Genomic DNA, 57,163 nt, shown 5'->3' on the forward strand with positions numbered 1-57,163 from the left:
CAAGATCGCCCAGGCCCCAAGATCGCCCAGGCCCTGGCCCTGAGCGCCCCCGCCAGCCCCGCCAAGCGCGGCAGCCCCGAAGCCTGGCAGAACCAGATCATCAGCCGCTCCAGCCGCATGGCCGAGGCGCTGGCCGAGGCGCGCATGGTGGCCCAGTCCGATGCCAGCGTGCTGCTGCGCGGCGAGAGCGGCACCGGCAAGGAACTGCTGGCCCAGGCCATCCACCAGGCCGGCCCGCGCGCCGGCAAGCCTTTTGTCGCGGTGAACTGCGGCGCCATCCCCGAGGCTCTGCTCGAGTCCGAGCTGTTCGGGCACGTCAAGGGCGCCTTCACCGACGCGGTGGCCAACCACAAAGGGCTGTTCCAGGCGGCCGACGGCGGCACGCTGCTGCTCGACGAGATCGGTGACATGCCGCCCGCCCTGCAGATCAAGCTGCTGCGCGTGCTGCAGGAGCGCGTGGTGCGGCCGCTGGGCTCCAGCCAGTCGATTCCCGTGGATGTGCGCATCATCTCGGCCACCCACCGCGACCTGGACGCCGCCATGGCCGAGGGCCAGTTCCGCGCCGACCTCTATTACCGCCTCAACGTGGTCACGCTGACCCTGCCGCCGCTGTCGGAGCGCCGCGAGGACATTCCCCTGCTGGCCAACCACTTCCTGCTGAAACTGGCCGCCAAGTACGACAAGCGCCTCAGCGGCTTCGCCCCCGAGGCCCTCAAGGCCCTCAGCACCGCCGCCTGGCCCGGCAACGTGCGGCAGCTCTACAACGTGGTGGAGCAGGTCTGCGCGCTGTCGACCACGCCGCTGGTGCCGCTGGCCCTGGTGCAGCGCGCGCTGCGTTCGCCCAGCGTGCAGGTGCTGACCTTTGCCGAAGCCAAACAGCATTTCGAACGCGACTACCTGGTGGGCCTGCTCAAATTGACGGACGGCAACGTGGCCGACGCGGCACGCCTGGCGGACCGCAACCGCACCGAGTTTTATCGCCTGATGCAAAAACACGGCCTCACGCCAGGCCACTTCAAGGCTTAAGCCCGGGAAACTTGTCGCTCTTCGGCTGCGTGCCGTCGCCAGCCAGCGACAGGCATAAGGCCTTGATTTAAAACGATTTAATGAAGCATCCGCAGATGCCTGTCGCCGATTGGCGACAAAAACAGCGATTTCTGGCGCTCCTGCGGCGCATTACATTTTGTTAAGTCAAGTATCACGTCCAAGCTGTTGATTTAAAACAGTTTTTTCAAGCTGGCACAGGGTTTGCCCTAGTCATGGCATGCCAGCTTTTTTTCTGCCTTTTTTTGATGCCTCCCGGGGCCTCAAGCGAAGCGCCCATTTTCTGGCGCGGGCTCAAACTGCGGCCTGCGCAAGCCTGGCGGTACTGACGCTGGCAGCCGGCCAGGCGCAGGCCTTCAACCTTGACGACGTGGCCGCCATGGCGCGCCAGCGCTCGCAAGCGCCCTGGCGCGAAGCCTCCCACGCCGTGCCCGTCGAACTCGCCAAAATGGCCTACGACGACTACCGGGACATCCGTTTCAACGCCGCCAGCACGCTCTGGCGCGCCGACAAACTGCCTTACGAAGCCAACTTTTTCCACGTCGGCCGGCACGGCGATTCGGTCCGCATTCACGAAATCACGACAGCGGGTGTGAAGCCCCTGCCCTACGACCCGGCGGCGTTCAATTTCGGCAAAAACAAATTGTCACCCGAGACCTGGGGCGACCTGGGCCACGGCGGCGTGCGTTTTTTCAGCAACCTCAATTCGCCCACCTACAAGGACGAGCTGGTGGTTTTCACCGGCGCCACGTATTTCCGCGCCCTGGGCTCGGGCCAGCGCTACGGGCTGTCGGCCCGTGGCCTGGCCGTGGACACAGCGGGCGGCGGCAAGGAAGAGTTTCCGCGCTTCACCGATTTCTGGCTCGAAAAACCCGCAGGCGACGCGAAGCAACTGACGGTCTACGCGCTGATGGATTCCGAGCGCATGACGGGCGCCTACCGCTTCGACATCACGCCCGGCGACCAGACCACCACCAAGGTACAGGCGCGCATTTTCATGCGCCCGGCCGCCACCAGCGGCAACAGCGCGCCGGTGGCCGCTCTGGGCATCGCGCCGCTGACCAGCATGTTCTTCTTCGGTGAAAACCAGCCCAGGCCCGGCGACTTCCGGCCGGAGGTACACGATTCCGACGGGCTGATGATCGCCACCGGCGACGGCGAATGGCTGTGGCGGCCGCTGCAGAACCCCTCATCCACGCTGGTGACGTCCTTCGCCATGAAGTCGCTCAAAGGCTTCGGCCTGATGCAGCGCGACCGCGCCTTTGCCAACTATGAAGACACCGAAGCGCGCTATGAGCTGCGGCCAAGCGCCTGGGTCACGCCGGTCGGGGACTGGGGCCCGGGCCGCGTCGAACTGCTGCAATTTGCCACGCCTGACGAGACGCACGACAACGTCGCGGCCTACTGGGTGCCCGAAAAAATGCCGGCGCCCGGCGAGTCGCTGGACATCGCCTGGGAGATCAACTGGCAGGGCAAGAACCAGCAACTCCCGCCCAACGGCTGGGTGAAGCAGACACGCCGCGGCTTCGGATTCTCCAAATCCGGAACCGACATGAAAGGCCAGATCCAGTACGTCGTCGACTTTGCCGGTCCGGCGCTTGACGCGCTTCCCGAGGACGCCAAGGTCGAGGCGATCTCCAGCACCAATGCCAACGGCCGCGTGCTCGAAAGCCTCGCCTACAAAAACCCCGTCACCGGCGCATGGCGCATGACGCTGCGCGTACAGCAACTGAACCCGGCCCAGCCCGTCGAGCTGCGCGCCTTCCTCAAACACGACAACCACACCGTAAGCGAAACATGGACCAACCTGATCACACCCTGACCGCCGCCGCCGCGCGCAGCCCCCTGCGTGAGGAACGTCATCCGAATTCGGTCACGGCCCCGCCGCTGAACCGGGGCTCCATGGTGCCCCGCCCCTGGCGCGGCTTCTGGAACAGCATGGCGACCGCGTTGTTGCTGCCGCTGGTGTCGATATTCAAGGCCGGCGACCCGGCGGCTTTGCGCCCGCTGCCCGCCGCCCGGCCGGAGCCCTGGCAGCGCGCCGCCCGGCGCCGCCGCGCGGTGTTCCTGCTGCTCACGCTGGTCAGCACGGTGCTCGCCACCAGCATCTTTGCCGACATGCAGCCCGACTACGACAACGCCTGGCTGCAGTACGGCCAGATCAGCCTGTTCGCGCTGCTGTCGGCCTGGGTGGTGACCGGCTTCATGACCGCGATGATGGGCTTTTACGTCACCCTCTTCGGCGACAAGCACGCGCTGTCGGCCAAAAAAGTCCAGCACGTTCCGCTGGACGCCACCACGCGCACCGCCATCATCATGCCGATCTGCAACGAGGACGTGCGCACCGTGTTCGCCGGCCTTCGCGCGACCTGCGAATCCGTCGCGATGACCGGCCACGTGCAAAGCTTCGACGTGTTCGTGCTGTCCGACAGCAACAACCCGGCCATCATCAAGGCCGAACGCGCCGCGTGGGAAGACCTGCGCGCCCAGCTGGCCGGCCACCCGGACCAACCGCAGATCGAGGTGTATTACCGCCTGCGCAAACGCCGCACCGACCGCAAGGCCGGCAATGTGGCCGACTTCTGCCGCCGATGGGGCAATGACTACCGCTATATGGTGGTGCTGGACGCCGACAGCGTGATGAGCGGCGACTGCCTGGTCTCCATGGTCAAGCTGATGGAAGCCAACCCCAAGGCCGGCATCATCCAGACCGCCACCCAGGCCATAGGCCATGTGACCCTGCATGCGCGCGCGCAGCAGTTCGCCTCGCGCGTGACGGGGCGCCTGTTCACGCTGGGCATGCAGTTCTGGCAGATGGGCGAGTCCCACTACTGGGGCCACAACGCCATCATCCGCATCGAACCCTTCATGAAACATTGCGCACTGGCCCACATCCAGGGCACGGGCGGCATGGCCGRCAGCATCATGTCGCACGACTTTGTCGAAGCCGCGCTGATGCGACGCGCCGGCTACCACGTCTGGCTGGTGGGCGACCTGGTCGGCAGCTACGAGCAGCAGCCGCCCGACCTCCTGGCCGAACTGCAGCGCGACCGCCGCTGGTGCCAGGGCAACCTTCAGAACTCGCGCCTGATCGCCGAGCCCGGCATACACCCGGTGCACCGCTCCATGTTCGGCACCGGCGCCATGGCCTACCTGTCGGCGCCGCTGTGGCTGTGCTTCCTGACCCTGGGCACCGCACTGTGGCTGTCGGGCTCGCCCATGATCGCCGACTGGACGCTGTTGCCGGGCGAGCTGATGTCGCTGTGGGCCTGGACGCTGTGCATGCTCTTCCTGCCGCRCATCCTGGGCATCGCCGCCGTGCTGATCAACCGCCAGCAGCAGTCCTACGGCGGCACCGCCAGCCTGCTGCGCAGCGCGCTGCTGGAAACCCTGATCGCCCTGCTGCAGGCCCCCATCCGCATGCTGGCGCACTCGCTGTTCGTGGTGGTGGCGCTGACCGGCCTCAAGCTCGAATGGAAGTCGCCCCCGCGCGAAGCGGCCGCCGTGCCCTGGCGCCACGCACTGGCGCAACTGGCGCCCATGTCCGGCGTGATCGCGCTGCTGGCGGTCGGCATCGCCGTGATCGATGCGCGCGCGCTGGTCTGGCTGATCCCGGTGGGCCTGCCGTTGCTGCTGTCCATCCCGATGACGGTGCTCACCAGCAAGGTCGGCGTGGGCACGGCCCTGCGCGCGCAAAACTACCTGCTGATTCCGGAAGAGACCCGCTCTCCCGCGGTGCTGCGCCGCGCCTGGCTGCATGCCAGCCGGCTGGCCCAGCCGCAGTTGAAGGCGGCCTGAAGCCCTGAACAACCCAAGAAAAAAAGCCGCTTGAAGCGGCTTTTTTTCTTGGGGGCAAATGGGCCTCCGATTCCATTTCTACTTCAATGCGAGAGTAGGCGCGTCGCCGCAGACAGTGCTACAGCACGGCAAGGCGGCGCAACGACCTATCGCGTTGAAGTAGGAATGGAATCAGAATTTGGGCATGCCTTTCATGCCACCCATGCGCTTCATCATCTTCATCATGCCGCTGCCCTTCATCTTCTTCATCATGCCTTGCATCTGCTCGAACTCGTTGAGCAGCCGGTTGACTTCCTGAACATGCACGCCCGACCCTGCGGCAATGCGGCGCTTGCGCGTGGCCTTGATGAGCTCGGGCTTGCGGCGCTCCAGCGGCGTCATGCTCTGGATGATGCCTTCCTTTCGCTTGATGTCTCTCTCGGCCTTGTCCATGTCGACCTGGCCGGCCTTGGCGGTCATCTGCGCCGGCAGCTTGTCCAGCAGGCTTGAGAGGCCGCCCATGTTCTTCATCTGCTGCAGCTGGCCCAGGAAGTCATTGAGGTCAAAGCCGTCACCCGACTTGATCTTGGCGGCCAGCTTTTGCGCCGCGGCCACATCGACGCCAGCGGCGACCTGCTCGACCAGTGCGACGATGTCACCCATGCCCAGGATACGTCCCGCATGGCGCTCGGCGTCGAACACTTCCAGGCCGTCGATTTTTTCGCTGGTGCCGGAAAACTTGATGGGCGCGCCGGTGATCTGCCGCACGCTGAGCGCCGCGCCGCCGCGCGAATCGCCGTCGGTCTTGGTCAGGATGATGCCGGTCAGCGGCAGCGCCTCCTTGAAGGCCTTGGCGGTGTTGACCGCGTCCTGGCCCTGCATGGCATCGACGACGAACAGGGTCTCGACCGGGTTCAGGATGGCATGCAGTTCCTTGATCTCGGCCATCAGGGCTTCGTCAATGGCCAGCCGGCCGGCGGTATCGACCAGCAGCACGTCAAAGAAGTGCCTGCGGGCGTAGTCGATGGCGGCGCGGGCAATGTCGGCAGGCTTCTGGTCGGGCGTGCTGGGAAACCATTCGGCGCCGGCCTGTTTGGTGACCGTCTTGAGCTGCTCGATGGCGGCCGGTCGGTAAACGTCCCCCGAGACCGTCAGCACTTTTTTCTTGCGCTTTTCGATCAGGTGCTTGGCCAGCTTGGCCGTGGTGGTCGTTTTACCGGCGCCCTGCAGACCGGCCATGAGGATGACCGCCGGCGGCTGCGCCGCCAGATTGATGTCGCTCACGCCCTCGCCCATGGTGGCGGCGAGCTCCTTGTTGACGATGCCGACCAGCGCCTGGCCCGGCGAAAGTGAACCCATCACTTCCTGGCCCAGCGCCTTTTCCTTGACCCGGGCGATGAAGTCGCGCACCACGGGCAGGGCCACGTCGGCCTCCAGCAGTGCCATGCGCACCTCGCGCAACATGTCCTGCACATTGGATTCGGTGATGCGGGCCTGGCCTCGCATTTCCTTGACGAGGCGGGATAACTTGTCGGTAAGGGCTGAAGCCATGGGAGGGCGCCACGGGCGTGGGGCAGTTAGGTGGGAAAAGAAAGCCGCGGGAGGGCTGCGGGGGAGACGACCAGCAAAGCAGTAAGGCTAAACTCTAGCCATGATTTTAGCTTTGAGCGACTGGTGGGGTCTTGCCGCGGCAACCGGCGCCGCTGTCGCCTATGCCGTGCTGGCGCTGGCCTCGCCGCGCCTGGGCGCCGGCGCCGTACGCGCGATGCTGCTGGCCGCCTGGCTGCTGCATGCGCTGGCGCTGGCCGACGGCCTGCTGGGCGAGCCGCCCCGCTTCGGTTTTGCGCCCGCGCTGTCCATGACCGTCTGGCTGGTGCTGACCGTTTACGCCATAGAAAGCCGCCTTTTCCCGCAGCTGCAGGCCCATTGGGCCCTGGCGGGCCTGGGCAGCGTGGCGGTGATCCTGACGCTCGTCTTTCCCGGCACCACTTACCACGCCATCGCGTCACCCTGGCTTCCGCTGCACTGGGCCCTGGGCATTGCGTCCTACGGGCTGTTCGCCGCGGCGGTCGTGCATGGCTGGCTCATGACGCGCTCCGAGCGCTCCATCCGGCTGGCCGCGCAAACCGACGCAGGTGTGCCGCTGATGACGCTGGAGCGCCTGACCTTCCGCTTCGTCGAGGCTGGGTTTGTCTTGCTGTCTGCCACGCTGTTCGTCGGCTGGCTGTTTGCCGAAACCCTTTACGGCCCGGGCCTTGCCTGGAAGTGGAACCACAAAACGGTGTTTTCCGTCCTGGCCTGGCTGACCTTTGCGGGCCTGCTGATCGGCCGCGCGCGCCTGGGCTGGCGGGGCCGCAAGGCGGTCCATGTGCTGTACCTGGGTTCCGGGCTTCTGCTGCTGGGTTATGCCGGTTCGCGCTTTGTGCTTGAAGTCATCCTGAGGCGAGCATGAAATACCTGCTGGTCATGGCCCTGGTGCTGGTGGTGTTCTGGATCTGGCGGCACAACCGGGAGGCGGAAAGACGCGAGACACCGGTGCGCCCRCCGGCCTCTCCCAAAACGGGGGCTGCCGCCACACAAATCGTCGCCTGCAAGGTTTGCGGCGTGCATTTACCCCAATCCGAAGCGCTGATCGGCAATCGCGGCATTTATTGCAGCGATGCGCACCGGCGTGAAGCCCAAGACTAGATGAGCACGCCGTCCCATTGGTTTGAAACAGGCGGCGACCGGAGCTCAGGCAGTTGGGAAATCACGTCCGAGCCCGGCTCCTTCGGCCGCCTCTGGCATGTTTTCATGACGGCGCGTGTCGCCATCGCCGCCGTGCTGGTGATCCTGCAGGCATTCATCTACGTACTGGGCAACATCACCAACCACTGGTCCATCGCGACTTGCATCGCCTATTTGTGCGCAACCCTGGCCGTGCGGCTCTGGTCGCGGCCGCAACCTCCCGGCAGTACTTTTGACGCGCAATGGGTGCTGACCATCGGTGTGGACGTCATCGCCTTTTCGGCGCTCAACGTCCTGCAGTCCAGCGGCATCAATTACACGCCGTTGTTCGCATTGCCGGTGCTGCTGGCCTCCATCCTCGGGCCTATTCTTCTGGCCTTCGGAACAGCTGCCAGCGTAACGCTGCTGCTGCTGGCGGACGCCTGGTGGAACTCGCTGCAGGGGCTGGGCGATTCCAACGCCCGCTTCCTGCAGGCGGGCTTGAGCAGTTCCGGTTTCTTCTTCGTTGCGCTGCTCGCCAACAACCTGGCCCTGCGCCTGGCCCGGGAAGAACTGCTGGCCAAACGCGGCCAATCCGCCGCGCGCATGCAGACGCAGGTGAATGAACTGGTGATTGAAGCCCTGGCCGACGGTGTGCTGGTGGTCGACGTCAACGGCATCGTGCGCTCGGCCAACCCGGCTTCGCGGCGACTGCTGGCAGCCGGCGATGCGGTGCGCAGCGCCCCCTTCATCCTGGCAACGGAAGCCGCGTGGCAGCCGCTTGCCGCACTGATGCACCATACCTTCGTGGCGCAATCGCCCCAGGAAGCCGACGTCAGCCTGGACAACGGGGGCGGCCACACCCGGCGGCTGCATGTGCGCACGCGGCTGGCCGCATCGCCGGACGGCACGCATGAGAGTCTTTGCGTCATGTTCCTCGAAGACCTGCGTGAAATGGAAGCGCGTGTCCGGACCGAAAAAATGGCGGCCATGGGCCGCATGTCGGCCGCGGTGGCCCACGAAATCCGCAATCCGCTGGCCGCCATTTCGCAGGCCAACGCCCTGCTTGAGGAGGACCTGCAGGACCCAGGGCACCGCCAGCTTACCGACATGGTCAGGCAAAACGCGCAAAGGCTGGCGCGCATCGTCGATGAAGTATTGAATATTTCGCGTGCCCAGGCGCAACTGCCGTCGCCGCAAACCACCACCCTGCCGCTGGATGACACCGTCCGGAAAATCACGTCCGACTGGGCAGGGCAGACCGCAGCCTCGGGGCGCACGCGCATCGCGCCGGGCTCGGACAACGCCATCGTGGCTTTTGAGCCCGAACATTTGCGGCGCCTGATGATCAACCTGCTGGACAACGCCCTGCGCTACGCCAGCGATTCGGCCGGAGCGATCGAAGTCGCGACCCAGAGCGTGGCGCCGGGGCAGGCGCGCCTGTCCGTATGGAGCGACGGGCAACCGCTGGAGCACACCGTCCAGACCCACCTGTTTGAACCCTTCTTCTCCTCCGAAAGCCGCTCCAGCGGACTGGGCCTTTATATCTGCCGCGAGCTGTGCGAACGCTACGGCGCCATGATCGGCTACCAGCGCGTGCAGCGTGAAGGCACCGACGGCAATGAGTTCTTTGTCATGTTCCAGCCCTCCGCGCAATCGCCCAACACACCCCCACCTTCTTTTGCCACAATGCCCACTTGAGACCCATGAGCATGCAACCCCCCGCCCACCAGCAAGCCCGCATCCTCGTCATCGACGACGAACCGGACCTGTGCACCCTTTATGAGCTGACCCTGCTCAGGGAAGGTTACCGGGTGGAAGCCGCCGGCGATTTGCAGCAGGCCCGCCAGCAGCTCAGTGAAAATCGCTTTGATGCAGTCATCACCGACATGCGCCTGCCCGACGGCCTTGGCCTCGAGCTGCTGCGCGACATGGTGAGCCAGCAGCGCAGCGAGCGCTGCGTGGTGATCACGGCGCATGGCTCCGCCGAAAATGCGGTCGAGGCGCTGAAGGCCGGCGCCTTTGACTACCTCACCAAGCCGGTCGACCTCAAACAGTTCCGCAGCGTCGTGGCATCGGCCGTGCAGGGCGCCAAACATCCGGCGCCGGCCGCGGGCAAAAGCGAGCGCGCCACCTCCGACGCGGCTATCGCGCCATTGGCCTTGCCTCTGCCCGTGGCGGCCGAAGCCCCGTTGATACTCCAGAAGCTGGTCGGTGAATCGGCTGTCATGCGCGCCGTCAAGTCCCGTATCGTCAAGGTGGCCGGCAGCATGGCGCCGGTGCTGATCCAGGGCGAGTCGGGCACCGGCAAGGAATTGGTCGCGCGCGCCGTGCACGGCTGCAGCCACCGCGCAGCGGGCCCGTTTGTGGCCGTCAACTGCAGCGCCATTCCGGAGAACCTCCTGGAAGCGGAATTCTTTGGCGCGCGCAAGGGCGCCTACACCGGCTCGGCGCAAGACCGGCAGGGCTACTTTCAGGCGGCCAAAGGCGGAACCCTGTTTCTCGACGAGATCGGCGACCTGCCGCTGGCCATGCAGTCCAAGCTCCTGCGGGCCATTCAGGAGCGCACCGTGCGGCCGCTGGGCTCCGCCCAGGAAGACCCAGTGGACGTGCGCATCGTCAGCGCCACCCACAAAGACCTCGTGGCCGAGGTCCAGGCGGGCACTTTTCGCCAGGACCTGTATTACCGGCTCAACGTGATCGAAATTCAGGTGCCGGCCCTGCGCGAGCGCCGTGAGGACTTGCCGGCCCTGTGCAAAGCCTTGTTGGCCAGGATCTGCCAGGAGTCCGGCTTTCCCGTGCCCGAGTTGACGGAATCCGTGCTGGAACAATTGCGCGCCCTGCCCTTCAACGGCAACGTCCGCGAACTTGAGAATACCCTGCACCGCGCAGTGGCGCTTGGCGACGGCAGCGAGCTTCATTTCGACACGCCCACCGAAGAGCAGGTCGCCATCCCGGAAAACCTGCAGGACTACCTGGACAGGCAGGAGCGCAGCATCCTCACGAAGGTGCTGCTTGAAAACGGTTTCAACCGCACCGCGGCGGCCGCCAGGCTGGGCCTGAGCCTGCGCCAGATACGCTACCGTATTGCCCGCCTCAACATCGTGACGCCAGGCAACGAAGACCCTGCCGATGGACTTGACGCCGCCGATGATCCGCCCTGAAAGTGAGCGCGAGGGGGCCGGTGCCACGCAACCCTTATGGCGCGATGGCTGGTATCGCTATGCGCGCGCGCTGGCGTCGCCCAATTTCGGCCCGCGGCCCGAGGGTGCGCAGATCGACCTCATCGTCATTCACTCCATCAGCCTGCCGCCCGGCGAATTCGGCAACGGCAACGTGCAGCGCCTCTTCACCAACCAGCTCGATTGGGAAGCCCACGCTTACTTTCAGGGCATACGCGGCCTGCAGGTGTCGTCGCATTTCTTCATTGCCCGCTCCGGCGACCTGTGGCAGTTTGTCGGCTGCGGCAACCGGGCCTGGCACGCTGGGGAATCGAACTACCGTGGGCGCGGCAACTGCAACGACGATTCCATCGGCATTGAACTCGAAGGCCTGGAAGGCGGCGTCTTCGAAGCGCCGCAGTACGACACACTTGCCGGGCTGTGCGCCTCGTTGATCCAGGCCTATCCCATCGCCCACATCGCGGGACACGAGCACATCGCACCCGGCCGCAAACAGGACCCTGGTCCAGGTTTCGACTGGCCCTCGCTGCAAAACTCGCTCGCCTTGCCGGCTAGGTATTTTCCCGAAACCGTTTAAGCGGCATCAGCACAAAACCACACCAGTGTGGTGCGCTTTGCCTGCGGAAATTTCCCGGTATTTTTACCGCGCTAACATGGGCTTGAGCTGGCAGGGCAAACCCTTCGGCAAGGCGCGCCGCAGCGCTGCCTGGCCGTCACAGGCCTGATGGAATCAGGCTTTGCGCGAGACAGACGGCAGGAGTACGAAGGCCTTATCCGAGGGGCCTTCGGCGGAAGGAAAAAAGCCACAAAACGTAACGGTCCATAAACTCGGCGGTACACTACCTGTAGTGGCTTGTATTCCCCCAACACCCTAGGTATAGTGCCTAAGCCCTAATTCAAGATTGATGTAATTCGGGCCCCGGCGGTGAGAAATTGGTTCTTGTTTTTGAACCGCTCCCGCCAGACGGATTGCCCGCAACAACACATCAAGCCAGTCATAAAACAAAGAGGAACTCATGCAAACAGCACAACACGCAGTGCCCGCAACGCCAGCCGTTGCCGCCGGCAATCCGGCAGCCAGCGAACCCAACACCCAGCCCAATCCCCTTGCCCATTACCAGATCATCCGCCGCAACGGCGGTGTGGTGCCGTTCGAGCCCAACAAGATCGCCGTGGCCATGATGAAGGCCTTCCTGGCCGTTCACGGAACGCAGGGCGCGGCCTCGGCCAGCGTGCGCGAAACCGTTGACGGCCTGACCCAGGCGGTCATTCGCGCCCTGATGCGCTCGCGCCCAGGCGGCGGCACCTTTCATATAGAAGACGTGCAGGACCAGGTCGAGCTCGGCCTGATGCGCGGCGGCCACCACGAGATCGCCCGCGCCTATGTGCTGTACCGCGAAAAGCGCACTCAGGAGCGCGCACGCCAGCCGCAAAGCACCGCCCCGGCGGTTCCCCTGATCCACGTGACCGACCGCGGCAACCGCGTCGCGTTGGACGTCGGCAATCTGCAGGCCCTGATTGAAGCGTCTTGCGCCAACCTGGGTGCCGACGTCAAACCCGACCCCATCGTTGCGGAAACCATGCGCAACCTGTACGACGGCGTTCCCATCGACGAGGTCTACAAGGCCTCCATCCTGGCGGCGCGCACGCTGATTGAAAAAGACCCCGACTACACCTACGCCACCGCGCGCCTGCTGATGCACACCATCCGCCGCGAAGTGCTGGGCGAGGAAGTCACTCAGGCCGACATGGCCGTGCGCTATGCCGAATATTTCCCGCAATTCATCGCCAAGGGTGTGCAGAACGAGCTGCTGGACGAGAAGCTGCAGCAGTTCGACCTGGCCCGCCTGGGCGCCGCACTCAAGCCCGAGCGCGACCTGAAGTTTGACTACCTCGGCCTGCAGACCCTTTTTGACCGCTACTTCCTGCACGTGCGCAAGCAGCGCATCGAGTTGCCCCAGGCTTTCTTCATGCGCGTGGCGATGGGCCTGTCGCTCAACGAGATCAACCGCGAAGAGCGCGCCATCGAGTTCTACGAAATCCTCTCGTCCTTTGACTTCATGTCGAGCACGCCGACCCTGTTCAACGCCGGCACCCTGCGCTCCCAGCTGTCGTCCTGCTACCTGACCACGGTCGCCGACGACCTGGGCGGCATCTACGACGCCATCAAGGAAAACGCGCTGCTGTCCAAATTCGCCGGCGGCCTGGGCAATGACTGGACGCCCGTGCGCGCCCTGGGCGCCCACATCAAGGGCACCAACGGCGAATCGCAAGGCGTCGTTCCCTTCCTCAAAGTCGTCAACGACACCGCTGTTGCCGTCAACCAGGGCGGCAAGCGCAAGGGCGCCGTCTGCGCCTACCTGGAAACCTGGCACCTGGATATTGAAGAGTTCCTGGAACTGCGCAAGAACACCGGCGACGACCGCCGCCGCACGCACGACATGAACACCGCCAACTGGATTCCCGACCTCTTCATGCGCCGCGTGATGGAAAAGGGAAGCTGGACCCTGTTCTCGCCGTCCGACACGCCCGACCTGCACGACAAGTTCGGCAAAGACTTCGAGAAAATCTACACCGCCTACGAAGCCAAGGCCGAGCGCGGCGAGATCAAGCCGTCCCGCAAGGTGCAGGCCACCGACATGTGGCGCAAGATGCTGTCCATGCTGTTTGAAACCGGCCATCCCTGGATCACCTTCAAGGACGCCTGCAACGTGCGCTCGCCGCAGCAGCACGCCGGTGTCGTGCACTCGTCCAACCTGTGCACCGAGATCACGCTCAACACCAGCGACACCGAAACCGCCGTCTGCAACCTCGGCTCCGTCAACCTGGTCCAGCACCTGAAGGACGGCGCGGTCGACCACGAGAAGCTCAAGAAGACCATCACCACGGCCATGCGCATGCTGGACAACGTGATCGATATCAACTACTACGCCGTCAAGAAGGCCCGCGACTCCAACATGCGCCACCGCCCGGTGGGCCTGGGCATCATGGGCTTCCAGGACTGCCTGTATGAGCTGCGCGTGCCTTACGCCTCCCAGGAAGCCGTCGAGTTCGCCGACAAGTCCATGGAAGCCGTCTGCTACCACGCCTACTGGGCCTCCACCGAGCTGGCCAGGGAACGCGGCAAGTACGCCACTTACAAGGGCTCGCTCTGGGACAAGGGCGTGCTGCCCCTGGACACGCTGGACATGCTGGCCGAGCAGCGCGGCGGCTATGTCGAAATCGACCGTTCCGCCACGCTGGACTGGGACGCACTGCGCAAAAAGATCGCCAAGGACGGCATGCGCAACTCCAACTGCGTCGCCATCGCCCCGACCGCCACCATCTCCAACATCATCGGCGTGGACGCCTGCATCGAGCCCTGCTTCGGCAACCTCTCGGTCAAGTCCAACCTGTCCGGCGAATTCACCGTCATCAACCACTACCTGGTGCGCGACCTCAAGCGCCTGAACCTGTGGGACGACGTCATGGTGGTGGACCTGAAGCACTTTGACGGATCGCTGCGCCCCATCGACCGCGTGCCCCAGGACGTCAAGGCGCTGTACGCCACGGCGTTTGAAATCGAAACCTCCTGGATCGTCGAAGCGGCGGCGCGCCGCCAGAAGTGGATAGACCAGGCGCAGTCGCTCAATATCTATATGGCGGGCGCCTCGGGCAAGAAGCTGGACGACACCTACAAGCTGGCCTGGCTGCGCGGCCTCAAGACCACTTACTACCTGCGCACCCAGAGCGCGACGCACGCAGAGAAATCGACCGTGACCGCAGGCAAGATGAACTCGGTGTCATCCGGCTCGGCACCCGCGAGCAGCGGCATGAGCGCGCTCGAAGCCGCGGCTGCCGCGGCGCAGGCGCAGATGAATGCGACGCCCGCAACCGACATCAAGTTCTGCGCGATCGATGACCCGGGATGCGAGGCCTGCCAATAAAAAAACACCGGATCGTGCGGCCGGCGCGTCGCACGATTCGATGTATATGAGCAACACAATTTTGTAGCGATGTGAATGAACACTTTTCATTTTGTATCGCTGCTTTCATAATCCCACAGTATTGGAAACCTCTATGTTGACCTGGGACGAAGAAGTCAAACCATCGTTGCAAACACCTCAGAACAGCGGCTCTCCCGAAAGCCGCTCGATGGAACTTCCGCCTCTTTCTTTTAACGCCGCCGAGCAACCCCAGGCGCAAGTGCGCATGCTCAACGACGGCGCCTTTGCACCTGCGCAAACTGCGGCCCCTTCGGCGCCTGTCTCCGCCGAACCCGCCAAGGCGCAGCGCGTCAAAGCCTCCGACAAGCGCATCATCAACGGCCAGACCGACGTCAACCAGCTGGTGCCCTTCAAATACAAATGGGCCTGGGAAAAATACCTTGCCACCTGTGCCAACCACTGGATGCCGCAGGAAGTGAACATGACGCGCGACATCGCGCTCTGGAAAGACCCGAACGGCCTGACCGAAGACGAACGCCGCCTGGTCAAGCGCAACCTGGGTTTCTTCGTGACCGCCGACTCGCTGGCCGCCAACAACATCGTGCTGGGCACCTACCGCCACATCACGGCGCCCGAGTGCCGCCAGTTCCTGCTGCGCCAGGCTTTCGAGGAAGCCATCCACACCCATGCCTACCAGTACATCACTGAATCGCTGGGCCTGGACGAAGCCGAAATATTCAACGCCTACAACGAAGTCCAGTCCATCAAGGACAAGGACCAGTTCCTGATCCCGTTCATTGAAGCCATCTCCAACCCGCACTTCAAGACCGGCACGCCTGAAGCCGACCAGACCCTGCTCAAGTCGCTGATCGTGTTCGCCTGCCTGATGGAAGGCCTGTTCTTTTATGTCGGCTTCACGCAGATTCTTGCCCTGGGCCGCCAGAACAAGATGACCGGCGCCGCTGAGCAGTACCAGTACATCCTGCGCGACGAGTCCATGCACTGCAACTTCGGCATCGACCTGATCAACCAGCTCAAGCTGGAGAACCCTCACCTCTGGACCGCGGAGTTCAAGGCAGAGATCAAGGCCCTGTTCCTGAAAGCCGTCGAACTGGAGTACCGCTACGCCGAAGACACCATGCCGCGCGGCGTGCTCGGCCTGAACGCCTCCATGTTCAAAGGCTACCTCCGCTATATTGCCAATCGCCGCGCCACGCAGATCGGACTTGAAACTCTCTTCCCCAACGAGGAGAATCCATTCCCGTGGATGAGCGAAATGATCGACCTGAAAAAAGAGCGCAACTTCTTTGAAACCCGCGTGATCGAGTACCAGTCCGGTGGTGCCCTGTCCTGGGATTGATTGAAAACGCCCAACAATGATTTCTAGAATTGCAATGACCAACGACAGCACCGCAGAGTGCGCGCTGGGCTTTGCTCCTGTGTTCGCGGCGCTGGGACCGGTTTATCCGGGGCCCAACGCCGTGAATCGCTTTACGTACTCCAACCGTGAAGTGCTCTTTGCAACGTGATCAAGGAGAAAACTATGGCAACTGCGAAAAAAACTGCGGCTAAAAAAGCTGCTCCGAAGAAGGCTCCTGCTAAAAAGGCAGCAGCTAAGAAGGCTCCTGCTAAAAAAGTAGCAGCGAAAAAAGCTCCGGCTAAAAAAGCTCCAGCGAAAAAAGTAGCGGCCAAGAAGCCAGCTGCGAAAAAATCGCCAGCGAAAAAGCCAGCAGCCAAGAAGGTAGCGGCCAAGAAGCCAGCAGCGAAAAAAGCTGCAGCCAAAAAGCCAGCAGCCAAGAAGGCCGCGAAAAAGGTAGCGAAGAAACCAGCGGCCAAGAAAGCCGCTGCGAAAAAGCCTGCCGCCAAGAAAGCAGCGAAAAAGCCCGCTGCGAAGAAAGCCGCGAAAAAACCTGCTGCCAAAGCTGCGAAAGCACCTGCTGCAGCGGCTGCCCCTGCGGCTCAGACTACTCTGAACCCGCAAGCTGCCTGGCCGTTTCCGACCGCCAGCAAGCCGTAAGCAGTAAGGTAATTCTGCTTAGAGCCCGATATCGAAAGATGTCGGGCTTTTTTCATGCCCGCCGCCCTCTCGCCTCCCCTTCCCACAACCGCAATGGTCCCACCCACACAACCGCCTGAGCTGGCTTTTCTGCGCATGGAAAAGAACGGGGATGTGCTGATCGACGTGCACGTGGTGCCGAATGCCGCCAGGACCCAGGCCGTTGGCCTGCACGGTGAATCCGGCCGGCAGGCGCTGCGCTTGCGGCTGCAGGCGCCGCCCGTGGATGGCAAGGCCAACCAGGCCCTGGTGAAATGGCTGGTCGGCTGCCTGCGGGTCCCGCAACAAGCGGTCCAGCTGGCGCGTGGCGAGACCTYCAGGCGCAAGCAGCTGCGTGTGAGTGCCGCGGCGGCCGGCCAAGCCGCGTGGGACGAACTCGCGAAAGCGGTGGACGAGGAGGATCCAGCCGCTTGAGAGACGTACGTTAAGCCGCGATCTGCTCGGCCGACAAGCTGTAGTTCTGGCCGCCGCGGGTCGCGATCTTGAGCGCGCCCACCCGGTTGCCCAATGCGGCGCACCGCGCCAGAGACCAACCCTGCTCCAGGCCGAACAACAATGCCCCGCGGAAAGCGTCACCGCAGCCGGTCGGGTCCACCACGGCCTCGGCCTTCACGGGTGGCACCAGTGTTTTTTCACCGTCAATCCAGACTTCGCAGCCCTCGGCGCCCAGCGTCACCACCAGGCCCTGCACACGCCGCGACAATTCGGCGCACGACAAGCCGGTGCGGTCGCTGAGCATTTTGGCCTCGTAATCGTTGACGGTCACCCAGGTGGCCAGCTCAACGAAATGCGAGAGTTCCTTGCCGTCGAACATGGGCAGACCCTGGCCCGGGTCAAACACGAAAGGGATATCGGCCGCCTTGAACTGCTCGGCGTGCTGCAGCATGGCATCCCGTCCGTCAGGCGAGATGATGCCCAGCTTGATGTCATCGCGCGCCGCGATACGGGTCACATGGGCCTGCATCATCGCGCCGGGGTGAAATGCGGTGATCTGGTTGTTGTCGCGGTCGGTCATGATCATGGCCTGCGCGGTGTAGGTATCACCGACCTGGCGCACGAACTCGGTGCTGATGCCCAGGGTTTTCATGCGCTCCACATACTCGGCGCCATCACTGCCGACCGTGGCCATGGGCAGCGCCGTGCCGCCCAGCTGCCGCAGGCTGTAGGCGATGTTGCCGGCGCAGCCGCCGAATTCGCGCCGCAATGCCGGCACCAGGAAAGAGACATTGAGGATGTGCAACTGGTCGGGGAGTATCTGCTCGGAGAAACGCCCCTCGAAGCTCATGATGGTGTCAAACGCCAGGGAACCACAGATAACAGCAGACATTGATTTTTCTCGTTTCAGTCAGGGATAGTCAGGGATAAAAAGCCAGGACACGGTAGCCCGCCACCCGCAACGGTGATGGTGCGGGAGAAGAGGAGGACGAGGTGGCGGAGGCGGAAGGGGGCGAAGCGGCAGCCACCTCACCTGAGACCTTCATGATCACCAGGCCCGCCAGTTCGGACTGGGCCGCCAGGGTCGCGCCCTTGGCGCCGAACTGCGCCGGTGACAGGATGCGGCGCACCACGGCCTGGTCCTGGGTGTCGGTCAGGGTCACTTCCAGCGAAGGCATTTCCAGGGTCGCCACGCCGGTGTTCTTGAGGGTGAAGCTCAGGCGGTAAACGTCGGGGGCGACCCGATTGAAAGTGGAGCTGTCTATCACCAGGGCCTCGATATGGCGGGGCGGACGAATCTCGCAGTGCAACGGGCCGCACAATGCCTGCAGCGGCGAAAGCAGCCGCGGCTCCAGCGCGGCCAGCATGTCCCGTTGCTGGACAGCCCACTGCGCCACCAACGTGGCCAGCAGCAAAAGAGACAGCAGGAGCAGCGTCAAACGCGTCAGTGGCTTTCGCCAGAAGGCTTTGCGTCGCGCCTCCCGCACAAAGGACACGTCGTGCTGCACTGCCTGCCCCGGCATGCCGGAGTCGACGTCTGAATAGGCAAAGCTGGAATCGTCCTCAATGGCTTGGCTCACCATGGCCGGCTGGCGCGGCAGCGGCGCTTCTGGCAGAGGTTCGGCGGGCAGCTCGAGCGGATCGTGTTGGCGCTCCTGCTGCGCCCGCTTCCAGCGCGCGGGATCAAAATCGGCGGCGCTGTCCTGGGCCTCCTCCCAGCCGGGGCTGGATGGCCGCAGCGGCGCCCTGTCGGCAAACGAGCGCGCCGGCGCCCACTCCTGTCGAGCCGGCTCCACCGGCGGGTCCGCCATGGGCAGGCTTTGCGGCTCGGTGGGGCGGTCAAACTCCGGGGGGGGCTCAGGCGCGGGCGCCAGCGTGGCCGTAGGCGCGCTGAGCGAAGACATGTCGCGTGGCAGCAGATGGGCAGATGCGTCGAACACTTCAGCGCAATGCCCGCATCGCACCCAGCCTTGTGAGACTTTGAGTTGGTCGGTCACGACTTTGAACATCGTGCCGCAGGCGGGGCAGCGCGTAATCAGGCTCATTTAGCGCTGTATTGTAGGGGCCGCGCCCCCGTTGAAGGCCTGTAAGCCGCCGTGCGCGGCATAAGGGGCCGGCCTAGAAGCTGGCGGTCATCAGGACCCAGCCTTCTTGCGCATCATGCACCTTGAGCTGGCAATAGGGGGCGTAGGCTTGCGTGAGCTCTTCAGCCTGGCGCTCCAGGATACCGGCAAGCACCAGGTTACCGCCCTTCTCGACATGGGCGCAGAGCAGGGGCGCCAGCACCTTGAGCGGCGTGGCCAGGATGTTGGCCAGCACGGTGCGGTACTGCCCGGACGCTTTTTCGGGCAGGCCGGCGTTGAGCACCACATGGTTGGCTTCGGCGTTGGCAAGCGTCGACTCCACGGCAGCCTGGTCGATGTCGACAGCGTCAATGTCGGCCGCGCCGAACTTCGCAGCTCCAATGGCGAGAATGCCCGAGCCGCAACCGTAGTCCAGCACGCGGCCGAAGTCTTTACCCGCCCGGCCGGCTATCCAGCGAAGGCACATGCGTGTGGTGGGGTGCGTGCCGGTGCCAAAAGCCAGGCCCGGATCCAGGCGGATGACCTGCCTGGCCTCGGCCGGCGGTTCGTGCCAGGTCGGCACGATCCAGAATTCGGGCGTGATGTCCACCGGCGAGAACTGCGACTGGGTCAGACGCACCCAGTCCTGCTCGGGCACAGGCTGGATGGCAACCACCCGGCAGCCCGCGAAAAAATCCTGCGCCGCGAGCACAGCGGCTGCGTCGCGCGCCAGGGCTTCGGTGGCAAACAGCGAAACCACGCGTGAGCGCTCCCAACCCGCCTTGGGCGGCGGCATGCCGGGCTCGCCGAACAGGGCCTGCTCAGCCGGCGTCTGCGCATCGGCGTCCTCCACCGACACGCTGAGCGCATCCAGCGCATCCAGCGCCTCGCTCAGGATCTCGACCTCGTCGACGGGGGCCAGCAGGATCAGTTCAAACATGGTTTAGGCACGCTGGTTGATTTAGACAATGGCAATCCCCTGCCAGCATGAGCCGCGGAACCGGCTTTGCCGGGCCGCAGGGCGGGCGGCCCCCCCGGGGAGCAGGGAGCTACACGAAGTGAGCGACCGTGGGGGCCACATCCACCGTGGGGGCTAGCGCTCGCGTTTCGACAGCCACTCTTCAAGGTAGTGGATATTCGTGCCGCCATCCATGAACTTGGCATCCACCATCAGTTCGCGGTGAAGCGGGATGTTGGTGTTGATGCCTTCGACCACGGTCTCGGCCAGCGCCGTGCTCATGCGGGCCAGGGCCTGCTCGCGCGTGTCGCCGTGGACGATGATCTTGCCGATCATGGAGTCGTAATTGGGCGGCACGAAGTAGTTGGCGTAAATATGGGAATCCACCCGCACGCCAGGCCCGCCGGGCGTATGCCAGGTCGTGATGCGGCCCGGCGAGGGAATGAATTTGTAGGGGTCTTCCGCGTTGATGCGGCATTCGATGGAATGGCCCTTGAGTTCGATGTCGCGCTGGGCGAAGGGCAGCTTCTCACCGGCGGCCACCATGATCTGGGTGCGCACGATGTCCACGCCGGTGATCCACTCGGTGACCGGGTGCTCCACCTGCACGCGGGTGTTCATCTCGATGAAATAGAACTCGCCGTTTTCGTAGAGAAACTCGAAGGTGCCCGCGCCGCGGTAGCCGATCTTCTTGACGGCCGCGACGCAGCGCTCGCCGATGCGCTCGATCAGCTTGCGAGGAATGCCGGGCGCCGGCGCCTCTTCCATGACTTTCTGGTGGCGCCGCTGCATGGAGCAGTCGCGCTCGCCCAGCCAGACCGCGTTCTTGTGCTGGTCGGCCAGGATCTGGATTTCGATATGCCGCGGGTTCTGCAGGAACTTCTCCATGTAGACCTCTGGGTTGCCGAAAGCCGCGCCGGCCTCCGCCTTGGTGGTCTGCACCGCGTGCAGCAGGGCCGCCTCGGTGTGCACCACGCGCATGCCGCGCCCGCCGCCGCCGCCGGCCGCCTTGATGATGACCGGGTAGCCGATCTGCTTGGCGGTGCGCTTGATGAGGACAGGGTCGTCAGGCAAGGCGCCTTCGGAGCCGGGCACGCAGGGCACGCCGGCCTTGATCATGGTCTGCTTGGCCGAAACCTTGTCGCCCATGATGCGGATGGATTCGGGCGAGGGGCCTATGAACTTGAAGCCGCTTTTCTCGACCCGCTCGGCAAAATCGGCGTTTTCGCTCAGGAAACCGTAACCGGGGTGGATGGCTTCGGCGTCCGTCACCTCGGCCGCCGAGATGATGGCCGGCATGTTGAGGTAGCTGTCCTTGGAGGGCGCCGGGCCTATGCAGACCGATTCATCCGCCAGCTTGATGTATTTCGCTTCGCGGTCGGCCTCGGAGTACACCATCACGGCCTTCACGCCGAGTTCGCGGCAGGCGCGCTGGATGCGCAAAGCGATCTCTCCGCGGTTGGCGATCAGAATTTTTTTGAACATGCGTCGGTAAGCCTGGTTTGAAAAGGAGGCGCTGCGCCCCGCTTATTCAATGATGAAGAGGGGTTGGCCGTATTCAACAGCCTGGCCGTTTTCCGAAAGAATCTTGGTGACCGTGCCCGACTTGTCGGCTTCGATCTCGTTGAGGATCTTCATCGCCTCGATGATGCAGATGGTTTCGCCTTCCTTGACCACGCTGCCGAGCTCGACAAAAGGCTTGGCGCCGGGGCTGGCGGAACGGTAGAAAGTGCCCACCATGGGCGACTTGACGGCATGGCCGGCGGGGGCGACAGGCGCCGCCTCGGCGGCGGGAGCAGCCGGCGTAGCGGCGACCGGGCCCGCTGCGGGAGCTGCTACCATGGCAACCGGCTGCTGCATCACGACGGGAGCACCGCTGGATTTGACGATGCGTACCTTGCCCTCTGCCTCGGTGATTTCCAGTTCGGAGACGTTGGACTCCGAGACGAGGTCGATCAGGGTTTTGAGTTTTCTTAAATCCATGGGTTCTCTCCAACGACGGTAGATGCTGGCGCGGGATCTGGGCGCAGCTTTTGATTGAAAGGCTGGAAACAGGGCGCACTTGACGTGGCCACCGATCTTCCTTCTTTTTTCACTTACTTTCTGCTTTTACGCTTTAAAGCGCTTATCAGTTAACTACTGCGGGGTGGAGCCAGGCGGCATTCCCCGGGAAAGCGCAGAGTGTACATCAAGCCGGAGGCCATTCCAAACCGTCTGGCGGTTGGTCTCAATTTCCCTGAAACCCCTTCAGACAGTGCCGTTAGGAGCATATTGCCGCAGGTTGGCCGAATTTTGCGACAAAACCCTCGTCAGGACTCCTAGACGAGCTTCGCCCACTGCGCCAGATCCTCTGGCAGGACCTTGCCGATCTTGCGGTGCAGCAGCTCTCCCGAGGCACTGAACACCGCCGTGAAGGGCAGGCTGCCGGCAAGGTTACCCAGGGATTTGCTGAGCTCGGTCCCTCCCAGGCCGGCCATGCCGACCGGAAAATGCAGGGGCTTGCTTTGCAGCCAGGTTCGCACAGCGGTGGGTTGATCAACGGCCAAACCCACTATTTGCAGGTTTTTATCGCGATTTTCCTGGTAGAAGTAATCCAACAAAGGCAATTCCTCGACACAGGGCGGGCACCAGGTGGCCCAGAAATTGACCAGCAAGAGCTTGCCGCGAAAACTGCCCATGGACAGGTTCTTTCCGTCCGGCATGTCAAAGTTCAGGCTCCAGAACGCGTCGGTCGCGTTGCCGGTTGCGGCGCCAGGCGCTGGGGCCACCACCTTCTCATCTACTTGGTGGGGCTGGAATTTCCACCAGGCGGCGCCCACGCCGGCCAGACCAGCCAAAGCGGCTGTACCGCCATAAATCAGGTTTCTGCGGTTCACGTGTTCTCAAGCTCCGGGTTGGATGGATAGCAATTTTTGCACTGCGGCAATGTCGCCCCGTGGCGAACGACCCTTGGTATCGGGCCTGAGGGCACCGCGCAAGTCGTCATGGTCGTAGACCATCAGGTGCACGCCCACCGTTTCATTCAAAGGTTTGCACATGCTTCGCAGGCTGAGCGCTTCCACGCTGTCGCCGGTAAAGCCGGTCACGGTGCGCGGCTCGTAGTCCACATTGTGCTCAATCAACGCGATTTCAGCGGATTTGGGGTCATCGCAGAAAAGCTGGATATAGATATCGGACAGCCGCGTGGCCGTGCCGTGCCAGACGGCACCGCCCAGGTAAGGCCGGAACTGCGCCAGGCGCTCCATCCAGACCAGGGCCAGTTCGCGCAAAGCAGCCAGCTCGGCCGGCTGGGTGTCGGCGCAGAACAGCGCGATGTATTCGCGCACCGCGTCTTCCAGCTCGTCATTGCCGGGGAGCTCGGTACGGGCCGGCAGCGCCAGCTGTTTGACGGCGCGGCGTTTGGCCGGGCCGTATTCCAGCCCTTCCTCGACCACCAGCGCGGCGGCCGTGGCGGCGATTTCGGATTTGAGGGTGTGTGGGATCAAGGTCGGCAGGCCCGCAGGCCGCAAGAGATGCGAAGGGGTCAGGTGATTGTGCCCCGGTTAGGCTCGCGTGGCCCCTTAAAGTTCAGCCCCCGCCGCCGTCCGCCCCTGGTCATGCTGGAGCAGCGAAAGCCCTGCCTAGAATACAGCCCCATGCACATACATATTCTGGGGATCTGCGGCACTTTCATGGGCGGCCTGGCCGCCCTGGCGCGGGAGGCGGGACACAAAGTCACGGGCTGCGACACCGGCGTCTACCCGCCCATGAGCGACCAGCTGCGCGGCCTGGGCATCGAGCTGATCGAGGGTTACGGCGCCGACCAGATGGCCTTCGAGCCCGACGTGTTTGTGGTCGGCAACGTGATTTCACGCGCCCGGCTGGCCGACGGGACGCCCAAGTACCCGCTGATGGAAGCCATCTTGAACAGCGGCAAACCCTATACCAGCGGCCCGCAATGGCTGTCGGGCCATGTATTGCACCACCCCACCCACCATGCGACCGGCCCGCGCCATGTGCTGGCCGTGGCCGGCACACACGGCAAGACCACCACCACGGCCATGCTGACCTGGATCCTGGAGCACGCCGGGCTGAAGCCGGGTTTCCTGGTTGGCGGCGTGCCGCTCAATTTCGGCGTCTCGGCCCGGCTGGGCGAGGGCAATACCTTTGTGATCGAGGCCGACGAGTACGACACGGCGTTTTTCGACAAGCGCAGCAAGTTTGTGCACTACCGGCCGCGCACCGCCGTGCTGAACAACCTCGAGTTCGACCATGCCGACATCTTTGACGACCTGGCGGCCATAGAGCGGCAATTCCACCACCTGGTGCGCACCGTGCCTTCGCAAGGCCGCATCGTCGTCAACGCGGCCGAGGCCAGCCTGCAGCGCGTACTGGCCCAGGGCTGCTGGAGTGAGCAACTACTCTTTGGCAATGGCCTTCTGAACAAGGCCGGCTTCACCGCCCATGGCGAACCGCATGACTTTCATGTGCTCAAGGCCGGCGAAGCCGTAGCCCATGTGAAGTGGGGCATCAGTGGTATGCACAACCAGCTCAACGCCCTGGCCGCCATCGCGGCGGCCGAGCATGTGGGCGTGGCGCCCGAGGCCGCGGCGCTGGCACTGACCGAATTCCAGAACGTCAAACGCCGCATGGAAGTTCGCGGCGTGATCCCGCGCCAAGGCGGCGACATCACCGTGTATGACGACTTCGCCCATCACCCCACCGCCATCCACACCACCGTGGACGGCCTGCGCCGCCAGTTGCAAAGCGCCGGCCGGGGCGGCGAACGCATCCTCGCCATCTTCGAGCCGCGCAGCAACACCATGAAGCTGGGCGCCATGACGGCCCAGTTGCCCTGGAGCCTGGAGCAGGCCGACCTGGCGTTTTGCCACGCGGGCGGGCTGGACTGGGACGCGCGTGCCGCGCTGGCGCCCATGGGCGAGCGCGCCCAGGTCGCCGGCACCATAGCCCAGCTACTGGACCAGGTCATGGCGGCTGCCCGGCCGGGCGACCATCTGCTGTGCATGAGCAATGGGGGGTTTGGCGGGATTCACGCCAAACTGCTGGAAGCGCTCAAGGCCTGAGCCGTTGCCCAGAACGCCTGGGGGCCCCTGGGGGGCTCTCATTAATAACTAATAGAAAGCGTGGCCACGTCGATGTGCACGACGGGCTTGGCCAGCGCCGCGCTGGTCGCACGGGCAAACTCCTGCGCCCACTTGGCCTCGGCGAACTTTGCCGGCCCGGCGGCCTGAGCCACCACCACGACCTTGTCGGCGGTCAGCAGCTTGCCGGTGGGCCGCAGCGGTTCACACCCCATCTGCGTGAACTGGTCGTCCAGCCACCAACGCGCCACGTCGTGCGGCATGGGCTGCACTTCGTTGAGGTCCAGCCGCACGGGTGGGCTGTCCTTGAAGCTCACACTGACTTCACTGCGCATGATGATGGCTCCTGATCAGTTAGAGCCTGTTTACGACCTATTTGGGGCCACGTTGGGATGCAATCGGGATGAGTTGGTGGCCCAGAGCCCGCTGCATAGGCTCCTGCCCATGCAAGGGACTGGGGCGCCAAATCGCCCGATTTCACCCCAACCCGAAGGGCAGGCGTGGCCCCAAATAGGTCGTAAACAGGCTCTTATCCATGGTCGGCGACTTGCGGGTATTGCGGCTATTCGCACAAACCCGCAAGCGGCCGATAGCGCTTACTTGGCGGCGCGCCGCTTGAGCACGGCAGCCGACAAAATTTCCAGCACATCCAGCGAATCGTTCCAGCCCAGGCAGGCGTCAGTGATGCTTTTGCCATATTCCAGCGCTTTCGCGTCGTCCTTGCCGGGGGTGAATTTCTGCGCACCGGGGTTCAGGTGGCTTTCCACCATCAGGCCGAATACATGGCGCGAGCCACCGGCCACCTGGCCTGCGATGTCGCGCGCGACATCGACCTGCTTTTCATGCTGCTTGGAACTGTTGGCGTGGCTGCAGTCCACCATCAGCGTGGCCGGCAGCTTGGACGCTTCCAGTTCCTTGCACGCCGCCGCGACGCTGGCCGCGTCGTAATTGGGCGTCTTGCCGCCGCGCAAGATCACGTGGCAGTCCTTGTTGCCGTTGGTCTGCACGATCGCGACCTGGCCGTTTTTGTGCACCGACAGGAAATGGTGGCCGCGCGCCGCCGCCTGGATGGCGTCGGTGGCGATGCGGATGTTGCCGTCCGTGCCGTTCTTGAAGCCGATTGGCGCCGACAGGCCCGAGGCCAGTTCGCGGTGCACCTGGCTTTCGGTGGTGCGCGCCCCGATGGCGCCCCAGGAGATCAGGTCGCCGATGTACTGCGGCGAGATCACGTCCAGGAACTCGCTGCCGGCCRGCAACCCCAGGCGGTTGATGTCGATCAGCAGCTGGCGCGCGATGCGCAGGCCTTCGTCGATGCGGTAGGTTTCATCCAGGTACGGGTCGTTGATCAGGCCTTTCCAGCCCACGGTGGTGCGCGGCTTTTCGAAGTAGACACGCATCACGATTTCCAGCGTGCCTTCGTATTTCTTGCGCTGCTCAAGCAGCTTGCGGGCATACTCCACCGCCGCGGCGGGATCGTGGATGGAGCAGGGGCCGATGACGACCAGCAGGCGGTCGTCCTTGCCCTGGATGATGTTGTGGATGCTTTTGCGGGTTTTGCTGATCAGCGTCTCGACGGCGGTGCCGCGGATGGGGAAGAAGCGGATGAGATGCTCGGGAGGGGGTAGCACGGTGATGTCCTTGATGCGTTCGTCGTCGGTCTGGCTGGTTTTTTCGACGGTCGCATACCAGTTGTCGCTGGCGGAGGTGGGCTTGGCATTCATCGCAATCTTCCTTTTCTAGGGTGTCGGGTGTCAGTCAGGCAATTCAGGTTCAGTACAAACATTCAGCAAACAGAACAGGCAAAAAAAAACCGCCGGGAGCCGGCGGTTTTTGGAGATTCGGTGCGTTTTATCGGGTCACGCCTTGATCTCTCTACCGCCGAAAGCGCTGGAGAACCAAAAGTAAGCAAAGTAAAACTTGGCCGAATTCATAAGCTGGAATGTAGCACAGGTCCGCGAAAGCCCTGAAAACAGCCGTTTCAGGCCGTTCCGCCTACCGTCAGGCCGTCAATGCGCAGCGTCGGCTGGCCGACGCCGACCGGCACGCTCTGGCCTTCCTTGCCGCAGGTGCCGACGCCGCTGTCCAGGGCCATGTCGTTGCCCATCATGGTGACGCGGGTCAGTGCATCGGGGCCGTTGCCGACAATCGTCGCGCCCTTGACGGGGTAAAGAATCTTGCCGTTTTCGACCCAGAAGGCTTCGCTGGCCGAGAAAACAAACTTGCCCGAGGTGATGTCGACCTGGCCGCCGCCGAAGTTGGTGGCGTACAGGCCCTTCTTGATGCTGGCCACGATTTCCTCGGGCTGCTTGTCGCCGCCCAGCATATAGGTGTTGGTCATGCGCGGCATGGGCACGTGGGCGTAGCTCTCGCGCCGGCCGTTGCCGGTGGGCTTGACTTTCATCAGGCGGGCGTTCAGCGAATCCTGGATATAGCCCTTCAAAATCCCGTCTTCGATCAGCACATTGCGCTGGCTGGCGTTGCCCTCGTCGTCGACATTGAGCGAGCCGCGGCGGTCGGCGATGGTGCCGTCGTCCAGCACGGTGACGCCCTTGGCCGCCACGCGCTGGCCTATGCGCCCGGAAAACGCGCTGGAGCCCTTGCGGTTGAAGTCGCCTTCCAGGCCGTGACCTATGGCTTCGTGCAGCAGGATGCCGGGCCAGCCCGAGCCCAGCACCACCGTCATCTCGCCGGCCGGCGCGGGGCGCGCGTCAAGGTTGGTCAGGGCGGCTTTCACCGCGTCGTTCACATACTCGGCGACTTGCGCGTCGTCGAAATACGCCAGGCCGAAACGGCCGCCGCCGCCGCCCGAGCCGACTTCGCGCCGGCCTTTCTGCTCGGCGATCACCGTCACGCTCAGGCGCACCAGCGGCCGCACGTCGGCGGCCAGCGTACCGTCGGCGCGCGCCACCATGACCACGTCGTATTCGCTGGCGAGGCCCGCCATGACCTGCACGATGCGCGGGTCCTTGGCTTTGGCGAATTTTTCGACTTTTTCCAGCAACTGGACCTTGGCGGTGCTGTCCAGCGTGGCAATCGGGTCCAGCCCCTGGTAGAGCGAGCGGCTGCCGGCGATGCGGCCGGCAGGCGTTTTGACGCGGGCGCTTTTGCCGCCGGCGGAAATGCTGCGCACCGTGCGTGCTGCATCAAGCAAGGAGGCTTCGGAAATATCGTCGGAATAGGCAAAGGCAGTTTTCTCGCCGCTCACCGCGCGCACGCCCACGCCCTGGTCGATGCTGAAAGAGCCGGTCTTCACAATGCCCTCTTCCAGGCTCCAGCCTTCGCTGCGGGTGTACTGGAAATACAGGTCGGCGTCGTCCGCGCCGTACGAGGTGATTTCACCAAGAGCGCGGCCCAGGTGCGCCTGCGTGAGGCCGAAAGGCGCCAGCAGCAGTTTCTGCGCGATCTCAAGCCGCCCCGAGGTCGACTCCACCGTAGGCCTGGCGGCCGAAGAGACCGTGGACTTGTTGGGGGCGGAGGCGTTGGTGGAGCGAAGTGAGGTCATGCGGCCATTGTAGGCAGTCTGCCTGTGCGCCGGGCTGTGTGAAGCGCGAGCCAAGCGGGCCGCGGGGTTTTGCCGCAAATGGGGCGAAACAGCGCGAAAAACGCTCAACCGCCCTCGCCGCCCAGGTGCTTGAACAGCGCGGCGTCGTCTTCGCCCGCCAGCCCGGCTTGGTGGGCCTCGGCAAAGACCCGGCTGGCGCGTTCGCCCAGCGGGCCTTCAAAATCTGCGGCATGTGCCGCCGCCACGGCCAATCGCGTGTCTTTCTCGAGCAGCGTCACATGCGCGCGCGGCGCGTAGTCGCCGGCAATCGCGCGGCGCATGCGGTCAGAGCCAATCCAGCTCTGCCCGCTGGATTGCTCGATCACGTCCAGGGTTTTGCCCAGATCAAGGCCCAGGCGCTCAGCCAAGGCCAGCGCCTCGGCCGCGCCCACCAGGTTGATGCCTGCCAGCAGGTTGTTGACGAGCTTGGTGCGCGCGCCGTCGCCGGGTTTTTCGCTGATGTGAAACACCTTGGCCGACAAATCCCGCAGCAAGCCGGCCTGCTGAGCGTATACCGCCTGCGTGCAAGCCAGCATCAGGCTCATGGAGCCGTCTCGCGCGCGGGCCGGGCCGCCCGACATGGGCGCGTCCAGCGTGTGCACACCGCGCTCGGCCAGCCGGGCGGCGAAGGATTCAACGTCCTGCGGCGCGATGGTCGGGCACAGCATCACCGCGTGGTCGGGCTGCAGCATGCAGGCCAGACCCTGCACGCCAAACAGCACGTCTTCGGTTTGCGCCGCGTCTACCACGCAGACGATGAAGGCCTGTGAATCCAACGGGGCGTCGGTAGGGCTGGCAATGGCTCTGGCGCCCAACTGCACCATGGCCGCAACCTTGACAGCATCAATGTCGCAAACACGGACATCCCAGCCCTTGGCCAGCAGGTTGGCCGCCATGCCGCCGCCCATATTCCCCACCCCTATCACGGTCACGATGCGGGCGTTCACGCGGCGGCTCTCAGGTCTGCACCAGGCGCTTGGCCTTGGCGATGGACATCAGCATGCCCAGCGCCAGGCCCAGCGTCACCATGGCGGTGCCGCCGTAGCTGATGAAAGGCAAAGGCACGCCCACCACTGGCAGGATGCCGCTGACCATGCCCATGTTGACGAAGGCATAGGTGAAAAAAATCATGGTCAGCGCCCCCGCCAGCAGGCGCGCGAACAGAGTCGAGGCCTCCAGCGCGATGGCCAGCCCGCGCAGGATCAGGAAGATGAAGCCGGTGATCAGCAGCAGGTTGCCCAGCAGGCCGAACTCCTCGGAGTAGGCCGCGAAGATGAAATCAGTGGTGCGCTCGGGGATGAACTCCAGGTGCGTCTGCGTGCCGGCCATGAAGCCCTTGCCGGTGATGCCGCCAGAACCGATGGCGATCATGCCCTGGATGATGTGAAAGCCCTTGCCCAGCGGGTCGCGCGACGGATCCAGCAGGGTGCAGATGCGCTGCTGCTGGTAGTCGTGCAATATGGGCCAGCGCACACCGTCGGCGCAGATTTGCGGCTCGAACCACACCACCAGGAACACCCCCACCAGGCCCAGCAGCACCGGCGGCAAGATCAGCTTCCAGCTCAGGCCCGCGAAAAAGATCACCGCGAGGCCGGCGGCCAGCACCAGCAGCGAGGTGCCCAGGTCGGGCTGCTTCATGATCAGGCCCACCGGCATCGCCAGCAACAATCCGGCGGCCAGGAAATCCAGCGGGCGCAGCTGGCCTTCGCGTTTCTGGAACCACCAGGCCAGCATCAGGGGCATCGCGATCTTGAGGATTTCACTGGGCTGTATCACCACCCCCACGTTGAGCCAGCGCCTGGCGCCTTTTTTGGTCACGCCGAAAACCGCGACGGCCACCAGCAGGGTCACCCCGACGATGTAGAGCGGCACGGCAAAGGCCATCAGGCGTTGCGGCGGCACCTGCGCCACCACGAACATGATGGCCCCGGCGATCAGCATGTTGCGGCCATGGTCGACAAAGCGGGTGCCGTGGTCATAACCCGACGAATACATGATCAGCAAGCCCGCGCAGGCCAGCAGGAAGACGGCAAACGCCAGCAGGCCGTCAAAACCCTGCAGCAGGGGCAAAGTTCGCTGGTAAAGAGAGGGTTTGTCGAAAACGGCGGCCATGGCGGGGATTATCCGCCAGGGTCCGCGGCCAAAGCCAAAGACCGTGGGCTCCCGTCTACCATGGCGGAATGCGCACCACCCACCTGCTCTACCTGCACGGCTTTCGTTCCTCGCCACAGTCCATGAAAGCCCGGAAAATGGCGGCCATCGTGCGGCAGCGCCATCCCGCTGTGCACTGGTGGTGCCCGCAGCTTCCGCCGTCGCCCGACGAGGCCTTGCGCGGCGTCATGGACGAAATCGCCCGGTGGCCGCAACAGGCCGGCTACCAAAGCCTGGCCGTGGTCGGCTCCTCGCTGGGCGGCTTTTACGCCACCGCCGTGGCCGAACGCACAGGCTGCAAGGCCGTGCTGCTCAATCCGGCCGTAGAGCCGGCGCGCGACCTGGCCCGCTATATCGGCGAGCAAACCGCCTGGCACAACCCTGATGAGCATTTTTTCTTTGAGCCGCGTTTTGTCGAAGAACTCAAAGCCCAGCATGCTGGGCCGCTCAAGGCGCCCGGCAATTATCTGGCCATCATCGCCAAGGGCGACGAGGTGCTCGACTGGCGCGAAATGGCGGGCCGCTACGCAGGCACCCACCTGCGCATCCTGGACGGCGGCGACCATGCGCTGAGCGACTTCGACGCGCATGTGCCGGAAATCCTGGATTTCCTGGCCTTGGCCTGAAACGCGACCAAACGGGGCCTGATTACACTAGTCCCAAGTCACCAAAGACACCCAAAGACACCAAAGGGATCCCGTTTTGTTTGTATTGTTTGAAGAAGCCGGCAAGTTTCTGGCCGGCCGCATTTTGTCCGAGAGCGACGCCTCGCTGCAGGTGGAGCTCGACTCGGGCAAGCGCGTCAAGGTCAAGGGCGTCAATGCCCTGCTGAAGTTTGAGAAACCCTCGCCCGCCGACTTGATGGCCGCCGGGCAAAAACTGAGCACCGACATCGAGCTGGACCTGGCCTGGGAATTCGCCGGCGAAGGCGAATTCGGCTCTGCCGACCTGGCCCGCGATTACTTCAGCGCCGACGGCAAACCCGCGACGCTGGAGCAGCAGGCCGCGGCGCTGTTCCGCCTCTACGACGCGCCGCACTACTTCCGCCGCGCCGGCAAGGGCCGCTTCAAGAAGGCGCCTGCCGAAATCCTGCAACAGGCGCTGGCCGCCATCGAGAAGAAAAAGCAGGTTGCGGCACAAATCACCGCCTGGGCCGAGGAGCTGGGCCGCGGCGAATGCCCCGCGCCCGTGCGCGAGCAGCTCTACAAAATCCTGTTCAAGCCCGACAAGAACAGCCCCGAGTACAAGGCCGTGGTCGAGGCCTCGCGCGCCACGCACACCGCGCCGCTGGATTTGCTGCAAAAAGCCGGCGCCATTGCCTCGCCCTACCAGTTCCATTGGAAGCGCTTTCTGTTCGAGAACTTTCCCAAAGGCACGGGCTTCCCGGCGCTGCAGGCGCCCGAAGTCAAGGATGAGTTGCCGCTGGCCGACGTCAAGGCGTTTTCCATTGACGACTCAGCCACCACCGAAATCGACGACGCGCTCTCCGTCCAGGGCCTGGGCAGCGGCACCGTCACCCTGGGCATTCACATCGCCGCACCCGGCCTGGCCGTGCAGCCCGGCAGCCCGATTGACGTTGTGGGCCGCGCGCGGCTTTCCACCGTCTACATGCCGGGCTACAAGCTGACCATGCTGCCCGACGAGATCGTCAAAAGCTACACCTTGCAGGAAGGCCGCAACTGCCCTGCCCTGTCTCTGTACCTCACGCTCGATGAAGCCACGCTGGAAATCAAGGAAAGCGTGACCCGGCTCGAGCAGGTGCCCATCGTGAGCAACTTGCGCCACGACATGCTGGACAGCACTTTCACCGAAGCCTTTTTCGAAGCCGCGCAAATCAACCCGCCCACAGCCGTGCAGTGGGGCGTGGAGCTCACCTTCCTGCACCGGCTGGCCAGACACCTGAAGGCGCAGCGCGAAATCGTGCGCGGCAAGCCCGAGAACTTCAACCGGCCCGACTACAACTTCCGCCTCGACAACCCCACGGGCGGCGAGCCCCAAGGCAACGAGGCCGTCAGCATCAGCACGCGCCAGCGCGGCGCGCCGCTGGACTTGATCGTCGCCGAGGCCATGATCCTCGCCAACAGCACCTGGGGCCAGTGGCTGGCCGAGCACGGCGTGCCCGGCATCTACCGCAGCCAGGCCAGCCTGGCGCCCGGCGTGAAGGTGCGCATGGGCACCAAGGCCTTGCCGCATGCGGGCATAGGCGTCAAAAGTTACGCCTGGAGCACCTCGCCGCTGCGCCGCTACACCGACCTGGTCAACCAGTGGCAGATCATCGCCTGCGCTCGCCACGGGCGCACGGCCGCGCTGGCCGCGCCCTTCAAGCCCAAGGACGCCGAGCTGTTTTCCATCATTTCGGGCTTTGACGCCGCCTACAGCGCCTACAACGGTTTCCAGGCCGGCATAGAGCGTTACTGGACCCTCAAATACCTGCAGCAAAACGGCATCACCGAGCTGACGGCCATTGCCTTCAAGGACAACCTGGTGCGCGCCGACGAGTTGCCGCTGGTGTTGCCCGCCGTGGGTGCGCAAGGCCTGCCGCGCGGCGCGAAGGTGCGCGTGCGCCTGGGCGAGATCGACGAGATCACGCTGGACGTGTCGGGCACGGTGACCGAGCGGCTGGACGTGGAGATTGACGAGTCGCCCGACCCGTTGGGCGAAGATGACGGCGAAACCGAAATGGCCGCCGGCCCGATCTCCATCGCAGTCGATGTCAATGAGCCACAAACCGATGCCGCCGCTGCGGCTCCGGTGGACGGTTGACGCCGGATTTCGCGCATAAACCCCGATAATCTCTTTCTGTGAAGAACCTAGGGCCTGTTAACACTATGTTTGCAAGATGCGTTGCGAGTCAAAAAGGCCTTGAGCAAGGCGCAAAACGCAGGCGGGGCGAGCCCCGGCGAGGCTTTGCAACGCCGCGCAAGGCCTTTTTGATCGCAACCCGGAGGGAATGGGTTGAAAACAGCACCACTCCGCGTTGCACTCCTAGCCCAGACGCCCAGTCTGGGCGTCGTCGCGCGCCTTGATTGGCGCTGTTTTCAACCCATTCGCATTTGTAAACATAGTGTCAACAGGCCCTCGCACACTGCAAATCGCCCTGGGCGTGTCCATCGCCGTGCACGCGGTGTTGCTGACGGCACGTTTTGTCGACCCCGAGCGCTTTAACCGCGTGTTCCAGGACACCCCGCTCGAGGTGATCCTGGTCAACGCCAAGTCCAACGAAAAGCCCGACTTTGCCAAGGCGATCGCGCAGGCCTCGCTGGCCGGCGGCGGCGAGGCCGAAAAAGGCCGGGCCACCTCGCCCCTGCCGCCTTCGGCCCTGATGGAACTCGGCGACGCCACGGAAGACGCGCAGCGCAAGGTCGAGTCGCTGCAAGAGCAGCAGACCCAGTTGCTGGCGCAGATCAAAAAACAGCTGGCCTCCATGCCGCCGCCCGACCTGACACAGCCCTCCAACAGCCCGGCCCAAGCCGAACGCGAGGAAAAGCGCAAGCAGCTGGTGAAAATTCTGGCCGAGATCGAGCGCCGCATCAACGAAGAAAACGCGCGACCCAAAAAGCGCTACATCAGCCCGGCCACGCGCGAAGAGGTCTACGCCGTCTATTACGACGAGCTGCGCCGAAAAATTGAAGAAAAAGGCACCGTCAACTTCCCCGAGCAAGCCGGCAAAAAGCTGTACGGCGAGCTCACCATGATCGTCACCGTGAACTTCGACGGCACCGTGCTGGACACGGAAGTGGTGCAGACCTCGGGCAACCTGACGCTGGACCGGCGCGCCCAGAGCATCGTGCGCGGCACCGGGCCCTTTGGCCGCTTCAACGACGCCATGCGCCGCAAGGCCGACCAGATCGTCGTGGTGTCGCGCTTCAAGTTCACGCGCGACGACACGCTGGAAACCAAGCTCACCAGCCGCTGAAGCCGCGGCAAGCGTCACGTCATCACCTCATGGATCAGTACTACGTCCTGGGCAACCCGATCGCGCACAGCAAATCGCCACTGATCCACGCGCGCTTTGCTGAACTTACGGGGCAATCCCTGCAGTACGAGCGCCTGTTGGTGCCGCTTGAATCCTTCGCCTCTACACTGGCGCAACTGCAGCGTGACGGCGTCAAAGGCTGCAACGTCACCGTGCCTTTCAAGCTCGACGCCTTTGAAGCCGCCACCACGCGCAGCGACCGGGCGCAGCTCGCGCAGGCCGCCAACACCTTGCTGCTGCAGGGCGGCGCCGTCCATGCCGACAACACCGATGGCATCGGGCTGGTCAACGACATCCAGAACAACGCCGGCGTTTCGCTGGCCGGGCGCGACGTGCTACTGATAGGCGCGGGTGGCGCGGGCGCGGGCGCGCTGGCGCCGCTGCTGGCCGCAGGGCCACGCCGCCTGGTGGTTGTTAACCGCACACGGGCCAAAGCCGATGCGCTGGTCGAGCGCCACAAGACGCATGCGTCCATGAAAGAACTGCTGGAAAAAACAGAACTCCTCTCGGAAGATTTGCCGGGTTTGCAAGGAAGTTTTGACGCGGTCATCAACGCCAGCGCGAGCAGCCTGGCCGGCGCCGGCGTGCCTGTGGCCACCAGTGTGCTCAAGCCCGGTGCGCTGGCATACGACATGATGTATGGCACCGCCGCGGCAGGCTTCATGGCCTGGGCCCGCGACAACGGCGCCGTGCCGCGCGACGGACTGGGCATGCTGGTAGAGCAGGCCGCCGAGGCCTTCGAGCTGTGGCGCAAGGTGCGCCCGCCCTCGGCGCAGGTGCTGCAGGAAATGCGGGCACTGCTGGCATGAAGGCGCTGTTCAGGCTTGTCGGCCTGGGCCTGCTGGCCGGCCTGGCCTTGCAGCTATTTTTTGTGGCGCGCATCGCCGTGATGGCCGTGGTGGATCCGGAGTCAACCGCCTTCCAGCGCTCGGAAGCCTACCTGGTCGCGCGCAACACCGGCGCACTCAAATGGCGGCAGCAATGGGTGCCTTATAGCGCGCTGCCCGACAATCTCAAACGCGCGGTCATCGCATCCGAAGACGCCGGATTTGCCGAGCATGAGGGCGTGGACATGGAAGCGCTGGAAAAAGCCTGGGATAAAAACGCCAAGGCCCAACAACGCGCCGCGCAATCTCCCAACCGCCTGGCGCCCGCCAAACCGCCCAAGATCGTGGGCGGCTCCACCATCACGCAGCAGCTGGCCAAAAACCTGTTCCTGTCGGGCGAGCGCACGCTGTTGCGCAAAGGCCAAGAGCTGGTGCTGACCTTGCTGCTGGAGGCGCTGCTGGGCAAGGAACGCATCCTGGAGATTTACCTCAACAGCGTGGAATGGGGTGAAGGCATTTTCGGGGCCGAGGCAGCCGCCCAGCACTACTACCGCAAGCCCGCAGCCAAACTGAGCGCTTATGAATCCGCACGGCTGGCAGTCATGCTGCCGCGGCCCAAGTATTTTGAAACCCGGCCCAACTCAGGCTATCTGGCTTCGCGCGCCGGCACCATCGTGGCCCGTATGGGCGGCGTTGAACTGCCCTGAGGCCCCCACTCAGCCTGATGCGCCGTATCAGCGCTTGACCAGCAAGGAAGCAGTGCCGGCCTCCGTGTTGCGGCCCAGGTCGGTTTGCAGGCTACCCACCGGCGCGGTGCTGGTGTAGGTGCCGGCCGCCGCCGCGCGTACCTTGAGTGAGACCGCGCACCCGCCGTTGCGGATGTTCATGCCGGCGTCGATGGACACGGTGTTGCCGCCCGGCGCGGCATTGACCGTGCCCAGGCAATCGCCGCCCAGGCCCGCCGGCGTGGCCACTACCAGGCCCGGGGGCAAGGTCTGCGTAAAGGACGCGCTGAGCACGGCACGGCGCGGGCCGGGGCTGTTGAAATGCAGCTCCAGCGTGCTGGTGCCGCCGGGCGCGATCACAGGCGGCGTGAAAATCTGGTTGACCACGGGCGGGTTGGCCGCGTTGCCGGTCACCATCAGGTCGCGGACCTCGTGCACATTCTTCGCGCCGCCGGTGCTGCCGGCAACGCCCACGCTCAGCGCGGCGGGCGCCGCATAGGGAAAGTCCGCATTCGACAACAGCCGCCGGAAACCACCCGCCGGACCGTCACGCACATCGACGTTGACGGTGTAACCCACGCCCGCAGCCTTGGGTGAAAGCGTCATCACCACCTGGCGCGGCGCCGGGCGCGCTGCAGCCGCGGCCTGGTCCACATTGCCTGGCATGGCCGCGTGGGCAATAAACGGGTTGCCGGCCGCGGCAGGGCCGCGCAGCACCAGCGCCTGCGGCGCGCCGCCGGGCCCGCCGCCGCCGGAACAGTTGTCCGCCGGGCTGGAGAAATTGCCGTACTCGTCCAGCGCCAATGCCAGGTAACCCCCTGCGCCCTTGCAGTAGCCCAGGCCGCCGCCGGGCAGCGCTCCCGACATGTTCTGCGTGGCGTCATAGAGGAACACCGTGATGCCGTCCGCGCCCGGCACACCGCCGCCCCATGAGACATAGCTGAAGGAGAGCGTCACGCCGTTCTGCGCGCTGAAGCTGGCGCCGGTGTGGCGTGCATTGCCCTGCGCGCCGGTGGCGTTGCCCGTGAGCCTGAGCCAGCCAGCACCTTCGGCATCAGCGGCGGGGGCCGTCAGCGCGGCCGTGCCCGCCAAGGTCCAGCCCGGATCAAGGCTTGATGCTGAGAAGCGGCCATGGACCTGGAACTGGCCCCAGGCGGCGCATGACAGCATGAGGCACGCGCTGCCGGCAAGCCAGCGCGACGGAGTGAAAGACTTGAGCGCGAAAGGTTTCAACATCGGCGGCAGACGGTGGTTAGGGTTGGGGGGTGAACGGCGGGCTTGCCGGAATAGTCTAATGCAGGGTCCCACGCCCGCCAACCGGCCGTTGCGGGAACGTATCATCGGCACCATGCTTGCCAAAATCATGAGCCTTTTCCTGTTGGGGTTGATACGCGTCCTCACAGGCGCGCAGGCTCGCTGGCTGGGCTGCCCGCCCAAGGCCGAACAGCGCATTTATTTCGCCAACCATCAAAGCCACGCCGACCTGGTACTGATGTGGGCGGCCTTGCCCGAAGAGCTGCGCAGCATCACGCGCCCGATCGCTGCCAAGGACTACTGGACCAAAACGCCGTTCAAGAAGTGGATCACCACGGCGGTGTTCAACGCCATCTACGTGGACCGGGCCAAAACCGGCGACCAGGACCCGCTGGAGCCGCTGATCGAGGCGCTGACCCACGGCGACTCCATCATCCTGTTTCCCGAAGGCACGCGCGGCAATCACGAGGAGCCGCAAAAATTCAAGGCCGGCCTCTACAACCTGGCGCTCAAATTCCCCGGCGTGGTGCTGGTGCCGGCCTGGATCAACAACGTGCAGCGCGTGATGCCCAAGGGCGAAGTCGTGCCGGTCCCCATTCTGTGCTCGGTCACCTTCGGCGCGCCGATTGCGCTGGGCGCCGGCGAAGACCGCGGTGAATTCCTGGCCCGCGCGCGCCAGGCGGTGATGGACCTCAGGGAAACCTGACACAAGGCCTGGAATCCTGATGAACACTTTTTTGCGCAATCTCTCGCCCTCTCACCAGGTCGGGCTGCTGTTCGTGCTGGTATTCGGCATCCTGACGGCCTTCAGCGTGGCCGCGTTCGTGATGTCGCTCAAGGACACGCACGAGGACGACATCCACACCCAGAAGCTCAAGGAATTCAACGGCGTGCTGCGCACGTCCTGGTTGATGTCCACGGTGTTCTGGGTAGGCTGGACGCTGGGCGAAACCGTGGCCACGGTGCTGTTCGGCATGGTCGCGTTTTTCGCGCTGAGGGAGTTCATCACGCTCTCGCCGACGCGCCAAGGCGACCACCGCAGCCTGGTGCTGGCCTTTTTTGTGGTGCTTCCGGTGCAATTCGCGCTGGTGATCACGCGGCGCTTCGACCTGATCACCGTGTTCATCCCGGTCTACGTCTTCCTGGCGATTCCCGTGGTCAGCGCCCTCGCCGACGACCCGCAGCGCTTCCTGGAGCGCAACGCCAAGCTGCAGTGGGGCATCATGGTTTGCGTTTACGGCATCAGCCACGTACCCGCCCTGATGCTGCTGAAATTTCCGAACTACGAAGGCAAGAACGCCTTCCTCGTGTTCTTCCTGGTGTTCGTGGTGCAGAGCTGCATGATCGTGGAATACGTGGTCGGCCGCCGGCTGCAGCGCCCGCCCAGCGCGCCCAATGTGAGCAAGAGCTTCAACTGGACCAGTTGGCTGATCGCCGTCGTGGCGGCCAGCCTGCTGGGCGGCCTGCTCGCCGGCCTCACGCCCTTCAAGCCGGCACAGGCCGTGGCCATGGCATTCATTGCCTGCGTATCAGGCTCGCTGGGCCACCTGGTGATGAAGGCGCTCAAACGCGACCGCGGCATTCCCAACTGGGGCAAACGCGGCGTGGGCGTGACCGGCGCCAGCGGCCTGCTGGACCGGGTCGACGCGCTGTGCTTCGGCGCGCCCATCTTCTTCCATTCGGTCCGCTGGTATTTCGGCCTCTAAGCTCCAGCCTCTATCCGCCATGCGCATCCTAGGCATAGACCCCGGCCTGCAGACTTCCGGCTTCGGCGTGGTCGACGTGGACGGCCCCCACCTTCGCTACGTGGCCAGCGGCACCATCAAGACCACGCACCTGGAGCGCGCCGACCTGCCCGGCCGGCTCAAGGTACTCTTTGAGGGCGTGTGCGAAGTGGTGGAGCGCTACCAGCCCGACACGGCCTCGGTCGAAATCATTTTTGTCAACGTCAACCCGCAGGCCACCCTGCTGCTGGGCCAGGCGCGCGGCGCCTGCATCACCGCGCTGGTCTCGCGCGAACTGGCGGTGGCCGAATACACCGCCTTGCAGCTCAAGAAGGCCGTGGCGGGCTACGGCAAGGCCGGCAAGGCCGAGGTGCAGGAGATGGTGATGCGATTGCTCAAGCTGCCCTCGCTGCCCGGCAAGGACGCGGCCGATGCGCTGGGCCTGGCCATCACCCATGCCCACGTGGGCAGCGCCATGGCGCGGCTGGCGCAGGCCAGCGGCACGGGCGCAAAAATGACGGGAAATTACCGCGGTGGGCGTAGCCGCTGAAGGGCTCCGCTACGCAATGCGCTCAAGCACCAGCACCGCGAAAAAGCCGAACGCGGCAATGAGTGTCCACTTGAGGATGATGAGCCCGAAACGCTTGTAGCGCACCTGCCCGGTGCCCGCATAAAACATGAAGGCCACCACGGCGGCCAGCAAAAACAGCAGGATCAGCCAGCGAAACAGCAGCATGGGCGGCTCTTCTGACTCTGGGCTGTCGCGCCGCTACCAGGCGCGCGCCAATGTGGCAAAACCTCTGGGCGCTTTTTTCTCGTCTTCAAAGGTGACGACTTCGTAGGCATCCTTGTGCGCCAGCAACTCGCGCAGCAACTTGTTGTTCATCGCATGGCCGGAGCGAAACGCACTGTAGGCGGCCAGCATCGGCTTGCCCAGCAGGTACAGGTCGCCCATGGCGTCGAGGATCTTGTGCTTCACGAACTCGTCGTTGTAGCGCAGGCCGTCGCTGTTGAGCACCTTGTAGTCGTCCATCACGATGGCGTTGTCCAGCCCGCCGCCCAGAGCCAGGCCGTTGGCGCGCATCATCTCCACATCTTTGGTGAAGCCGAAGGTGCGGGCCCGCGCGATGTCGCGTGAATAAGCGCCCGAGCCCATGTCGAACTCCACACGCTGGCCGGTAGAGTCCACCGCCGGGTGGTCAAAATCAATCTCAAAGCTGAGCTTGTAGCCTTCATAAGGCGACAGGCGCGCCCACTTGGTGCTGGCGCCCTCGCCTTCGCGCACTTCCACCGGCTTGATGACGCGGATAAAACGCTTGGGCGCGTTCTGCAACTCGATGCCGGCCGACTGCAGCAAAAACACAAACGACGAAGCCGAGCCATCCAGGATAGGCACTTCTTCGGCCGTGATGTCGACGTAGAGATTGTCAATGCCCAGGCCGGCGCAGGCCGACATCAAATGTTCAACGGTATGCACCTTGGCGCTGCCGCTAGAGATGGTGGACGCCAGCCGCGTGTCCGTCACCGACTGCGCCGAAATCGCGATGTCCACCGGCTGCGGAAGGTCCACACGCCGAAACACGATGCCCGTGTCCGGCGCCGCGGGGCGCAAAGTCAATTCCACCCGCTGCCCGCTGTGCAGGCCCACGCCCACGGCTTTGGTCAGTGATTTAAGGGTTCTTTGGGCAAGCATCTTGCTCATTTTAGTTGGCCCAAGGCCATTTCAAGGGTAGGGGATAGCAATGCCGGGCATAGGCACAGTGCATTGGGCCCACAGGACACAGCGACGCGCGCCCGGCCCACTACCCGAAGTGATTAATCGAATGGAAAGCGTAGCGAGCGGGTCGAGGTTGCGCTGAGGAGCGGAGCCGTACTCAGGTACGGCGAGCACCACAAGCGCAAGATCGGCCCGCGCAGTAGCTTTACATCGATTAATCGGCTTGTTTGCGAAGGAAGGCTGGGATCTCGAAGTCGTCCATCCCGCCAGAAGCCAAAGCATCCACCTTCGCCGCCGCCTGCGTCCGATTAGTCCGCCACACACTGGGCACAGCCATGTTCCCGTAGTCCGGCTGGGCCGCACCCGTGGTCATCTGCGTCGTACCGCCGCCACCACCTGCCGTCGCATTCAGCGTAGGCACGTTGAAAGGCACGTTGTCGGTGCCGGTGCGCAGAACCTGCAGCGGTGGCGCATGGCGGCGCACGCCCTGGCGCGACAAACCCGTCGCGACCACGGTCACGCGGATCTCATCGCCCAGCTCGTCGTCATAGGCCGTGCCGTAGATCACGTGCGCATCGGGCGAGGCGTAAGCACGGATGGTGTTCATCGCGAGCTTGGATTCGCTCAGCTTGAGCGAGCCCTTGGCCGCGGAGATCAGCACCAGCACACCCTTGGCGCCGGACAGGTCGATGCCTTCAAGCAGCGGGCAGGCCACGGCCTGCTCGGCGGCGATGCGCGCGCGGTCAGGGCCGTTGGCCTTGGCGGTGCCCATCATGGCCTTGCCGGGCTCGCCCATCACGGTGCGCACGTCTTCGAAGTCGACGTTCACGTGGCCGGGCACGTTGATGATTTCGGCGATGCCGCCCACGGCGTTTTTCAACACGTCGTTGGCATGCGCGAAAGCCTCATCCTGCGTCACGTCGTCGCCCAGCACTTCGAGCAGCTTCTCGTTGAGCACCACGATCAGCGAGTCGACGTTGGCTTCGAGTTCGGCCAGGCCCAGGTCGGCGTTCGTCATGCGGCGGCCGCCTTCGAATTCGAAAGGCTTGGTCACCACGCCGACCGTCAGGATGCCCATCTCCTTGGCGATGCGCGCAATCACCGGCGCGGCGCCGGTGCCCGTGCCGCCGCCCATGCCGGCGGTGATGAACAGCATGTGCGCGCCGTCGATGGCGCTGCGGATGTCGTCCGCCGCCACTTCGGCGGCGTCGCGACCCTTGTCGGGCTTGCTGCCCGCGCCCAGGCCGCTGCTGCCCAGCTGGATGGTCTTGTGCGCGCTGCCGCGGCTGAGCGCCTGCGCGTCCGTGTTAGCGCAGATGAATTCGACGCCTTGCACGCCGCATTCGATCATGTGCCCGACGGCATTGCCGCCGCCGCCGCCGACACCGATCACCTTGATCTGTGTGCCCTGGTTGAATTCTTCGATTTCAATCATTTCGATGCTCATTGGGAGCCTCCTAATCAATAAACTGCAGTTGCCAATAATTGGAAATTTGTATTTATGGTTGACACGGCTGTCTCACGCAGGGGGATCCGCCCCGCCCGAATGCATGCAACGCGAGGGCCTGCCGATAAAAGTGGAATAGGTTTTCATGGTCAGAAGTTCCCCACAAACCAGTCTTTGACGCGGCCGAAGGCGTTGTGCACGCTGCCCGCCTTCTGCGACACCTTGTAGCCCCGCATGCGGGCCAGCCGGGCCTCTTCGAGCAGGCCCATGACGGTGGAGGCCCGCGCCTGCGCCACCATGTCCGACAGCGCGCTGGAGTAGCGCGGTATGCCGCGCCGCACCGGCTTGAGAAAAATGTCTTCGCCGAGTTCCACCATGCCGGGCATCACGGCGCTGCCGCCGGTGATGACGATGCCGGACGACAGCACCTCTTCATAACCCGATTCGCGTATCACCTGCTGGACCAGCGAGAAGATTTCCTCGATGCGCGGCTCGATGACGCCGGCCAGCGCCTGCTTGCTCAGCATGCGCGGACCGCGGTCGCCCAGGCCCGGGACCTCCACCTGGGTGTCGGGGTCGGCCAGCAGCTGCTTGGCATAGCCGCTTTCCACCTTGATATCCTCGGCGTCCTTGGTCGGCGTGCGCAGCGCCATGGCGATGTCGCTGGTGATCAGGTCGCCTGCGATCGGGATCACCGCGGTGTGCCGGATGGCGCCGCCGGTGAAAATCGCGACGTCGGTGGTGCCTGCGCCGATGTCGACCAGCGCGACGCCGAGTTCCTGCTCGTCCTGCGTGAGCACCGCCAGGCTGGAGGCCAGCGGGTTGAGCATCAGCTGGTCCACTTCCAGGCCGCAGCGCCGCACGCACTTGATGATGTTCTCGGCCGCGCTCTGCGCGCCGGTCACGATGTGCACTTTGGCTTCCAGGCGTATGCCGCTCATGCCGATAGGCTCGCGCACGTCCTGGCCGTCGATGACGAATTCCTGCGGCTCGACCAGCAGCAGGCGTTGGTCGGTCGAGATATTGATGGCCTTGGCCGTCTCGATCACGCGCGCCACGTCGGCCTGGGTGACTTCCTTGTCCTTGACCGCCACCATGCCGCTGGAGTTGATGCCGCGTATGTGGCTGCCGGTAATGCCAGTGTAGACGCGGGCGATCTTGCAGTCGGCCATCAGTTCGGCCTCTTTGAGGGCCTGCTGGATGCTCTGCACCGTGGCGTCGATGTTGACCACCACGCCGCGCTTCAAGCCATTGCTGGACGCGATGCCCAGGCCCGCGAGCTTGAGTTCGCCGCCCGGCATGACCTCGGCCACCACGGCCATGACCTTGCTGGTGCCGATGTCCAGCCCAACCACCAGATCCTTGTATTCCTTGGCCATATGTTTACCTTTTTTTCTTTCCGTCTTCTTTGTCGGCGGGGCTGCCCGTGGTCACGCCCCTGAGCCTGATCGCATAACCGTTGCCGTAACGCAGATCGGCGGACTCCAGGTCCCGCCCGTAGCGCGACGACACCTGCGTCACCGTGGCGATAAAACGCCGCGTGCGCGCCTCGATTTCGGGCAGCGAGCCGTGGCCGAGTTCGATCACGGCGCCGCTGTCGAGCTGCGCGCGCCAGCCCCCCTGGCCGCTGAGCTGCAGTTGCTCCAGCGTGGCGTCCGTCTCGTCGAACAAGGGGCCCAATGTCTGGTAGGCCTGCAGCACCAGCGGCGCCTGCCCCGGCGGGCCGTTCAGCAGCGGCAGGTCTTCCGACTCCACGTCGCCCTGGTTGGCTTCGAACACTTCGCCAAAATTGTTGACCAGCCGCGCGTCGCCCTCGGCGCCCCAGAAGGCCACCGGTTTGTGCTCCTGCAGCACCACCTTGAGACGGTTCGGGAATTCGCGCTGCACCAGCGCCCGCCGCACCCAGGGCACGGACTCGAACACCGCGCGCGTGGCGGCCAGGTCCACCGTGAAAAAATTGCCCGCCAGGCGCGGCGCCACGTTGGCGCGCAGGGTGACCGCGTTGTTGTGCATCAAATCGCCCTGCACGCGGATGGCGCTCAGGCTGAACAACGACTGGCGCAGCACCCAGGCGACGCCCAGGGCCACGACCATGGCGGCAAACGCCAGGCCCAGGACCACCGAGAAGGTGTTCATGAGCTTGACGTCCAGCGGCATGGCGATGGGCATGGGCGTTCTGCGCTTCAAATGGCGCCTCCCCCTTGTTTCTGGTGGTCCAGCGTGGCGGTCTTGAGCACCTCGACGCACAGGTCTTCGTACGAGATGCCGGCCGCGCGCGCGGACATGGGCACCAGCGAGTGGCCGGTCATGCCGGGCGAGGTGTTGATCTCCAGCAGGTAGGGCTTGCGCGTGGCCTTGTCGATCATCACGTCGGCGCGCGCCCAGCCGCGGCAATTGAGGGTGCGGAAAGCGTCCAGCACCAGCTGCTGGATGACGGCCTCTTCACCCTCGGGAAGCCCGCAGGGCACCAGGTACTGCGTGGTGTCGGTGAAATACTTGTTCTGGTAGTCGTAGTTGCCGTCCGGCGCGACGATGCGTATCACCGGCAGCGCATGCGCGCCGGCGCCGGTTCCCAGCACCGGGCAGGTGACTTCGTCGCCGCTGATGAACTGCTCGCACAACACATCGGCATCGAGCTTTTCAGCCTGCGCGACCGCTTCGGCCATGGCATCCCGGCTGGTGACCTTGGTCAAGCCTATGGAAGAACCTTCGCGCGCGGGTTTGACAATCAGCGGCAGCCCCAGCGCGTCGGGCACGGCGGCAATGTCGGCCGCGCCGTAGGCGCCGCGGCGCAGCAAACGGTACTGGGGCGTGGGCAGTCCTTCCGAAATCATCACGCGCTTGGTCATGACCTTGTCGATGGCCATGCTGGAGGCCATGACGCCCGAGCCGGTGTAGGGAATGCCCAGCAACTCCAGCGCGCCCTGCACCGTGCCGTCTTCACCGAAGCGGCCGTGCAAGGCAATGAAGCAGCGCTCAAAGCCTTCTTTCTTGAGTTCGGCGAGGTCGCGCTCCGCCGGGTCGAAGGCATGGGCGTCCACGCCGCGCGAACGCAGCGCCTTGAGCACGCCGCCGCCCGACATCAGCGAGACCTCGCGCTCGGCCGACTGGCCGCCCATGAGGACAGCGACCTTGCCGAAATTGGGAGAGTTCTGTTTCATGCCCGCGGTCCTTCCAGCATCTCGGCCACCCTGGCCGGCACCTGGCCTATGGAGCCGGCGCCCATGCACATCAAGACATCGCCGCCCAGGGCGTTGTCCACAATCGCCTGCGGCATGGCCTCGATCTCGTCCACAAAGACGGGCTCGACCTTGCCGGACACGCGCAGCGCGCGGGCCAGCGAACGGCCGTCGGCCGCCACGATGGGCGCCTCGCCGGCGGCATAGACCTCGGACAGCAGCACAGCGTCGGCCTGGCCTATCACCTTGACGAAATCCTCAAAACAGTCGCGCGTGCGCGTGTAGCGATGCGGCTGGAAGGCCAGCACCAGGCGCCGGCCCGGAAAGGCGCCGCGCGCGGCGGCCAGCGTCGCGGCCATCTCGACCGGGTGATGGCCGTAGTCTTCGATCACGGTGAAATGACCACCGCCCTTGGCCGGCATGTCGCCGTAGCTCTGGAAGCGCCGACCCACGCCGCGGAATTCGGCCAGCGCTTTTTGCACCGCCGCGTCGGGCACGTTAAGTTCGACCGCGACGGCGATCGCCGACAGCGCATTGAGCACGTTGTGTTCGCCCGCCAGGTTGAGCACCACTTCCAGGTCGGGCAGGGTGACACCGTTGCGCCGTTGCGCCGTGAAATGCATTTGCGCGCCCACAGGCCGAACGTTGACGGCGCGCACCTGCGCGTCTTCGCCGAAACCGTAGCTGGTGATGGGGCAGGAAACCTGGGGCACGATGTCGCGCACGGCCGGGTCGTCGGTGCACAGGATGGCCGTGCCGTAAAACGGCATGCGGTGCAGGAAGTCGACAAAGGCTTTTTTGAGGTTGCCGAAATCGTGGCCGTAGGTCTCCATGTGGTCGGCATCGATGTTGGTGACGACGGCCATCACGGGCAGCAGGTTCAGGAAGGATGCGTCGGACTCGTCGGCCTCAACCACGATGTAGTCGCCCGAGCCGAGCTTGGCGTTGGCGCCCGCGCTGTTCAGGCGCCCGCCGATCACAAAAGTCGGGTCCAGGCCGCCTTCGGCCAGCACGCTGGCCACCAGGCTGGTGGTGGTGGTTTTGCCGTGCGTCCCGGCGATGGCGATGCCCTGCTTGAGGCGCATCAACTCAGCCAGCATCAACGCGCGCGGCACCACGGGAATGCGCTTTTCACGCGCCGCCAGCACCTCGGGGTTGTCGGGCTGCACCGCGGTGGAAGTCACCACCGCATCGACCATGGCGAGGTTGCCCGCCGCGTGGCCGACAAAGGTCTTGATGCCGAGCTTGGCCAGGCGCTGCAAGGTGGCGCTGTCCGACAGGTCGGAGCCGGAGATGGCGTAACCCAGGTTGTGCAGCACCTCGGCAATGCCGGACATGCCGGCGCCGCCCAGACCGATAAAGTGAATATTCTTGATTGCGTGCTTCATTTCGCCAGTTCCTCGCAGGCGGCCACCACAAGGGCGGTGGCATCGGTTTTTTGCATGGTTTTCGCCTGCAGGGCGCGCTCCAGGAGGGTGTAGCGCCCCGTGGTTTTCAGGATGTTGGCCAGCTTCTGCGGCGTGAGGTCGCGCTGCTGAATCAACCAGCCGCCGCCCTGGTCCACCAGGAACTTCGCGTTGGCGGTCTGGTGGTCGTCCACCGCGGCCGGGAAGGGCACAAACAGCGCGGCGGCGCCCACGGCGGCGATCTCGGTCACCGTGCTGGCGCCGGCGCGGCAGATGATGAGGTCGGCATCGGCAAAGGCCTGGGCCGTGTCTTCGATAAAGGGCGTGAGCTCGGCCTTCACGCCGGCGGCCGCGTAATTGGCGCGCAATTCGTCGATCTGCTGGGCGCCGCTCTGGTGCGTGACCTGCGGGCGCTCGCCGGCGGGAATCAGCGCCAGCGCCTTGGGTACGAGTTCATTGAGTCCGCGCGCACCCAGGCTTCCGCCCACCACCAGCAGCTTGAGCGGGCCGCCCCGGTCGGCAAAACGCTCAACCGGCCCGGGCTGGCGCGTGAAGGCCGGCCGCAGCGGGTTGCCTATCCATTCGCCCTTGCGGAACACGTTGGGGAAAGCCGTGAAGACGCGGTCGGCCACGCCGGCCAGCACCTTGTTGACCATGCCGGCGACCGAGTTCTGCTCATGCAGCACCAGCGGCTTGCCGAGCAGCACGCTCATCATGCCGGCCGGAAAACTGATGTAACCGCCCAGGCCCACCACCACGTCAGGCTTGACGCGGCGCACCACCTGGATGCTTTGCCAGAAGGCCTTGAGCAGACGCAGCGGCAGCAACACCAGCGTCGCCGGCCCTTTGCCGCGCACGCCGGAAAAATCGATGTGCTCAAATGCGAAACCGCGCGGCGGCACCAACTGGCTTTCCATGCTGGGCCGGCTCGCGCTGCCCAGGCCGCCCAGCCAGTGCACGCGCCAGCCGCGTTCACGCAGGGCTTCGGCCACGGCCAGGCCCGGGAAGATGTGGCCGCCGGTTCCGCCGGCCATCACAAGAGCGCAGTGTTGCTTGCTCATGCGCGCCCTCCCCTCATCAGGGTGCGATTCTCAAAATCGATGCGCAGCACCACCGCCAGCGCAACCAGGTTCATCAGAATCGCCGAGCCGCCGTAACTCATCAAGGGCAGGGTCAGCCCCTTGGTCGGCAAGGCACCCAGGTTCACGCCGATGTTGATAAAGGTCTGGAAGCCCATCCAGATGCCCACGCCCTGCGCGACCAGGCCGGCGAAGAGGCGGTCCAGCGCGATCGACTGGCGGCCTATGTGCATGATGCGGCGCGTCATCCACATGAAGAGCCCGATCACCGCCAGCACGCCGAGCAGGCCGAACTCCTCGCCGATGACGGCCATCAGGAAGTCGGTGTGCGCTTCGGGCAGCCAGTGCAGCTTTTCAATGCTGCCGCCCAGGCCCACGCCGAAGATCTCGCCGCGGCCGAAGGCGATCAGCGAGTGGGAGAGCTGGTAGCCCTTGCCCATGGAATATTTGTCGCTCCAGGGATCGAGGTAGGCAAAAATCCGCTCGCGCCGCCATTCGCTGAGCATGACCATCAGGCTGAAGGCCACCACCACCACGGCCGCGATGACAAAAAACATGCGCGCATTGACGCCGCCCAGGAACAGGATGCCCATGGCGATGACGGAGATCACCATGAAGGCCCCCATGTCGGGCTCGGCCAGCAGCAAGAGGCCGACGATGGCGATGGCGACGGCCATGGGCATCACGGCGCGGAAGAAGCGCTCCTTGACTTCCATCTTGCGCACCATGTAGTCGGCCGCATACAGCAGCACCGCGAACTTCGCGAGCTCCGAAGGCTGGAAGTTCATGATGCCCAGCGATATCCAGCGGCGGGCGCCGTTGACGCCCTTGCCGATGAAGGGCACCAGCACCAGGATCAGCAACAGCAGGGAAATGACGAACATCCACGGCGCGAGCTTCTCCCAGGTTGCGAGCGGCACCTGGAAAGCCAGCACGGCGACGATGAAGGCAACCACCAGCGACACCACGTGGCGCACCACGAAATGGGTGTGTGCGTAGCGTGCGAACTTCGGGTTGTCGGGCATGGCCACGGAGGCCGAATACACCATGATCAGACCCCACATCAGCAGGGCCACCGTGACCCAGAGCAGCGCCTGGTCAAAGCCGGCCATGCGCACGGGCGGCGCCGCCAGCGTGCGCGACAGGCTTTGCCCTCCCAGCCGCACCGGCAACGCGTCGGCAGCGGCCTTCCCGAAGCCGGAGAACCAGCCCGAGAATTTGCCGGAGAGGCGCGCCGCAGCCGTCACAGCATCTCCCCCTGGTCACGGGCCAGCGCCTGCACCGCATCGCAAAAGACGCGCGCGCGGTGCTCATAGTTGTCGAACATGTCGAAGCTGGCGCAGGCCGGCGACATCAGCACGGCGTCGCCGGTCTGGGCCTGCTGGGCCGCCAGCGTGACGGCTTCTTCCATGGAAGCGGCGTCGAACATCGGGATGTTGCGCGGCAGGACTTCCTTGATCAGCGGCGCGTCACGCCCTATCAGCACCACGGCACGCACATGGCGCTGCACGGGGTCGGCCAGCGGCGAAAAGTCCTGCCCCTTGCCTTCGCCGCCGAGGATGAGTACCAGCTTGCGCTCCAGGCCCAGCCCGGTGAGCGCCGCCACGGTGGCGCCCACGTTGGTGCCCTTGCTGTCGTCGAAGTACTCGATGTCCTTGACCACGGCCACCGATTCCACGCGGTGCGGCTCCCCGCGGTACTCGCGCAGGCCGTGCAGCATGGGCGCCAGGGTGCAGCCCGCGGCCACGGCCAGGCCCAGCGCCGCCAGGGCGTTGGTGGCGTTGTGCCGCCCGCGTATGCGCAAGGCCTCAATAGGCATCAGGCGCTGTATGTGCAGCTCCACCTCCTCATCCTTGCGGCGCTTGATGGTTTCGTCGGCCTCTGCCGCGCGCACCAGCCAGGTCATGCCGTTGACGGTTTCAATGCCGTAGTCGCCGGGTCGTTGCGGCTCGCCGGCGCCGAAGGTGGCATGGGGGCGCAGCTGCGGCGCTTTCAGGCGCACCTTGACGGGCGGCGGCAGCATGGCCATCACGCGCGGGTCGTCGCGGTTGAGCAGCATGAAAGTACTGTTGCCGAACACCTTGGCTTTGGCCGCGACGTAGGCGTCCATGTCGCCGTGCCAGTCGAGGTGGTCCTGCGTGATGTTGAGCACCACGGCGGCCGTCGGCTCAAAGCCCTGCACGTCGGCCAGCTGGAAGCTGGACAGCTCCAGCACCCAGACCTGGGGCAGGGTTTCGGCAGCCATGTGGGCCGACAGCGTGTCCAGCAAGGTCGGGCCTATGTTGCCGGCCACGGCCACGGTTTTTCCGGCGCGCTGCACCAGCTGGCCCAGCAGCGAAGTCACCGTGGTCTTGCCGTTGGTGCCGGTGATGGCCAGCACCGACGGCCGGTAGCCCGGTTCGGGTTCGACCTGGGCCATTGCCAGCAGGGCGGGCAGCGCCGATTCTTCGCCGGCTTCGTCTGCGATGGGCATGGCGTCTGCGGTAATCGGTGCGCTGGCTTCATGCGTGTCGCCTGAGGCCTCAGCCGCCATGGCTGCCTGGCCTTCGGGCGCATCTGGCACGTCGCCAGCCTCAGCTGGCAAGGCGCCGTCATCGAGCGCCGCGGTCGCTTCGGGCTCATCGGGCGCATCGGGAACAACAGGCGCAACTGGTAGAGGCGCCTCAGCTGATGCTTCGGGAGATGCAGGTGCTTCGGCGGATGCCTCGGCCGTTTCAGCGACTTCATCGGCCTCCACTACCGGCGGCTCACGCAAATCGGCCAAGGCCCGCGCGAACAGATCGAGCTCACCGCCCACCGGCAAGCCCATGGCACGCGCAGCATCGGCCACGGGCGCGATGGTCTCGGGTGTCAGGCCGGGGGAGCGGTAAACGGCGCGCACCGCCGTGCCTTGCACCAGCTCGGGCGTAAAGGCGCCGCCGACAAATGCGACGCCCGGCAATTCCTCACGCAGCGTGGCCAGTAAGGGCGGCGCTTCGCGCGTGTCTGCGACCGTCACATGCGCCCCATGGCGCGCGCACCAGCGCGCCATCGCCAGGCCGGACGCACCCAGGCCCAGGATCAATACGGTTTGGTCTTGTAAGTGCCGCATGCCTGTTTACCTGAGCTTCAGTGTGGAAAGGCCTATGAGGCACAGCAGCATGGTGATGATCCAGAAACGGACGACCACCTGCGTTTCTTTCCAGCCGCTTTTCTCGAAGTGATGGTGCAGCGGCGCCATCTTGAGGATGCGGCGGCCTTCGCCGTAGCGCTTCTTGGTGTACTTGAACCAGGTCACCTGCATCATCACGGAGAGCGCCTCCACGACAAAGATGCCGCCCATGATGGCCAGCACGATTTCCTGGCGCACGATGACGGCGATGGTGCCCAGGGCCCCGCCCAGCGCCAGGGCGCCTACGTCACCCATGAAGACCTGGGCCGGATGTGTGTTGAACCAGAGAAAGGCCAGGCCGGCGCCCGCCATGGCCGAGCAGAAGATCAGCAATTCGCCCGAACCGGGAATGTGCGGGAAGAGCAGGTACTTGGAATAGACCGAGCTGCCGGTGACATAGGCGAACACGCCCAGCGCCGAACCCACCATGACCACCGGCATGATGGCCAGGCCGTCCAGGCCGTCGGTCAGGTTGACGGCATTGCTGGAGCCCACAATCACGAGGTAGGTCAGGATCACAAAACCGAACACGCCCAGCGGATAACTGACTTCCTTGACGAAGGGCACGAGCAGGCCGGCCTTGGGCGGCAGGTTCACGTCAAAGCCCGACTGCACCCAGCTGAAGAACAGTTCCAGCACACGCATGTTGGAGCTCTCGGAAATGCTGAACACCAGGTACAGTGCCGCGACGAGGCCGATGAGGGACTGCCACAGGTATTTCTCGCGCGAGCGCATGCCTTCCGGGTCCTTGAGCACGACCTTGCGCCAGTCGTCCGCCCAGCCGATGGCGCCGAAGCCCAGCGTGACGATGAGAACGATCCAGACGAAGCGGTTGGAGAGGTCGAACCACAACAGCGTCGAGATGCCGATGGCCATCAGGATCAGCACGCCGCCCATGGTGGGTGTTCCGCTCTTGCTCAAATGCGTCTGCATCGCGTATTGGCGTATGGGCTGGCCGATCTTGAGCGAAATCAAGCGCCGGATCACAAAAGGCCCGGCCAGCAGGCCGATGAGCAGCGCCGTGAGCGCGGCCATGACGGCGCGGAAAGTCAGGTACTGGAACACCCGGAAGAACCCGAATTCGGGGGAAATCGACTGGAGCCATTGGGCCAGGCTAAGCAGCATGGGACCCTCCGTTTTGGTTTTGGTTTTGTTGGGTTTGATCTTGCGCGTAAGCCGTGATCGCCTGGACCACACGCTCCATCTTCATGAAGCGCGAACCCTTGACCAGCACGCTGCCGGTGCTCGGGAGTTCGGCCAGCACGGCGGCGGCGAGTTCGTCCATGCCGCTGAAAATTTCTGCACCGCCGAAAGCGGCTGCGGCGTTTTGCGATTGCTCGCCAAGCGTGAACAGTTTTTCAATACCAAGCGCGCGCGCATGGCGCCCGGCTTCGTCATGGAACTGCGGCCCCTGGTCTCCGACCTCGCCCATGTCGCCCATCACCATCAGGCGGGGCCCGGGCAGCTCGGCGAGAACCTCCAGCGCGGCGCGCATGGAGTCGGGGTTGGCGTTGTAGCTGTCGTCGACCAGCGTCAGCACCCGGCCCGGCAGGGCCACGGCAATGGCCCGCGAACGGCCCTTGACCGGCACAAAGGTCGAGAGGCCCGCGCAAATGCAGGCGAGCGGCACACCCGCCGCCAGCGCGCAGGCGGCGGCGGCCAGTGCATTTTTGACGTTGTGCCGGCCGGCGATATGCAATGAGAACTCCGCCGCGCCTGCTGGCGTCGCGGCGGCCACCTTCCAGCAGCCGTTCTCCCATTGCGCGCTGCCGGTGACGTCGGCGACCCCTGAGAGTGCGAAGGTCAGCACCTTGCGCTGACCCACAAGTTCGCGCCACAGCGGGGTGTAATCGTCGTCCGCCGGGAAGACCGCCGTACCGGCCGCATCCAGCGACTCGAACACCGAGCCGTTTTCACGCGCCACCGCTTCCACGGTGGCCATGAATTCGAGATGCTCGCGCTGCGCGTTGTTGACCAGGGCGACGGTGGGTTTGCTGAGCTCGGCCAGGTAGGCGATCTCGCCGGGATGGTTCATGCCGAGCTCGACCACACCCACTTCGTGCGCGGCCGACAGGCGCAGCAGCGTGAGCGGCACGCCGATGTCGTTGTTGAGGTTGCCTTCGGTGGCGAAGGCCTTGTCGGCTTTCCAGGCACGCAGTACCGAGGCGATCATCTGCGTGACGGTGGTTTTGCCGTTGCTGCCGGTGACGGCCACCAGCGGCAAATTGAACTGCGACCGCCAGCCTGCCGCGAGCCGCCCCAGCGCCAGGCGCGTGTCGCCCACCTCCAGCCCCGGAAGGCCGGCTTGCGCCAGGCCGTGGTGGGCAATCGCCGCGACAGCGCCCTGCGCCTTGGCCTGCGCGAGGAAATCGTGGGCGTCAAAACGCTCGCCCTTGAGTGCCACAAACAGGTCGCCGGCCTGCAGGCTGCGCGTGTCGGTGTTGACGCGCAAGGCTTGCACGCCGCCATCGCCCACCAGCCGGGCGCCGGGCAACCAATCCAAAGCTTGCTGCAAGCGCATCATGGCCGGCCTCCTTGCGGCGCTGCGGCAAGGGCATCGAGTGCCGCCTGCGCATGCTCGCGGTCGGAAAAGGGCAGCTTCACGCCGCCGACTTCCTGATAGCTTTCATGGCCTTTTCCCGCCAGCAGCACCACATCGCCGGGGCCGGCCAGGCTCAGCGCATGCGTGATGGCGGCTGCCCGGTCTGCCTGCACATGCACGGCATCGCGGTGGCTCAGGCCCAGCAGCACCTGGCAGATGATGGTCAGCGGGTTCTCGCTGCGCGGGTTGTCGCTGGTGACCACCACCTGGTCGGCATTTTTCTCGGCCACCGCCGCCATCAGCGGGCGCTTGGTGGCATCGCGGTCGCCGCCGCAGCCGAACACACACCAGAGCTGGCCGCCCCGGCTGGTCGCCGCGGGGCGCAGCGCGAGCAGTACCTTTTCAAGCGCGTCCGGTGTGTGGGCGTAATCGATCACCACCAGGGGACGGCCCGGCACGGCCAGCGTCTCGGTGCGACCGGGCACGGGCAGCAGGCCGGTGCAGGCCTTCACCGCATCGGCCAGCGGGACTTCCATGGCACGCAAAGCCGCGAGCACTCCCAGCAGATTGGACACGTTGTACTGCCCGACAAGACGCGTAGCCAGCGTGTGGCTTTCGCCGCCTTCGGTCACCTCAAAACTCAGGGCATCGGTGCCGTGCTCGATGTTGCGCGCCTGCAGGCGTGCGGGCTCCACGCAGGAGACGGTCCAGAGATCAAGGCTGCTGCCGGCCAGGGAGTCCTTGAGTTCGTCACCCTTGGCGTCGTCGATGTTGATGACCGCCGCCTTCAGGCCCGGCCAGCTGAACAGCGCGGCCTTGGCCTCCCAGTAGGCTTCCATGGAAGCGTGGTAGTCGAGGTGGTCCTGCGTGAAGTTGGTGAAGATGGCGACCTCGATGGCGGTCGCGTCCAGGCGGTGCTCGACCACGCCGATGGACGAAGCCTCCAGCGCGCAGCAGGCAAAACCTTGGTCGGCGAAGCGCCGCAACTCCTGCTGCAGCAGCACCGGGTCGGGCGTGGTCAGGCCGTTGGAGACCATGGCGCCGGGCTCGCCCGTGCCCAGCGTGCCGATGAGCCCGCATTTGCGCCCCAGGCGGCCTAAGGCCTGCGCCAGCCACCAGGCGGTAGAAGTCTTGCCGTTGGTGCCGGTAACGGCGGCGATTCGCAGCTGCCGGCTCGGCTGATTGAAATAAGCGGCGGCAATGGGACCGGTGGCAGCCTTGAGGCCCGCGTATTCCGCGATCTTCCCGTCCTGGAAACCGTAGGCCGCCGCGCCGTCCTGCTCGACCAGGCAGGCGCTGGCGCCAGCCTCCAGCGCGGCACCCACAAACTTGCGCCCGTCGGTGGCGGCGCCGGGCCATGCGATAAAACCGTCGCCCTTGGCGAGCTTGCGGCTGTCCGTGCGCAGGCCGCCGCTCACGCGTTCGCGCAACCAGCCGGCGGCTTGTTCAGGAGTGCGGAGCTGCGTGCTCAAAACGACTCCTCCACGGCCTGGGTGGTGATTTGCGGCTTGACGCTCATGTCGGGCTGCACGCCCATCATGCGTAGCGTCTGCTGCACGACCTCGCTGAAAACAGGCGCGGCGGCCACGCCGCCAAAATAGTTGCCGTCGCTGGGCTCGTCGATCATCACGCCGACGATGATGCGCGGGGCCTCTATGGGCGCCATGCCGGTGAACCAGGCGCGGTATTTGTTGGTGGCATAGCCCTTGCCGACCTGCTTGTGCGCCGTGCCCGACTTGCCGCCCACCGAGTAGCCCACGGTTTGCGCCAGCGGGCCGGTGCCGCCGGGGGCGGCGGCCATCTGCAGCATGCGGCGAACGGCATGTGCGTTGGCCGCGGAAAAAACCTGCACGCCCACCGCGGGCTCGCTGCTCTTGAGCATGGTGACGGGAATGATCTGCCCGTCGTGCGCAAACGCGGTGTAGGAGTGCGCCATCTGGAACAGCGAGGCCGACAGACCGTAGCCGTAGGCCATGGTCGCCTGCTCAACGGGCCGCCAGGTTTTCCAGGGCCGTACACGCCCGGTGACCGCGCCGGGAAACTGGATCTGCGGTTTTTGCCCGTAGCCCAGCGCCATATAGGTTTCCCACATTTCCTGCGGGCTCATCTTCTGCGCGATCTTCAGTGCGCCGACGTTGCTGGATTTCTGGATGACACCTTCCACCGTCAACGTGCCGTAGTTGTGTGTGTCGCTGATGGTGAAGCCGCCCATGTTGTAGCGGCCCGGACTGGTTTCGATGATGGTTTGCGGCTTGATACGCCCAGCCTCCAGCGCCATGGCCACCGTGATCGGCTTCATGGTGGAACCCGGCTCGAAGGTATCGGTGAGCGCCCGGTTGCGCAACTGCTCACCGGTCAGGTTTTTCCGTTTGTCGGGCACGTAGCTCGGGTAGTTCACCAGCGCCAGCACTTCGCCGGTGGTGGAGTCCAGCACAACGACGCTGCCGGCCTTGGCCTTGCGCGCGATGACCGCGTCGCGCAGCTTCTGGTAGGCGAAAAACTGCACCTTGCTGTCTATGCTCAGCTGGATGTCCTTGCCTTCAACGGGCGGCATCTGCTCGCCGACGTCCTCCACGACACGGCCGAGGCGGTCCTTGATCACGCGGCGCGAACCGGCTTTGCCCGCCAGGTCCTTGTTGAAGGCCAGCTCGATACCTTCCTGTCCGCGGTCTTCCACATTGGTGAAGCCGACGACGTGGGCCGTGGTTTCGCCTTCGGGGTACTGGCGCTTGTACTCCTGGCGCCGGTAAATGCCCTTGATGCCGATGGCGTGGATTTTTTGTGCCACCGGTTCGTCGACCTGGCGTTTGAGCCAGACGAAAGTCTTGTCTTCGTCGCCCAGTTTCTTGTTGAGTTCGGCCAGCGGCATTTCCAGCAACGTGGCCAGTTCGGCAAGTTGCGCCTTGCTGGCTTCGACGTCTTCGGGAATGGCCCAGATGCTGGACGCAGGCACGCTGGAGGCAAGGATCAGGCCGTTGCGGTCCAGGATGCGGCCGCGGTTGGCGGGCAGTTCCAGCGTACGGGCAAAACGCACCTCGCCCTGCTTCTGGAAAAACGCGTTGCCGAAAATCTGGATGTAGGCCGCCCGGCCGGCCAGGCCGGCAAAGGCCAGCGCAATGCCGGCCACGATGAATTTGCTGCGCCAGACCGGTGTCTTGCTGGCCAGCAGGGGGCTGGACGAATAAAGCACGCTGCGGCTCATGGCTTGGCGCCTTC

At 64.7% G+C, this 57,163-nt stretch carries 51 protein-coding genes (1 of these 51 cut by a window edge); 22 read left to right on the top strand and 29 right to left on the bottom strand.

Annotated features, from left to right (window positions below):
- The 3 genes from AC1DXS_RS12110 to mdoH all read left to right on the top strand — a co-directional run.
- Positions 1–1,026, top strand: a 1,026-nt coding sequence (locus AC1DXS_RS12110; protein WP_477737738.1) for a sigma-54 interaction domain-containing protein, incomplete at its 5' end; no start/stop codon positions are given.
- Between the two features lie 238 nt (positions 1,027–1,264).
- Positions 1,265–2,866, top strand: a complete 1,602-nt coding sequence (locus tag AC1DXS_RS12115; RefSeq protein WP_477737739.1) for a glucan biosynthesis protein G — start codon at positions 1,265–1,267, stop codon at positions 2,864–2,866.
- Positions 2,842–4,842, top strand: coding sequence for a glucans biosynthesis glucosyltransferase MdoH (gene mdoH / locus AC1DXS_RS12120; protein WP_477737740.1), 2,001 nt, complete (start codon positions 2,842–2,844; stop codon positions 4,840–4,842). The genes AC1DXS_RS12115 and mdoH overlap by 25 nt, the downstream gene beginning before the upstream one ends.
- 171 nt (positions 4,843–5,013) lie before the next feature.
- On the opposite strand, the gene ffh is transcribed toward mdoH, so the two are convergent.
- Positions 5,014–6,372, bottom strand: a complete 1,359-nt coding sequence (gene ffh / locus AC1DXS_RS12125) for a signal recognition particle protein (RefSeq protein ID WP_477737741.1) — start codon at positions 6,370–6,372, stop codon at positions 5,014–5,016.
- A 100-nt stretch (positions 6,373–6,472) separates the two neighbouring features.
- Here ffh and AC1DXS_RS12130 point away from each other — a divergent pair, with 100 nt between their 5' ends.
- The 10 genes from AC1DXS_RS12130 (at position 6,473) to AC1DXS_RS12175 (ending at position 17,105) form a co-directional block, all read left to right on the top strand.
- The gene (locus tag AC1DXS_RS12130; RefSeq protein WP_477737742.1) at positions 6,473–7,273 is read left to right on the top strand and encodes a cytochrome C assembly family protein; all 801 of its coding nucleotides are present in this window, start codon (positions 6,473–6,475) and stop codon (positions 7,271–7,273) included.
- A complete protein-coding gene (locus tag AC1DXS_RS12135; protein WP_477737743.1) occupies positions 7,270–7,509 on the top strand; it encodes a PP0621 family protein in 240 nt (79 codons plus the stop codon). Before AC1DXS_RS12130 ends, AC1DXS_RS12135 begins: the two co-directional genes overlap by 4 nt.
- Positions 7,510–9,228 (top strand): two-component system sensor histidine kinase NtrB, encoded by a 1,719-nt coding sequence (locus AC1DXS_RS12140; RefSeq protein WP_477737744.1) that lies wholly within the window; start codon positions 7,510–7,512, stop codon positions 9,226–9,228.
- Between the two features lie 5 nt (positions 9,229–9,233).
- The gene (locus tag AC1DXS_RS12145; protein ID WP_477737745.1) at positions 9,234–10,691 is read left to right on the top strand and encodes a sigma-54-dependent transcriptional regulator; all 1,458 of its coding nucleotides are present in this window, start codon (positions 9,234–9,236) and stop codon (positions 10,689–10,691) included.
- Entirely contained in the window at positions 10,660–11,286 is a 627-nt protein-coding gene (gene ampD, locus AC1DXS_RS12150; protein WP_477737746.1) for a 1,6-anhydro-N-acetylmuramyl-L-alanine amidase AmpD, read from the top strand. Before AC1DXS_RS12145 ends, ampD begins: the two co-directional genes overlap by 32 nt.
- 439 nt (positions 11,287–11,725) lie before the next feature.
- Positions 11,726–14,635, top strand: a complete 2,910-nt coding sequence (locus AC1DXS_RS12155) for a ribonucleoside-diphosphate reductase subunit alpha (RefSeq protein ID WP_477737747.1) — start codon at positions 11,726–11,728, stop codon at positions 14,633–14,635.
- Between the two features lie 133 nt (positions 14,636–14,768).
- The gene (locus AC1DXS_RS12160) at positions 14,769–15,995 is read left to right on the top strand and encodes a ribonucleotide-diphosphate reductase subunit beta (RefSeq protein ID WP_477737748.1); all 1,227 of its coding nucleotides are present in this window, start codon (positions 14,769–14,771) and stop codon (positions 15,993–15,995) included.
- Between the two features lie 34 nt (positions 15,996–16,029).
- Complete coding sequence (locus tag AC1DXS_RS12165; RefSeq protein ID WP_436156450.1) at positions 16,030–16,164, top strand: hypothetical protein; 135 nt, start codon at positions 16,030–16,032, stop codon at positions 16,162–16,164.
- Positions 16,165–16,178: 14 nt separating this feature from the next.
- The gene (locus tag AC1DXS_RS12170) at positions 16,179–16,652 is read left to right on the top strand and encodes a histone H1-like DNA-binding protein (protein WP_036837576.1); all 474 of its coding nucleotides are present in this window, start codon (positions 16,179–16,181) and stop codon (positions 16,650–16,652) included.
- A 93-nt stretch (positions 16,653–16,745) separates the two neighbouring features.
- Positions 16,746–17,105, top strand: coding sequence for a DUF167 domain-containing protein (locus AC1DXS_RS12175; protein WP_477737749.1), 360 nt, complete (start codon positions 16,746–16,748; stop codon positions 17,103–17,105).
- Positions 17,106–17,115: 10 nt separating this feature from the next.
- Here AC1DXS_RS12175 and AC1DXS_RS12180 read toward each other — a convergent pair whose 3' ends face one another.
- From AC1DXS_RS12180 to AC1DXS_RS12210, 7 genes are all read right to left on the bottom strand, one after another.
- A complete protein-coding gene (locus AC1DXS_RS12180; RefSeq protein WP_477737750.1) occupies positions 17,116–18,018 on the bottom strand; it encodes a carbohydrate kinase family protein in 903 nt (300 codons plus the stop codon).
- Positions 18,019–18,046: 28 nt separating this feature from the next.
- Positions 18,047–19,171 (bottom strand): DUF3426 domain-containing protein, encoded by a 1,125-nt coding sequence (locus AC1DXS_RS12185; RefSeq protein WP_477737751.1) that lies wholly within the window; start codon positions 19,169–19,171, stop codon positions 18,047–18,049.
- Positions 19,172–19,244: 73 nt separating this feature from the next.
- Positions 19,245–20,129: a 50S ribosomal protein L11 methyltransferase gene (gene prmA / locus AC1DXS_RS12190; RefSeq protein ID WP_477737752.1), complete on the bottom strand. Its 885-nt coding sequence runs from the start codon at positions 20,127–20,129 to the stop codon at positions 19,245–19,247.
- Positions 20,130–20,282: 153 nt separating this feature from the next.
- The gene (gene accC / locus AC1DXS_RS12195) at positions 20,283–21,632 is read right to left on the bottom strand and encodes an acetyl-CoA carboxylase biotin carboxylase subunit (RefSeq protein ID WP_074576243.1); all 1,350 of its coding nucleotides are present in this window, start codon (positions 21,630–21,632) and stop codon (positions 20,283–20,285) included.
- A 42-nt stretch (positions 21,633–21,674) separates the two neighbouring features.
- The gene (gene accB / locus AC1DXS_RS12200; RefSeq protein ID WP_477737753.1) at positions 21,675–22,130 is read right to left on the bottom strand and encodes an acetyl-CoA carboxylase biotin carboxyl carrier protein; all 456 of its coding nucleotides are present in this window, start codon (positions 22,128–22,130) and stop codon (positions 21,675–21,677) included.
- A gap of 335 nt (positions 22,131–22,465) precedes the next feature.
- The gene (locus AC1DXS_RS12205) at positions 22,466–23,023 is read right to left on the bottom strand and encodes a TlpA disulfide reductase family protein (RefSeq protein WP_477737754.1); all 558 of its coding nucleotides are present in this window, start codon (positions 23,021–23,023) and stop codon (positions 22,466–22,468) included.
- A 6-nt stretch (positions 23,024–23,029) separates the two neighbouring features.
- Entirely contained in the window at positions 23,030–23,629 is a 600-nt protein-coding gene (locus AC1DXS_RS12210; RefSeq protein WP_477737821.1) for a hypothetical protein, read from the bottom strand.
- A 153-nt stretch (positions 23,630–23,782) separates the two neighbouring features.
- Between AC1DXS_RS12210 and mpl the strand changes: the two genes are divergently transcribed.
- The gene (mpl, locus tag AC1DXS_RS12215; RefSeq protein WP_477737755.1) at positions 23,783–25,210 is read left to right on the top strand and encodes a UDP-N-acetylmuramate:L-alanyl-gamma-D-glutamyl-meso-diaminopimelate ligase; all 1,428 of its coding nucleotides are present in this window, start codon (positions 23,783–23,785) and stop codon (positions 25,208–25,210) included.
- A gap of 41 nt (positions 25,211–25,251) precedes the next feature.
- Here mpl and AC1DXS_RS12220 read toward each other — a convergent pair whose 3' ends face one another.
- The 5 genes from AC1DXS_RS12220 to rodA all read right to left on the bottom strand — a co-directional run bounded on the left by AC1DXS_RS12220 (position 25,252) and on the right by rodA (position 30,881).
- Positions 25,252–25,563, bottom strand: coding sequence for a hypothetical protein (locus tag AC1DXS_RS12220; RefSeq protein ID WP_477737756.1), 312 nt, complete (start codon positions 25,561–25,563; stop codon positions 25,252–25,254).
- Between the two features lie 261 nt (positions 25,564–25,824).
- On the bottom strand, positions 25,825–26,949 hold the full coding sequence (locus AC1DXS_RS12225; RefSeq protein ID WP_477737757.1) for a 3-deoxy-7-phosphoheptulonate synthase: 1,125 nt from the start codon (positions 26,947–26,949) through the stop codon (positions 25,825–25,827).
- Positions 26,950–27,206: 257 nt separating this feature from the next.
- A complete protein-coding gene (gene tldD, locus AC1DXS_RS12230) occupies positions 27,207–28,730 on the bottom strand; it encodes a metalloprotease TldD (RefSeq protein WP_477737758.1) in 1,524 nt (507 codons plus the stop codon).
- 104 nt (positions 28,731–28,834) lie between these two features.
- The gene (locus tag AC1DXS_RS12235; protein WP_477737759.1) at positions 28,835–29,716 is read right to left on the bottom strand and encodes an NAD(P)-dependent oxidoreductase; all 882 of its coding nucleotides are present in this window, start codon (positions 29,714–29,716) and stop codon (positions 28,835–28,837) included.
- A gap of 10 nt (positions 29,717–29,726) precedes the next feature.
- Positions 29,727–30,881: a rod shape-determining protein RodA gene (gene rodA / locus AC1DXS_RS12240; protein WP_477737760.1), complete on the bottom strand. Its 1,155-nt coding sequence runs from the start codon at positions 30,879–30,881 to the stop codon at positions 29,727–29,729.
- Positions 30,882–30,949: 68 nt separating this feature from the next.
- Between rodA and AC1DXS_RS12245 the strand changes: the two genes are divergently transcribed.
- The 5 genes from AC1DXS_RS12245 to mtgA all read left to right on the top strand — a co-directional run bounded on the left by AC1DXS_RS12245 (position 30,950) and on the right by mtgA (position 36,430).
- Positions 30,950–31,546, top strand: a complete 597-nt coding sequence (locus AC1DXS_RS12245) for a YqiA/YcfP family alpha/beta fold hydrolase (RefSeq protein ID WP_477737761.1) — start codon at positions 30,950–30,952, stop codon at positions 31,544–31,546.
- 76 nt (positions 31,547–31,622) lie between these two features.
- On the top strand, positions 31,623–33,683 hold the full coding sequence (locus AC1DXS_RS12250) for a ribonuclease catalytic domain-containing protein (RefSeq protein WP_477737762.1): 2,061 nt from the start codon (positions 31,623–31,625) through the stop codon (positions 33,681–33,683).
- 301 nt (positions 33,684–33,984) lie between these two features.
- Positions 33,985–34,836: a TonB family protein gene (locus AC1DXS_RS12255; protein WP_477737763.1), complete on the top strand. Its 852-nt coding sequence runs from the start codon at positions 33,985–33,987 to the stop codon at positions 34,834–34,836.
- A 29-nt stretch (positions 34,837–34,865) separates the two neighbouring features.
- Positions 34,866–35,705, top strand: a complete 840-nt coding sequence (gene aroE, locus AC1DXS_RS12260; protein ID WP_477737764.1) for a shikimate dehydrogenase — start codon at positions 34,866–34,868, stop codon at positions 35,703–35,705.
- Positions 35,702–36,430 (top strand): monofunctional biosynthetic peptidoglycan transglycosylase, encoded by a 729-nt coding sequence (mtgA, locus tag AC1DXS_RS12265; protein WP_477737765.1) that lies wholly within the window; start codon positions 35,702–35,704, stop codon positions 36,428–36,430. The genes aroE and mtgA overlap by 4 nt, the downstream gene beginning before the upstream one ends.
- 27 nt (positions 36,431–36,457) lie before the next feature.
- Here mtgA and AC1DXS_RS12270 read toward each other — a convergent pair whose 3' ends face one another.
- The gene (locus AC1DXS_RS12270) at positions 36,458–37,684 is read right to left on the bottom strand and encodes a DUF7933 domain-containing protein (protein ID WP_477737766.1); all 1,227 of its coding nucleotides are present in this window, start codon (positions 37,682–37,684) and stop codon (positions 36,458–36,460) included.
- 112 nt (positions 37,685–37,796) lie between these two features.
- Here AC1DXS_RS12270 and AC1DXS_RS12275 point away from each other — a divergent pair, with 112 nt between their 5' ends.
- From AC1DXS_RS12275 to ruvC, 3 genes are read left to right on the top strand one after another with little or no spacing between them, the layout of a single operon-like run.
- Positions 37,797–38,408, top strand: a complete 612-nt coding sequence (locus AC1DXS_RS12275) for a lysophospholipid acyltransferase family protein (RefSeq protein WP_477737767.1) — start codon at positions 37,797–37,799, stop codon at positions 38,406–38,408.
- Between the two features lie 19 nt (positions 38,409–38,427).
- On the top strand, positions 38,428–39,408 hold the full coding sequence (locus AC1DXS_RS12280) for a phosphatidate cytidylyltransferase (protein ID WP_477737768.1): 981 nt from the start codon (positions 38,428–38,430) through the stop codon (positions 39,406–39,408).
- Positions 39,409–39,427: 19 nt separating this feature from the next.
- Positions 39,428–39,976: a crossover junction endodeoxyribonuclease RuvC gene (gene ruvC / locus AC1DXS_RS12285; RefSeq protein ID WP_477737769.1), complete on the top strand. Its 549-nt coding sequence runs from the start codon at positions 39,428–39,430 to the stop codon at positions 39,974–39,976.
- 9 nt (positions 39,977–39,985) lie between these two features.
- Here the strand turns inward: ruvC and AC1DXS_RS12290 are convergent, their stop codons facing one another.
- From AC1DXS_RS12290 to ftsL, 15 genes are all read right to left on the bottom strand, one after another.
- On the bottom strand, positions 39,986–40,162 hold the full coding sequence (locus tag AC1DXS_RS12290) for a hypothetical protein (RefSeq protein WP_477737770.1): 177 nt from the start codon (positions 40,160–40,162) through the stop codon (positions 39,986–39,988).
- A 33-nt stretch (positions 40,163–40,195) separates the two neighbouring features.
- Entirely contained in the window at positions 40,196–41,119 is a 924-nt protein-coding gene (gene lpxC / locus AC1DXS_RS12295) for a UDP-3-O-acyl-N-acetylglucosamine deacetylase (RefSeq protein WP_477737771.1), read from the bottom strand.
- 238 nt (positions 41,120–41,357) lie between these two features.
- Positions 41,358–42,590 carry a cell division protein FtsZ gene (gene ftsZ / locus AC1DXS_RS12300; RefSeq protein WP_477737772.1) on the bottom strand — a complete coding sequence of 411 codons (1,233 nt, stop codon included), beginning with the start codon at positions 42,588–42,590 and terminating at the stop codon, positions 41,358–41,360.
- A gap of 149 nt (positions 42,591–42,739) precedes the next feature.
- Positions 42,740–43,969: a cell division protein FtsA gene (gene ftsA, locus AC1DXS_RS12305; RefSeq protein WP_007864797.1), complete on the bottom strand. Its 1,230-nt coding sequence runs from the start codon at positions 43,967–43,969 to the stop codon at positions 42,740–42,742.
- A 4-nt stretch (positions 43,970–43,973) separates the two neighbouring features.
- Entirely contained in the window at positions 43,974–44,759 is a 786-nt protein-coding gene (locus AC1DXS_RS12310) for a cell division protein FtsQ/DivIB (RefSeq protein ID WP_477737822.1), read from the bottom strand.
- 14 nt (positions 44,760–44,773) lie between these two features.
- A complete protein-coding gene (locus AC1DXS_RS12315) occupies positions 44,774–45,751 on the bottom strand; it encodes a D-alanine--D-alanine ligase (RefSeq protein WP_477737773.1) in 978 nt (325 codons plus the stop codon).
- Entirely contained in the window at positions 45,748–47,157 is a 1,410-nt protein-coding gene (gene murC, locus AC1DXS_RS12320) for a UDP-N-acetylmuramate--L-alanine ligase (protein ID WP_477737774.1), read from the bottom strand. Before murC ends, AC1DXS_RS12315 begins: the two co-directional genes overlap by 4 nt.
- A complete protein-coding gene (murG, locus tag AC1DXS_RS12325; RefSeq protein WP_477737775.1) occupies positions 47,154–48,236 on the bottom strand; it encodes an undecaprenyldiphospho-muramoylpentapeptide beta-N-acetylglucosaminyltransferase in 1,083 nt (360 codons plus the stop codon). The genes murC and murG overlap by 4 nt, the downstream gene beginning before the upstream one ends.
- A complete protein-coding gene (ftsW, locus tag AC1DXS_RS12330; RefSeq protein WP_477737776.1) occupies positions 48,233–49,501 on the bottom strand; it encodes a putative lipid II flippase FtsW in 1,269 nt (422 codons plus the stop codon). The genes murG and ftsW overlap by 4 nt, the downstream gene beginning before the upstream one ends.
- Positions 49,498–51,345, bottom strand: coding sequence for a UDP-N-acetylmuramoyl-L-alanine--D-glutamate ligase (murD, locus tag AC1DXS_RS12335; protein WP_477737777.1), 1,848 nt, complete (start codon positions 51,343–51,345; stop codon positions 49,498–49,500). The genes ftsW and murD overlap by 4 nt, the downstream gene beginning before the upstream one ends.
- Before the next feature lie 6 nt (positions 51,346–51,351).
- Entirely contained in the window at positions 51,352–52,530 is a 1,179-nt protein-coding gene (mraY, locus tag AC1DXS_RS12340) for a phospho-N-acetylmuramoyl-pentapeptide-transferase (RefSeq protein WP_477737778.1), read from the bottom strand.
- Positions 52,520–53,929, bottom strand: a complete 1,410-nt coding sequence (locus tag AC1DXS_RS12345; protein ID WP_477737779.1) for a UDP-N-acetylmuramoyl-tripeptide--D-alanyl-D-alanine ligase — start codon at positions 53,927–53,929, stop codon at positions 52,520–52,522. The genes mraY and AC1DXS_RS12345 overlap by 11 nt, the downstream gene beginning before the upstream one ends.
- Positions 53,926–55,419 (bottom strand): UDP-N-acetylmuramoyl-L-alanyl-D-glutamate--2,6-diaminopimelate ligase, encoded by a 1,494-nt coding sequence (locus tag AC1DXS_RS12350; RefSeq protein ID WP_477737780.1) that lies wholly within the window; start codon positions 55,417–55,419, stop codon positions 53,926–53,928. Before AC1DXS_RS12350 ends, AC1DXS_RS12345 begins: the two co-directional genes overlap by 4 nt.
- Positions 55,416–57,149, bottom strand: coding sequence for a peptidoglycan D,D-transpeptidase FtsI family protein (locus AC1DXS_RS12355; protein ID WP_477737781.1), 1,734 nt, complete (start codon positions 57,147–57,149; stop codon positions 55,416–55,418). Before AC1DXS_RS12355 ends, AC1DXS_RS12350 begins: the two co-directional genes overlap by 4 nt.
- Positions 57,146–57,163: the final stretch of a cell division protein FtsL gene (gene ftsL, locus AC1DXS_RS12360; RefSeq protein WP_477737782.1), read on the bottom strand. It continues 291 nt past the right edge of the window; the window shows 18 of its 309 coding nt (coding positions 292–309); the start codon falls outside the window, past its right edge; its stop codon occupies positions 57,146–57,148. The genes AC1DXS_RS12355 and ftsL overlap by 4 nt, the downstream gene beginning before the upstream one ends.

Source organism: Polaromonas sp. P3_B1 (assembly GCF_056402935.1).

Bases quoted from the DNA above. Each gene is read 5' to 3' on its own strand.
- AC1DXS_RS12145 (WP_477737745.1), top strand. From the start codon at position 9,234: ATGAGCATGCAACCCCCCGCCCACCAGCAAGCCCGCATCCTCGTCATC.
- ftsZ (WP_477737772.1), bottom strand. From the start codon at position 42,590: ATGAGCATCGAAATGATTGAAATCGAAGAATTCAACCAGGGCACACAG.
- AC1DXS_RS12355 (WP_477737781.1), bottom strand. From the start codon at position 57,149: ATGAGCCGCAGCGTGCTTTATTCGTCCAGCCCCCTGCTGGCCAGCAAG.
- AC1DXS_RS12160 (WP_477737748.1), top strand. From the start codon at position 14,769: ATGTTGACCTGGGACGAAGAAGTCAAACCATCGTTGCAAACACCTCAG.
- AC1DXS_RS12275 (WP_477737767.1), top strand. From the start codon at position 37,797: ATGCTTGCCAAAATCATGAGCCTTTTCCTGTTGGGGTTGATACGCGTC.
- lpxC (WP_477737771.1), bottom strand. From the start codon at position 41,119: ATGCTTGCCCAAAGAACCCTTAAATCACTGACCAAAGCCGTGGGCGTG.
- prmA (WP_477737752.1), bottom strand. From the start codon at position 20,129: ATGTTTGAACTGATCCTGCTGGCCCCCGTCGACGAGGTCGAGATCCTG.
- mtgA (WP_477737765.1), top strand. From the start codon at position 35,702: ATGAAGGCGCTGTTCAGGCTTGTCGGCCTGGGCCTGCTGGCCGGCCTG.
- AC1DXS_RS12245 (WP_477737761.1), top strand. From the start codon at position 30,950: ATGCGCACCACCCACCTGCTCTACCTGCACGGCTTTCGTTCCTCGCCA.
- mpl (WP_477737755.1), top strand. From the start codon at position 23,783: ATGCACATACATATTCTGGGGATCTGCGGCACTTTCATGGGCGGCCTG.
- murG (WP_477737775.1), bottom strand. From the start codon at position 48,236: ATGAGCAAGCAACACTGCGCTCTTGTGATGGCCGGCGGAACCGGCGGC.
- AC1DXS_RS12180 (WP_477737750.1), bottom strand. From the start codon at position 18,018: ATGTCTGCTGTTATCTGTGGTTCCCTGGCGTTTGACACCATCATGAGC.
- murD (WP_477737777.1), bottom strand. From the start codon at position 51,345: ATGCGGCACTTACAAGACCAAACCGTATTGATCCTGGGCCTGGGTGCG.
- AC1DXS_RS12220 (WP_477737756.1), bottom strand. From the start codon at position 25,563: ATGCGCAGTGAAGTCAGTGTGAGCTTCAAGGACAGCCCACCCGTGCGG.
- AC1DXS_RS12185 (WP_477737751.1), bottom strand. From the start codon at position 19,171: ATGAGCCTGATTACGCGCTGCCCCGCCTGCGGCACGATGTTCAAAGTC.
- AC1DXS_RS12290 (WP_477737770.1), bottom strand. From the start codon at position 40,162: ATGCTGCTGTTTCGCTGGCTGATCCTGCTGTTTTTGCTGGCCGCCGTG.
- AC1DXS_RS12315 (WP_477737773.1), bottom strand. From the start codon at position 45,751: ATGAAACAGAACTCTCCCAATTTCGGCAAGGTCGCTGTCCTCATGGGC.
- ampD (WP_477737746.1), top strand. From the start codon at position 10,660: ATGGACTTGACGCCGCCGATGATCCGCCCTGAAAGTGAGCGCGAGGGG.
- mraY (WP_477737778.1), bottom strand. From the start codon at position 52,530: ATGCTGCTTAGCCTGGCCCAATGGCTCCAGTCGATTTCCCCCGAATTC.
- AC1DXS_RS12170 (WP_036837576.1), top strand. From the start codon at position 16,179: ATGGCAACTGCGAAAAAAACTGCGGCTAAAAAAGCTGCTCCGAAGAAG.
- AC1DXS_RS12310 (WP_477737822.1), bottom strand. From the start codon at position 44,759: ATGCCCATCGCCATGCCGCTGGACGTCAAGCTCATGAACACCTTCTCG.
- accB (WP_477737753.1), bottom strand. From the start codon at position 22,130: ATGGATTTAAGAAAACTCAAAACCCTGATCGACCTCGTCTCGGAGTCC.
- AC1DXS_RS12115 (WP_477737739.1), top strand. From the start codon at position 1,265: ATGCCAGCTTTTTTTCTGCCTTTTTTTGATGCCTCCCGGGGCCTCAAG.
- tldD (WP_477737758.1), bottom strand. From the start codon at position 28,730: ATGACCTCACTTCGCTCCACCAACGCCTCCGCCCCCAACAAGTCCACG.
- ffh (WP_477737741.1), bottom strand. From the start codon at position 6,372: ATGGCTTCAGCCCTTACCGACAAGTTATCCCGCCTCGTCAAGGAAATG.
- AC1DXS_RS12155 (WP_477737747.1), top strand. From the start codon at position 11,726: ATGCAAACAGCACAACACGCAGTGCCCGCAACGCCAGCCGTTGCCGCC.
- aroE (WP_477737764.1), top strand. From the start codon at position 34,866: ATGGATCAGTACTACGTCCTGGGCAACCCGATCGCGCACAGCAAATCG.
- AC1DXS_RS12130 (WP_477737742.1), top strand. From the start codon at position 6,473: ATGATTTTAGCTTTGAGCGACTGGTGGGGTCTTGCCGCGGCAACCGGC.
- AC1DXS_RS12345 (WP_477737779.1), bottom strand. From the start codon at position 53,929: ATGATGCGCTTGCAGCAAGCTTTGGATTGGTTGCCCGGCGCCCGGCTG.
- ftsA (WP_007864797.1), bottom strand. From the start codon at position 43,969: ATGGCCAAGGAATACAAGGATCTGGTGGTTGGGCTGGACATCGGCACC.
- AC1DXS_RS12165 (WP_436156450.1), top strand. From the start codon at position 16,030: ATGACCAACGACAGCACCGCAGAGTGCGCGCTGGGCTTTGCTCCTGTG.
- AC1DXS_RS12270 (WP_477737766.1), bottom strand. From the start codon at position 37,684: ATGTTGAAACCTTTCGCGCTCAAGTCTTTCACTCCGTCGCGCTGGCTT.
- ruvC (WP_477737769.1), top strand. From the start codon at position 39,428: ATGCGCATCCTAGGCATAGACCCCGGCCTGCAGACTTCCGGCTTCGGC.
- AC1DXS_RS12140 (WP_477737744.1), top strand. From the start codon at position 7,510: ATGAGCACGCCGTCCCATTGGTTTGAAACAGGCGGCGACCGGAGCTCA.
- rodA (WP_477737760.1), bottom strand. From the start codon at position 30,881: ATGGCCGCCGTTTTCGACAAACCCTCTCTTTACCAGCGAACTTTGCCC.
- AC1DXS_RS12280 (WP_477737768.1), top strand. From the start codon at position 38,428: ATGAACACTTTTTTGCGCAATCTCTCGCCCTCTCACCAGGTCGGGCTG.
- accC (WP_074576243.1), bottom strand. From the start codon at position 21,632: ATGTTCAAAAAAATTCTGATCGCCAACCGCGGAGAGATCGCTTTGCGC.
- murC (WP_477737774.1), bottom strand. From the start codon at position 47,157: ATGAAGCACGCAATCAAGAATATTCACTTTATCGGTCTGGGCGGCGCC.